This window comes from Bradyrhizobium sp. SZCCHNRI20481, assembly GCF_032485055.1.
GTDB lineage: Bacteria > Pseudomonadota > Alphaproteobacteria > Rhizobiales > Xanthobacteraceae > Bradyrhizobium.
In genome coordinates this window covers 168,305-225,975 of the sequence record NZ_JAUEUE010000007.1, presented here as the reverse complement: position 1 = coordinate 225,975, position 57,671 = coordinate 168,305, and the positions used below count along the sequence as shown (strand labels likewise).

Sequence of the window (57,671 nt, the reverse complement as noted above, 5' to 3'; positions counted from 1 at the left end):
TCGTGCCTGTCGGCGCGCTGGCTCTCATCAACGGCGGGACCCGTGAATACCAACCCCCAACCCCTCCCCGCAAGGGGCTACGGGATTCCCGGTTTTATGCTTTGGGTTGCAAGTAGATAGCCTTCAAGCATTGCAGCGAGACGATCCCAGCCGTCTCGCATTGTCTTTGGCCCTGGTGGTTTACCGTAGCAATTCCAGCCGCCGAGGCGTGCCGCGATCCATGCGACGAACGCGAGGGAATCGGGAGGATGTGGGTTCTGCTGCCGCGCGGTCTTGCCTTCGAGCGTTTTTGATAGGTGCCCCAGAGCTGGTCTGAAGGCCGGGTCGATCACGTCGCTCATGGGACGGGGACTGCCGTCTCTGGCGTCGACAAGCTGGATGGTCCGGATAGCGCCAGCAAGCCCGATCGCCGCGAGATTGAACATGCGATCGGCATCGATGACCTGACTGTCGTCGAGAGCCAAGCCATCGCTCTTGAGAGCACGGAAGACCTGTTCGATGCGCCAGCGCAATCGATAGAGTTGCACGATCTGTTCGGCATCTGCCGCGCTGGCAACGGAATGGGTCGTGAGCAGATGCCACAACAACGGTGTTTTGCCGGCGGGCGCATCGATCTCACGCGCCTGTATCAAAGTCATTTCGATGGCATCGCAGGCCTCTGATCGTTTCAGGCTCTGTGGCCGGGCAAGAGACACGCTTCCGGCGCGAAGCTCGACGGTCGCCCCGCGCCCTTTATCGCCGGGGCCGCGCGGCGCCACCTTGACGAGGCTTGTTTTCAGCACCTTCGTCTCGGCAAGCGCTGCAAACAGCATTTTGCCATCGGACAGGCAGCGATCCTGCGCAGCACGCACGATCAGATCGAGCCCTTCCGGCTTACGCGTAAACAACGGGTAGATGTCGCTTTCGCGATCGGCGACCATCGTGACGCTGGCCGCCTCCGATAAGACGCCGGCAGCCGCCTGACAGCCATACAGCCAGCGTATCGACTCCTTATCCTCGATCGCTCGCTTGCGGCGAGCCGGAACTCGTCCGGCTGAGCGCGTCCAGATTTCCGCGTCGACAAGTCCCAACACCGCCTCGCTCTCGACGTCGAGGGCAATCACGGGATGGATGAAGAAGCCGGGTGTTTTTCCGTCCCCGCCAGGACCGAAGCCGCGCCGCTTCTTGTCACGGCCGGAGAAATTGATCTCGCTCGTGTCCTGGATCGCCAGAATACGCCGTCCCACGCATTGAGCCGCAGTCCGAGCCGCCAGCGTCTCGACGATCCGATCGACCGAGACGTGGTGCGAGGACAGAAATCGGTGAATGGCCTTCTCGCCGGCTCGCGTCTCCCCCAACTTCCGCAAGACCAGCGTGCCTGCTGTCGCCACCCGTTCGATCAGCCAGTCAGCCCGCTCCGCAACTCGAATATCGCCAAATGACATTCAAAGCTCTCCACCGAACCGGTCGAAAACTTTGAATCACATCCAGAAATCGCTTGGAATCGCTTTCGGGCATCCCGTAGCCGCAAGGGGAGGGGAGCGCACCGCCTGCGCGGCGATAGCGTGCCTTGAACGAGCTGCCAGAACGGTCATGCCGCTACGACGATCAAGTCCTCAAAACGTCCCCGCCACCGTCACCCGGAACGTCAGCGGCTCGATCGGGTGCAGCACGCGGTCCATGACGCCGGTCTGGCAGACCTGCGCCGGAACCGGCGTCGCGGGCGGCGACACGTAGCAGTCCTTGTAAAGCTGGTCGGTCGGCAGCAGAGAGCCGTAACCGTAGGAGATCTGGCTGGCCTTGGTGTTGAGCAGGTTCAGCACGTCGAGCTGGATGCGCCAGCCATTGGCGTCGCGGAAGCCGAGGCGGCCGTTGAACACGCTGGTCGCGGTCGAGCGGAAGTAGTTGTCCTCCGTCAGCGGCGTCGCGCCGAGATAGCGCCAGCGCAGGCCGCCGAACCAGCCGGTCTTCTCACCCAGCGTGATGCCGGCCGAGGCGACCATCGACGGCGCGTTGGGGATGTAGTTGCCCGGTGCATTGCCAAGCTGTGCCTGGGGGTAGCCGGCGAGCGAGGTGTAGACCGCCGCCTGGTCGGTGTTGTCGCCAACGAAGCGGGCATGCGTTATCGCCAGATCGGCATCGATGTCGATCCACGACGCCGGCCGGTAATGGTTTGTCAGCTCGAAGCCGTAGCGCCGGCTCGGCCGGCTCGCCTCGGTGTTGCCGGCATCGCCGGAGAACAGGATCTCGGAATCCTGGTTGAGCATGAACACGCTCAGTGACGAGTCGAGTCCCGGAATGATGCGCGTGCGCACGCCGACCTCGGCGCCCTTGGTGCGGACGAGAAGCGGCGAGGAGGCGAGCTTGTTGGTCGGATCGGCCGGATCCTCGGTGGCGGTCGCGCCGCGGGCATCGTTGCTGTGCATGCCATAGCCGGCGCCGACGAAGAACTCTGTCTTGTCGAACGGCCCGATCACCATCCTGAATTTCGGACTGCCGAGGCTGGCTGCGGCATCGCCGGTGTTGTTGCCGTTGGTCAGCGAATACACGTGGGTCTGATAATAGTCGCCGCGATAGCCGACCGTGGTGCGCAGCCAGTCGGTCCAGCGCACCGTGTTTTCGACATAGAGCCCGACGCTGCCTTCGCCGACCTTGTCGGCGCGAACGACGCCGGTGTTGTTGGCATCGATGTCGGAGAGCAGCACCCGCTGACGGGTGTTGGTCAAGGCGAGCGCGATGTCGTCATAGCGCGTCTGGATGCCGACGGTCGTCTCCATCGGCTGGCCGGCAAAGCTGCCGTTCAAGGTGCGCGACGCGTTGGCGCCGAGCATCAGCCGGTCGTCGTGCTGGTGGAACTGGTCGCCATTGACCGGGTCGCGCAGCGCGTAGGTGAAATTGTTGTAGAGATCGAGCTGGCTCTTCACCACATAGGCGTTGGCCTTCCAGGAGCCGGCGTCGTCGGTGCCGGCGATGCGGCCGGACAGCGCGAAGCGGTTGGTCTTGCCGCCGTCGGTCGGATCGACCGCATCGTAGCGGCCGAGCAGGCCCGAGGTGATGGCGCGCTCCGGCACCTGGTCGGTCGAGGTCCAGCGGTTCGCATAGGCCATGCCGGTGATCGAGAAGCCGTCGGTCGCGGTGCCCTGCGAATACCGCATCAGGCCGTTCAGCTTCTTCGCATCATCGGGCGTGGTCCACGGTCCGTCATAGCGGCCGGCCTCGCCGGCGATCAGCAGATGGCCGTCGCCGACATGCACCGAGTCCATGCCGAAGAAGCGGCGATAGCCGAAGCTGCCCGCCGTCATCTGCGCGATCGCCTTGGGCACGCTGTCGACCAGCCCGATATGGACGCTGCCGGCCGAGGCGAAGTCGCCCTCGTCGGCGAAGTAGGGCCCCTTGCGCACGTCGAGGCGGCCGATCGTCTCCGGCATCAGCCAGTTGAGATCGGCATAGCCCTGGCCATGGGCATGGGTGCGCATGTTGACCGGCACATCATCGACGAACAGCGCGAGATCGGTGCCGTGGTCGAGATTGTAGCCGCGCAGGAAATACTGGTTGGCTTTGCCCTCGCCCGAGTGCTGCGTGACGATCAGGCCGGGCACCGCTTCGAGCACCTCGCCGGGCCGCGTGGCCGGGCGGGCGTTGATCTCCTCGCCGGATATCACGACCTCGCTCGCCATGCCCTGCGGCCGCGCCGGGCCGGAGCCGACATTGGGCGCGCCGGACGGTGCAGCCGCGGCCGTGGCGGCCGGCGTCGCATGCGCAGTCGCACCGGCCGTGCCCGGCTTCGGCCGCTGCGCCGCGCGCCGGACCTGCGGCTTCGGCTTGGCCGTGCGTCGGGGGGCATCCACGTCGACCGTCGGCAACTCGGCAGGGGCCCGTTCCGGATGGGCGTTTGCCTGCTGCGCCAATGCCGCCATCAGCACGCCAACACTCGCCCCACGCCACCGCATCGTCACGCCCCTAGAGCTCGCCACAGGGCATGCATCTTCAACTGCCGCGCGCCTTCGTTGGCCCGCGACATGCTCGCTTGGATCGCCCTACTGTCGAATGTTAAAGAACGCTAAGGTGACACCGGTATGATGTCAACGTGAATACATCATACTCATGCGGTGGATAGGCGCTTGCCGCGCAGCTCGAGGAGACGGACATGCAGCGCCTGACGATCACGATCGACGACGATCTGCTGGCCGAGGTCGACGCCTTCATGGCCCGGCGCGGCTACGACAATCGTTCGGAGGCGTTTCGCGATCTGCTGCGCAGCGGCTTAGAGACGGCTGACGCCGGCGCCAGCGACAGCCGCCACTGCATCGCGACGCTCAGCTACGTCTACGACCATGCCGCGCGCGAACTGCCGAAGCGACTCACCCAGGAGGCGCACGATCATTCCGGCCTCGCCCAGGCGACCCTGCACGTGCACATCGACCAGGAGAGCTGCCTCGAGGTCACCGTGCTCAAGGGCGAGCGCCGCGAGGTCAAGGCCTTCGCCGACCACGTCATCGCCGAACGCGGCGTCCGCCACGGCCACGTCGCGATGATGCCGATCGATCCGGCGCACGATCATGAGCACGCGCACAGCCATTCGCATTCTCACAGCCACAGCCATTCGCATTCCCACACCACGAAGAGCGGGAAGAAGTAGAAGCGGCTCGGCAAGGACAGTAGGGTGGGCAAAGGCGCGCCCCCAATCCTGCTGATCACACTCGATGCATCACGCGCCGTGCCCACCGCGGCGCATCGGCTGAGAATGGTGGGCACGGCGCCGTTGCATCGTCACCCGCGGCTGCGGCGGAGCAAGGCGTCCTTGCGCCGACGTGTCCCCAAGCCGATCAGGCGGAGGCAATCGAGAGTCTTGGCGCGGCCCCTGGATCGCGTCGCTTCGCTCGCGATGACGCCGTGCTACTGCGGTCGCGCGCCCTAGAATGCCGTCGCTCGTGCCGGTGATGACAATGGTACGAGATGCCGCAGGTACTTTGGCAGCGGCGGGGAAGGTTTAATCCTGAAACGCGTCAACTGGTGCATTCACGACAGCAGATATTCCGTCGCTGTTGCGCCCAGAATCCCATTTTGTCCCGAAGCGGACATTGTTCATCGTGGGCTTATCGAACGAAACGCAATCCATCTAGCCGCCGACGATCGTTCGAGCCAAACCTTCATACGCTCGCTTACCCAATGGAGCGTATGCTCACGAGCGATGTCCGTGCCCGGATGTCGATCTGCGCGGAAGGAATGTGTGCCCTGGACCTGCAATTCGGGCGTAGGCCGGACGGCGAGAGCCCACAACCGAGGCATCTGCGCCAGAAGAGTGGGTTCGTGGGAGCATCCCAAAATGTAGTCCTCTGGTTCGCCTGTCTCGGGATACGACATCGGCTCATTGGTATCCGTGCTCCAAGTCTGCCAATCGAGGCGGACGACTTTCCCATACTGAGTCTGCTCGAAGTCAAAGCCAGTCAACTGGCTGCGTTCAAGGTCACGTCGAAATTCGTCGGTGACGATGATGAAGCCGAATGGCTGGGTCATCGGCGGCACATATGGGCCAGTGCGCAAGATGCGGATGATCGGCGGTCCGACGCACTCGGTCGCTTCAACGAGGCCGTTCAAAAGAATATCGCCGTAGTCACCCCAGGGAGATCTGACGGATTCCATAGCGAAGAACTTTGACATGGTAGGCCCAGGATGCGCGGCTGCCGAGCTTCGATTGCCCCAATCCGCAACCGCTTGCAAGGTCGGCTCGCGCCCCTTCTCGGACGCTAGGCTTCTTCCGCGGATACGGCGCCGTGGTATCGTCGCCCGCTGCTGCAGCGGTCGCGCGCGGTTAAAGCCGGCTGCGCGCAGAATCCGATTTCGTTTGCCCGATCAAGCTGATTTGCCCTGTCCAGTCCCTCGCGCAAAAATTTTCATCTTCCATTTTTCCGAATTTAATGGTTGTCTACCGCCATCCCGGCTCGATCGAAGAGGGACGTTTCGCGGTCGTCACGAGCGTTGGAGGCGGGGAGTGGTGGCCTGTCGGCGCGCAGCGCGCTGGAATCGCGAGCGGACGAACGCGACCGGCAGGACGATGAAGTCGTATGGTCCTGGCGCCCCGATGCTGGCGTCAAGTTCGCAGCAGATGCTCGCGCATCTGCGCGGGCGACGGTGGCTACAAGCCCGGACACCGGGGAGATTACGTATAAATCGTAAGCCCATCGCGCGGGGAGGGCCGGGTGTGTTCGGCCAGACCTGTGGTACCTGCCGCCTGCATTTTTTTGAGCAGGCGGGCCACGGGCGCGGCCAGCGCCCGGCCTTCCCTGCACCCTCCGATCGATCCGAGGGTGATCCGAACGCAAAGCTCGGGCGTCACCAGCCGCGAGAAGGAGAGCGCATGTCTTATGCTGGCATATCTCGGGCTGACATGTCTTGCGCCGATATCTGTTGTGCCGACATCGGCGCGCGCATCGCTGCGGTCAGCGGCGTCTCAACTCTTGATGCTGTAGGTCGCGAGGAACATGCGGACGGCGCTCGCCACCACCTTGTGCGTCTCGTCGGGCGAGGGGGCGGGGGCTCCCTGAAAGATGAAGGGCAGGAACAGCGTGGCCTGGCACATCAGCTGGAATTGCGATGCGGCGAGGTGACAATCGTCAATGGCGAGCTCCTTGGCATCGACACGGGCCTGCAGATAGGCCGCAAGCCGGCCGATCGTGCCCTCGATGACGCAATCATAGTAGCGCCGCCCCACCTCCGGCATGCGTTCGGCAATCGCCATCACGGTGCGGATCGCCGATCCGCCGCCGGGGCGGCAGACGACCGCGATCCAGGCGGTGCCGAATTCGTACAGCACGGTCGCGGCGTCGCGGGCGGGATCGAAGCTGAAGTTCGAGGCGCCCCGATGCACGGTCTCCTCCGCGACGATCGCCTCGAACAGGCGGAATTTGTCGGCGAAGTAGACGTAGAGCGTGCCCTTGGAGACGCCGGCCGCGCGTGCGATCTCGCCCATGCTGGCGCCGTCGAAGCCCATGTCCATGAACACCTTGCGGGCGCCTTCGAGGATCTGGCGCCGTTTCGAGGAGTCCTCATCCGGCATCACCTGGGTGGTGTTATGGTCCGCCTCAATCATTGGTTTAGGCTGTTCCCGAAGATTTGGCCGGCGCCAACGTCACCAAGGCATCCGCGCGGATATGTTGCGATAGCGAAGATGTATATTGACCGAACGGTTCGGTCAATGGTAGATGTGGATTGACCGAACGGTTCGGTCGGGATTTTCGGGGCCTGAGCGGCCCCGCTGTCATGGGTGGGAGTCTCTGATGGCCGCTGCAAGAGATCAGGCTGTACGGGCGCGCCGTCCGGACGCCGAGGAAACGCCGAAACAGCCGAGCGCTGAGTCGGCCCGCCCGCAGCCCAGCGACACGGCGCAGCGCAAGCCGGCTGATGCCAAGCCGGCTGAGCTGAAGGCAGACGTCAGCACCGAGGCGCCATCCGAACGGCCCGCGCCGGCCGGCGCTCCTGCCGCAGCGAAGCCGCAAGCCGAGCCCGCCGCCGCGCCGAAATCCGGCAAGCGCAAGCGCGTGCTCGCCAGCATCGGCGTGCTGCTCGCGCTCGCCGCCGCCGGCTATGCCACGCACTATTATCTGGTCGGCCGCTTCATGGTTTCGACCGACGATTCCTATGTCCGCGCCAACAACACCATGCTGGGCGCGCGCGTCTCCGGGCACATCCAGGAGATCGTGCCGCGGGACAATTCGGTGGTCCGCAAGGGCGACGTGATCTTCCGCATCGATGACGGCGACTACAAGATCGCAGTCGACGCCGCGCGCAGCAAGATCGCCACCCAGGAGGCGACCATCGCGCGCATCGGCCGCCAGGTCGCCGCGCAGCAGAGCGCCGTCGAGCAGGCGCAGGCCAATCTCACCTCATCCGAAGCCGCGATGAAGCGCGCCGGGCTCGACTATGAGCGCCAGCAGGCGCTGAGCAGCAAGGGTTTTGCCTCGCATGCGACCTTCGAGCAGTCGGAAGCCACGCGCGATCAGGGCATGGCCGGGGTGCGCGCCGCGCGCGCCGCGTTCGACGCCGCCCGCGACAATGTCGAGGTGACGAAGGCGCAGCAGGTCGAGGCCCAGGCGCAGCTCGCCGAGCTCAAGACCTCGCTCGCCAAGGCCGAGCGCGATCTCGAATTCGCCACCGTGCGCGCGCCGGTCGACGGCACCTTCTCCAACCGCCTCGTCAACACCGGCGATTTCGTCGCGGTCGGCCAGCGGCTCGGCAACGTCGTGCCGCTCGATGACGTGTTCATCGACGCCAACTTCAAGGAAACCCAGCTCAGGCGTATCCGTCCGGGCCAGCCGGTGACCATCAAGGTTGATGCTTACGGCGCGCGCGGCTTCAAGGGCGTGGTCGACAGCATCTCGCCGGCCGCGGGTTCGGTGTTCACCCTGCTGCCACCGGACAACGCGACCGGCAACTTCACCAAGATCGTGCAGCGCCTGCCGGTGCGCATCCGCGTGCCGAAGGACGTGGCGCGGCAGAACCTCTTGCGCGCCGGCATGTCGGTCTACGTCACGGTGGACACCACCGACGGCGCCAAGGATGCCGACAGTGACGGAGATCTCGACGCGCCGGCGACGGTGCAGGGGAAGTAGCAAGTTGATCTAACCGGCGCGCTTGCATTCGCTGTCGCGTCATCGGAAGTCAGCTCCCTCCCCCTTGCGGGCGAGGGTTGGGGTGGGGGGCTCCGGGCGAGACCGCCGTTGGGGACCCCCACCCCCGACCCCTCCCCGCAAGGGGGAGGGGGAGCGCACCTGTGACGCGGCGCGGTCATCGACTCCAGCGGACTCATTAGACCATGGCCACCGCCACCACAGCCAATCCCACCATGAGCGCACCGGCGGCGCCGTCGGACCGCATCGCGCCGCGGCGGCTGATCGCGTTCCTGATCATGGTGTTTGGCATGTTCATGTCGATCCTGGACATCCAGATCGTGTCGGCGTCGCTCAGCGAGATCCAGGCCGGACTGTCGGCGAGCTCCAGCGAAGTGTCCTGGGTGCAGACCGCCTATCTGATTGCCGAGGTGATCGCGATTCCCTTGTCCGGCTTTCTGTCGCGCGCGCTCGGCACGCGGCTGTTGTTCGCGATCTCGGCCGCGGGATTCACCATCTCCAGCTTCCTGTGCGGCTTCGCGTCCTCGATCGAGCAGATGATCGTATGGCGCGCGCTCCAGGGCTTTCTCGGCGCCGGCATGATCCCGACCGTGTTCGCCTCGGCCTACACGGTGTTTCCGCGCTCCAAGTTCAACGTCGTCGGCCCGATCATCGGGCTCGTCGCCACCCTTGCGCCGACGGTCGGCCCGACGGTCGGCGGCTACATCACCGACGCGATGTCCTGGCATTGGCTGTTCTTCGTCAACATCCCGCCGGGCATCCTCATCACGGTCGGCGTGCTCGCCTTGGTCGATTTCGACGAGCCGCATTTCGAGCTGCTCGACCGCTTCGACTGGTGGGGCCTGCTGTTCATGGCCGGATTCCTCGGCTCACTCGAATACGTGCTGGAGGAGGGGCCGCAATATGAGTGGCTGCAGGACACGTCGGTGGCGATCTTCGCCGCGGTCTGCGCCGTCTCGGCGGTGTGCTTCTTCTGGCGCGTGCTGACGGTCGACGAGCCGATTGTCGACCTCTATGCGTTCGGCGACCGCAACTTCACGGTCGGCTGCCTGCTGCAGTTCTGCATCGGCATCGGCCTCTACGGCCTGACCTACATCTATCCGCGCTATCTCGCCGAGGTGCGCGGCTACAGCGCGCTGATGATCGGCGAGACGATGTTCGTGTCGGGCGTGACCATGTTCCTGATGGCGCCCGTGGTCGGCCGGCTGATGGTGAAGATCGACATGCGCCTGATCATCGCCTTCGGCCTCGTCATCTTCGCCATCGGCTCCTACCAGATGACCGGGATCACCCGCGACTACGATTTCTGGGAGCTGTTCGTGCCGCAGGTGCTGCGTGGCGTCGGCATGATGTGCGCGATGGTGCCGACCAACAACATCGCGCTCGGCACTCTGGCGCCGGACCGCGTCAAGAACGCTTCGGGCCTGTTCAACCTGATGCGCAATCTCGGTGGCGCGGTCGGACTCGCCGTGATCAACCAGGTGCTGAACGACCGCACCGACCTGCACATCTCGCGCCTGCACGAGCGCGTGACCTGGGGCAATGCGACCGCGGTCGAGACCCTCAACATGCTGCAGCAGAAGCTGCAGGGCATGGGCGACTCGGCGCTGATGGCGATGAAGCAGCTCTCGCAGATCGTGCACCGACAGGCCGTGGTGATGGGCTATGGCGATGCCTTCTTCATGCTGACCTGCTTCTACATCGCGCTCAGCTTCATGGTGATGCTGCTCAAGAAGCCGAGCTCGCCGATGGCGGGCGGCGGCGACGCACATTGACGTGAGCGGCTCCTGCGCGTGCCGCGGGTTGCCAAATCATACCGTCGATGGTATGGAGCAGGAATTGTCGCTCGAACCGGGGAGATTTGCATGACCACATCGCATCTGCAGATCGCATGCACCCGCTCGATGCCTGTCTTGGTGTTCGGCCGCTCGCTTTGAGCACCATCGCTTAACTTCCCAACGCCTGATTACTTATCCGCAGACCGCGCCTGCCGCGTCCGTCTGCCTCATTTGGAGCCGGCCTGGCGCGACGAGCGCGGCCGGATGATGCCATGACCGTCGACGTCTCCGGCCTGAAGGCCGACAAGCGTCCCGCCGCGATCCGCGTCGTGATCCCGTTCGTGACCCGCCACTGGCTGAAGCAGCCGCGTATGACCCTCGGCATTGCGTGCGCGCTGTTGGGCGCCACCGCTGCCGATCTGTTCATGCCGCTGTTCTCCGGCCGGCTGGTTGATGCTCTTACTCTAGGCCCAGGCAATGCCGATGCACGGCACAGCGCGCTGGTGGCGTTCGCCGCCATCGTAGGCCTCGGCTTTGCCTCGATCGTGCTTCGATTGTCGGGCCTGCAGCTGATCGTGCCGTTCACGCTCCGCATCATGTCCGATGTCGCGCGCGACGCGTTCGTGCGCGTGCAGCGCTTCTCGACCGACTGGCACGCCAACAGCTTCGCCGGCTCGACGGTGCGCAAGATCACCCGGGGCATGTGGGCGCTCGACCTCTACAACGACACCATCCTGCTGGCGCTGCTGCCGTCGCTCTCGGTGCTGCTGGGCTCGATGGTGCTGCTCGGCCTGCACTGGGGCGCGCTGGGCGGCGTGATCGCCGTCGGCGCGGTGCTGTATGTCGCGATGACCGTCGCGTTCTCGACTCGCTACATCGCGCCCGCGGCGCGCATCTCCAATGCCTGGGACACCAAGGTCGGCGGCACGCTGGCGGACGCGTTGAGCTGCAACGCGGTGGTGAAGTCGTTCGGCGCCGAGGCGCGCGAGGACGGCCGGTTGATGCGCGTCGTCAGCCGCTGGTCCCGGCGGGTCAATCGCACGTGGCTGCGCTACAACACCACGGCTGCGGTGCAGCTCGGCGTGCTCTTGTGCCTGCGCTCCTCGGTGATCGGCGGCGCCGTGCTGCTGTGGATGGCAGGCAAGGCCTCGCCGGGCGACGTCACCTATGTGCTCACCAGCTATTATGTGATCCATGCCTATCTGCGCGACGTCGGCATGCACATCAACAACCTGCAGCGGGCGGTCAACGACATGGACGAGCTGGTGGCGATCCATGGCGAGCCGATCGGCATCGTCGATGCGGCGGACGCGAAGCCGATCGCGGTGACCGGCGGGCACATCGTATTCGATGCGGTGACGTTCCACTATGGCGGCCATCGCAGCTCCCTCTACGACAGGCTGTCGGTGGACATCCGGCCGGGCGAGCGGATCGGGCTGGTCGGGCGCTCGGGCTCCGGCAAGACGACCTTCGTCAAGCTGGTGCAGCGGCTCTACGACGTCAGCGGCGGCCGCATCATGATCGACGGCCAGGACATCGCGCACGCCAAGCAGGACTCGCTGCGCAGCCAGATCGCGATCGTGCAGCAGGAGCCGATCCTGTTCCACCGCTCGCTGGCCGAGAACATCGCCTATGGCCGGCCCGGCGCCAGCCAGGCCGAGATCGAGCAGGCGGCGCGGCTCGCCAACGCGCATGAGTTCATCACGCGCCTGCCCAAGGGCTACGGCACGCTGGTGGGCGAGCGCGGCGTCAAGCTGTCGGGCGGCGAGCGGCAGCGGGTGGCGCTGGCGCGGGCGTTCCTGGCGGACGCGCGCGTGCTGATCCTGGACGAGGCGACCTCGAGCCTCGATTCGGAATCGGAGGCGCTGATCCAGGAGGCGATGGAGCGGCTGATGAAGGGCAGGACGGCGATCGTGATCGCGCATCGTCTGGCGACCGTGCGCAGTCTCGACCGCATCCTGGTGTTCGACCGCGGCCGCATCGTCGAGCAGGGCAACCACGCCGCGCTGGTCGGCAGACCCGGCGGGCTCTACCGCAGCCTGTTCGAGCGCCAAGCCACCGAGTTCGGCCAGCTCTCGGCGGCCGGATGATCAAAATGGTGAGGGGCCCGGCGCTGTCGGCGCCGAGCCCCTCATGAACATATCAGCCGGCCTGTAAGCCGGGTTCTGTAGGGCACCGTCAAGCTTGCGCATGACGATACGTGACGGCCATTCCTCTGGGATCGCGCTTGCGCGTGACCTCGGGCAACCTACCCGGACGGCGAGCCTGACATCGCTCCCGCGGACGTCATCGCCTTGGCATCATCTGCCTTGGCGATTGTCTCCGCGTGGCCGTCCCTATTCGGTTTTGCTCCCGGTGGGGTTTACCATGCCGGTTCCGTTGCCGGCCCCGCGGTGCGCTCTTACCGCACCTTTTCACCCTTACTCGCCTCCCTCGCGGGAGGAAGCGGTTCGTTCTCTGTGGCACTATCCCTGGGGTCGCCCCCGCCGGACGTTATCCGGCACCGCATGTCGATGGAGCCCGGACTTTCCTCCCCGGCGGCCTTTCGGCACCTGCCGGAGCGGCCGTCCGGCCGACTGATGCAGCTTGAATGGGGCTTCTCGACCAGCACGTCAAGCCATCGCCATGCCGGCGCAAAATATTATCCTTCGCGTGTCGTTCCGTGTCGACGCCGTTCGACTGGATGTCGGCGATCCAGCCGAAGAGAGGAGCAAGTCCGATGCAGTATCTGTTGATGATCTACCTGAACGAGGCCGAATACGCGAAGATCGAGAAGGAGGCTGAAGGCAAGATGCTGGCGGAGTACCAGACGTTCACCCAATCGATCATCTCGAGCGGCAATTACAAGGGCGGTGACCGGCTGCAGCCGACCTCGACGTCGACGACCGTGCGGGTGCGCGACGGCAAGATCCTCACCACGGACGGTCCGTTCGCCGAGACCCGCGAGCAGCTCGGCGGCTACTACATGATCGAGGCCAAGAATCTCGACGAGGCGATCGGGATTGCCGCGCGTATTCCCGGCGCCCGTTTCGGCTCGATCGAGGTGCGGCCGGTCTGGCAATACAATCATTGAGACCGGTGCGGCTCGCTGCCGAGAAGGTCACCGATGACGCCTGATGCGATCGACAAGGTGTTCCGCGATGAGGCCGGCCGCGCACTCGCGACCTTGATCCGGCTCGTCGGTGACTTCGATCTGGCTGAGGACGTGCTGCAGGATGCGTTCGCTGCGGCGCTGCTCAAATGGCGGGGGTCCGACGCCCCCGCCAACCCGCGGGCGTGGCTGGTCAACGTCGCCCGCAACAAGGCGATCGACCGGATCCGGCGGCGGAGCAATTTTCGCGACAAGGAGGCGGAGATCGTTCATGCGATCGAGCGTGACGCCGCCAACGACGACGCCGACGCGCCGTCCGATCTCGACGATGACATGCTGCGGCTGATCTTCACCTGCTGCCATCCGTCGTTCGCGCCGGAGGTTCAGGTGGCGCTGACGCTGCGCACGGTCTGCGGCCTCACCACCGCCGAGGTCGCCCGCGCCTTTGTCGCCGGTGAGGAGGCGATGGCGCAGCGCCTCGTGCGCGCCAAGCAGAAGATCCGCCTCGCCGGCATTCCCTATGAGGTGCCGGGACGCGACGCGCTCGAGGAGCGGCTGCGCGGCGTCCTGACCGTGATCTATCTGGTGTTCACGGAGGGCTATCTCGCGACCTCAGGCACCGAGCTGATTCGCGAGGATCTCGCGCGCGAGGCGATCCGGCTGTGTCGCCTGCTGCTTGGCTTGATGCCGGAGGCGCGCGACATCAAGGGGCTGCTGGCGTTGATGCTGCTGCACGATGCGCGGCGCGCCGGCCGTACCAATGCGGCGGGCGACATCGTCCTGCTGGAGGAGCAGGACCGCGCGCTGTGGAATCGTGAGCAGATCGCCGAAGGGCTTGGGCTGGTCGAACAGGCCCTGGGCACGAAGGGGCTCCCGCAGCCCTATACGGTCCAGGCAGCGATTGCCGCGCTTCATGCTCAGGCCTCCAGCTACGCTGAAACGGATTGGCGGCAGATCGTGGGGCTCTACGAGGTTCTGCTGCGGATCGCGCCATCGCCCGTGATCGAGCTCAATCATGCAGCCGCCGTATCGATGGTCGATGGCCCGGCGCGGGCACTGGCGCTGGTCGATGCGCTGGCCGCGCGCGGCGGATTGAAGCAGTACGATCTTCTACCGGCGGTGCGGGCGGACCTCCTGCGGCGACTCGGTCGGCGCGACGAGGCACGCACCGCCTACCGCGAGGCGAGCGGGGCCACGCAGCTCGCGCCGCTCAGGCGTCTCTATGCTCGCCGGCTGGGGGAGCTCGATGTGGAGGCCTGACGTGTCAGACGCGCGGCGCCTGATCCTCGGCAGGCAGGCTCGTCAGCAGCGCATGCAACGTCCACAAGGTCGAGCGGTCGGCGATGCCGTCGATCTTTTCGGGGCGGAAGTGCCGTTGGAACGCGGTGACGACATCCATGGTGATGCCGTCGAATTTGCCCGTGATCGGCACGCCATAGCCGTATTTGGCGAGCGCCTTCTGCAAGCCCTTGACGTCATCGCCGATGCTGCCGAGCTTCAACGTCTCGCCCTTGGTGATCGCCGCCGGCTGCACCCAGTGGCCCACGCCCGAATTCGCCAGCGAATGCCACGGGAATTTCTCGCCGGGATCCTTCTTGCGCGCGGGCGCCACGTCGGAATGCCCGAGCACGCGATGCGCCGGCACATTGCGGCGAAGCATGATGCCTCGGCACAGCGCGATGACCGCCGCGATTTGCCGCGGTGGGAAATCCGGATAGCCCCAATCGTGGCCGCGATTGACGATCTCGACACCGATCGAGCAGGAATTGATGTCCTCGTCGCCGCCCCAGGACGAGAGACCCGCGTGCCAAGCGCGGTAGGCCTCCGGTACGCACTGGACGATGCGTCCGTCCTCAAGCACGACGTAATGGGCGGACACCTCGCTGCCGGCGGTGCAAAGCTTGGTGATCGCCCCTTCGACATCCGGCATTCCGGTGTAATGAAGAATGATCATGTCCGGCTGGCGCCCACCCTTGCGCTCGCCGAAATTGGCCGACGGGATCACGTCGGAGGCGATCGACGAGTCCGGCGTGAAGACCGGCAGGTCGGAAACGCCCTTGGGGATCGGCAGCGCACGGGGACGCTTCGATTCCGGCTTGTCGGATGGATTTGGCATGAACGACTCGAAGCGGACGGCGGCGGCGATGGCTCAAACCGAATATGGGCAGGCACTACTCTTTTACATGTCCCAGCCGCAATCGAAATCGCATGCGAGCCCTCGCTATTGAGCGGACCGTTGTATGGCGATTGCCAGTCCGCCGAACGGCGCGACGGCGTGCAGGACGAACGGTCTACCGGGCAGCTCCGCCTCGCGGTCCAAGTGCCCAACATCCGCCACAGACCGTCAACTGTTTGTTAACGCTAAACGCCGTTACTGAGTGGTGAAGAGCCAAGCCGGCTTTCGGGACGGCAAGCCGCCACGATGCAAGGTCCTGCACGGCAGATCACGATCGAAAGCGGTTCCGGGGCGCTCCGGCGCCGCGCGATCGCTGTCGGATCGAGGGTCTCGACAAGGCCGGATCGTGCCGCTGATGTCGGGACGGCTCGACGGATGACCGACCGTCCCGGGAGATGGCTTGGCGAATTGACGGGCGCGAGGATCGAAGGCGCGATGGGCTCGCTGCCGAACAAAGTCAGTCTGAAGCAACGGCGCGCTTGCGGAGCGGCCGCGTGAGCACGGCTGACCAGCGACACGTCCCGGTGCTCGGCCCCGAAGCGGTCGAGATGCTGGCGCCGCGCGCCGGCGGAACCTATGTCGATGCGACCTTTGGCGCGGGTGGCTATACGCGCCTGATCCTGGCGACGGCGGGAACACGGGTGATCGGGATCGATCGCGACAGCACCGCAATCGCCGGCGGCGCGAGTCTCCTCGCCGAAGCGGGCGGTCGCCTGACACTGGTCGAGAACCGCTTCTCGGCATTGGCCGAAATCTGTGCATCGCAAGGCCTCACACATGTCGACGGCGTCGTGATGGATGTCGGCGTATCCTCGATGCAGCTCGACTCCGCCGCGCGCGGCTTCTCGTTCAGGTTCGACGGCCCGCTCGACATGCGGATGGGCGGCACGGGGCCGACGGCTGCCGATGTCGTTGCGCACGCTGCCGAGCGCGATCTGGCCGACGTCATCTACATCTTTGGCGAGGAGCGGCACTCCCGCGCCGTGGCGCGGGCCATCGTCGCCGCGCGCAAGGAGCAGCCGATCACGACGACGCGGCAGCTCGCCGACATCGTCGCGCGCGTGGTGAGATCGAAGCCTGGCGACATCCATCCGGCGACGCGCACGTTCCAGGCGTTGCGCATTCTCGTCAACGAGGAGCTGGACGAGCTCGAACAGGCGCTGGCGGCTGCGGAGCGCGTGCTGGCGCCGGGCGGCCGCCTCGCGGTCGTCTCGTTCCATTCGCTCGAGGACCGCATCGTCAAGACGTTCCTGGCCGAGCGCAGCAGGACTGGCGGCGGCTCCCGCCATCGGCCCGAGGTGGCCCAGGAGGTACCGAGCTTCCAACTGCTCAACCGCAAGCCGGTGGTGGCCGCGGAGGCCGAGACCGAAGCCAATCCCCGGGCACGGTCCGCCAAGCTGCGCGGCGCCGAACGCACGGCCGCGCCGGCGCACGCCTCGGCATCCTCGTCCCCCTGGCCGCGCCTGGCCGATGTCCTGCGAGGAGGGTGACCGATGCGCCTCCTGCACCTCGTCGTGATCTGCTCGCTGATCTTCGCGGCGGCCTATGTCTATCGCATCAAGATGGACTCGACGGCACGGGTCGAGCGCGTGCTGCAATTGCGCGCTGAGATCCGCGAGCAGCGCGAGGCCATCGCAGTGTTGCGCGCGGAATGGGCCAAGCTCGACGCGCCGCTGCGGCTGCAAGGGCTGGTCGAACGGCATCTGCCGCTGAAGCCGCTCAACGCCACACAATACGACAGCCTGAAGAATCTGCCGGAGCGGCCGCCGCGATTTGCGCGACCGGACAATCCGGATCCGATCGGATCGATGATCGATGCGATCGACGCGATCAACGAAGAACCCCCCGTGACCGGATCGGTGCGTCGCCCGGAGGATCAGCAATGAGCGATCAGCCTCGGCCTCACGTCAAGCCGCAGGAGCCCTGGCGGCAGCGACTGGTGCGCACGCTGCTGTATGGGCGCGATGTCGATCGCACTGCCAAGGCGCGCGTGCGCGTCGGCCTCGCGATCGTCGCCTTTGCCGCGGTCTACGCGATCATCGGCGGCCGCCTCGTGATGTTCGCGATCGGCTCGGATGGTCCGAGCGCGCGGCGTGCCGCGCAGCAGGACGCCATCGCCACCGCGCGGCCGGACATCGTCGACCGTCATGGCGCCGTACTCGCCACCGACGTGAAGACGCCGAGCCTGTTCGCCGAGCCGCGCCGCCTCATCGACAAGGACGAGGCGATCGAGCTTCTGACGGCGACCTTGCCGGATCTCGATACGGGCGAGGTCCGCGACCGACTGCTGTCGCGCAAGGGTTTCGTCTGGTTGAAGCGCGAGATGACACCGAAGCAGCAGCAGGACATTCATCGCCTCGGCCTGCCGGGCATCGGCTTCCTGCGCGAGAACAAGCGCGTCTATCCGACCGGCAACGAGGTCGCCCATCTGATCGGCCTGGTGAACATCGACAACCAGGGCATCGCCGGTATGGAGAAGTGGCTCGACAATCAGGGCCTCGCCGACCTCCATCGCGCCGGCTTCGCCACCGATCGCCTGCAGCGCCCGATCGAGCTCTCGGTCGATCTGCGCGTCGAGCACGCGCTGCGCGATGAGCTGCTCAAGGCCAAGGACAAGTTCAAGGCCAAGGCGGCTTCCGGTCTCGTCGTCAATGTCAGGACCGGCGAGATCATCGCCATGGTCTCGCTGCCGGATTTTGATCCGAACAACCCGAAGGAAGCGCACGATCCCGATCGGATCAACCGCCTGACCACGGGCGTGTACGAAATGGGGTCGACCTTCAAGGCCTTCACCCTGGCGATGGCGCTCGACAGCGGCAAGTATGATCTCAACTCGCTGTGGGATGCGCGCGGACCGCTGCACTACGGCAAGTTTACGATTCACGACGACGAACCAAAGGGCCGCTTCCTCAACATGCGGGAAGTGTTCTACTTCTCGTCCAACGTCGGTGCTGCCAGGATCGCGTTGGCGCAGGGCGTGGACGCGCACAAGGCGTTCCTGCGCAAGATGGGCCAGTTCGACCGGTTGCGCACCGAGTTGCCGGAGAGCGCCTCGCCGATCCTGCCCAAGCGCTGGGCCGAGTTGAACACGGTCACGATCGCGTTCGGTCACGGCATGGCGGTGGCGCCGCTGCAGGGCGTGATGGGTGTCAGCGCGCTGGTCAATGGTGGCTATCTGATCCCGCCGACTTTCATGAAGCGCACCGAGGCAGAGGCGATGCAGGTCGCCAAGCGCGTGATCAAGCCGGAGACCTCGGAGAAGATGCGCTACCTGATGCGTCTGAACGCCGAGGTCGGCACCGCGCGCAAGGCCGACGTGAAGGGCTATTACATCGGCGGCAAGACCGGCACCGCCGAGAAGGTCATCAACGGCCGCTACGCCAAGAAGAAGGTGCTGACCCTCTTCACCGCCGTGATCCCGGCAGACAAGCCAAAATACCAGCTCCTGATCATGCTGGACGAGCCGCAGTCATTGAAGGAAACCTATGGCTTCATCACCTCCGGCTGGAATGCCGCGCCGACGGCTGGTGCCGTGATCTCCCGGATCGGGCCGCTGCTGGGAATCGAGCCCCGCTTCGACCTGCCGCCGTCCGACCGCCAAATTCTTGCAGCATCGCGGCTGACACAGTAAGCCGTCGTCGAATCGCGGGCTTTGGAGCTGCCGCCGCCCGGGGCGGGGCCAGGACTGGCACGGAACCAGGATGAAACTTCAGGACCTCCTGGGCGATCAGGCGACGCTCGACGCCCGCATCGCCGCTGTCGAGATCTCCGGCCTCGCGGTGGACAGCCGCGCTGTGCGGCCCGGCGACCTGTTTTTTGCTCTGTCCGGCACCAAGACCGATGGCGCCCGCTTCATCGCGGCGGCGATCTCGGCCGGCGCGGTCGCCGTGGCCGGCGCGGCGGGCCCTGGAACGGAGCTGGCCGTGCCATTCATCGCGCTGCCCAACCCTCGGCGGGCGCTCGCGCTCGCTTCATCTCGGTTCTATCCGCGCCAGCCGGCGACCATTGCCGCCGTCACCGGCACCAGCGGCAAGACGTCGGTCGCCGCCTTCACGCGCCAGATATGGCAGCGCCTCGGCCACAGTTCGGCCAGCATCGGCACCGTCGGGCTGGTGTCGGACAAACGCACCGTCTACGGCTCGCTGACGACGCCGGATCCGATCGCACTGCATCGGCAGATCGACGAGATCACGCAGGATGGCGTCACCCATCTGGCGTTCGAGGCCTCGTCGCATGGGCTCGATCAATTCAGGCTCGATGGCGTCAGGGTCTCGGCCGGCGGGTTCACGAACCTGTCGCGCGACCACATGGACTATCATCCTGATATCACGCACTACCTCAACGCCAAGCTGAGGCTGTTCCGCGATCTCGTGCCGCCGGGCGGCCCTGCCGTGATCTCGGCTGATCATGAGTGCTCGCCGGAGGTCATCGCCGCGGCGCAGACACGCGGTCTTCGCCTGATGACGGTGGGAACGCATGGGGACGGCGCTGGAGAGGGCATCCGGCTGGTGGCCACTGCAATCGACGGCTTTGCTCAGCAGCTCCAGATCCAGCATTGCGGCCGCATGCATGCGGTCCGCCTGCCGCTGGTCGGCGCGTTTCAGATCGAGAATGCGCTGGTCGCGGCGGGCCTTGCGATCGGCACCGGCAGCGATCCGCAAGCCGTGTTCGAATCTCTCGAGCAGCTCGAGGGCGCCAGGGGCCGGCTCGAGCTGGTCGGCGAGCACAATGGTGCACCCATCTTCATCGACTACGCGCACAAGCCGGACGCGCTTGCCAAGGCGCTGCACGCGCTGCGGCCCTATGCTGCGCGAAAACTCGTCGTCGTGTTCGGCGCCGGCGGCGACCGTGACACCGGCAAGCGCCCTTTGATGGGCGCGATCGCCGCTGAAGGGGCCGACAGCGTCATCGTCACCGACGACAATCCGCGCAGCGAGGATCCGGCTGCGATCCGCGCCGCGATCCTCGCCGCCGCACCCGGTGCGCGCGAGATCGGCGATCGGGCGGAGGCGATCCAGGTCGCGATTGGCGAGCTGCAGCCCGGCGATGCGCTCGTGATCGCCGGCAAGGGCCACGAGACCGGACAGATCATCGGCAGCAATGTTCTGCATTTCAGCGATCACGAAGCGGTCGCGGACGCGTTGGCATCGAGGACACCATGACGAAGGCGCTGTGGACCGTGGCGGAGGCGGCGCGCGCGCTCGGCCTCGCCGGTGACTATCCGGAGAGCCCGATCGATTTCGTGACGCAGGACAGCCGTGCCGTGAAGCCCGGCAGCCTGTTCGTTGCGCTGAGCGGCACGCCGAGCGGTGGCTTCGTGTCGAGCTTCGCCTCCAGCCGCGACGGCTGGGAGTTTGCGGCCAACGCCGAAGCGGCCGGCGCCGTCGCGATGATCGTGCCGCACAGGATCGACGGCATCACCGTGCCGCAGCTCGTGGTGCAGGACACGCTGATCGATGGATTGTGGACGCTCGCGCGCGCTGCAAGGGCGCGCTTTCATGGCCCGGTGATCGGGCTCACCGGCAGCGCCGGCAAGACCTCGACCAAGGAGTTCATCGCCGCCTATCCCGGAGCGTCAGCCAGCCCGTCGAGCTTCAACAATTTCTGGGGCGTGCCGCTGACGCTGTGCAATGCCGATCCGGGCGCTTCGGTCTGGGTCGTCGAGATGGGCATGAATCAAAAAGGCGAGATCGCGCGGCTGACGGAGCTGTCGCAGCCGACGGTGGCTCTCGTCGTCAACGTGCAGCCGGTGCACCTGGAGAAGCTCGGCAGCCTGGAAGCGATCAGGAAAGAGAAAGTCTCGATCGCGTGCGGGCTGCCGGCTGACGGCGTTCTCGTGCTGCCGGCCGATCTCGCTGCGCCAGAATGGGCGGGCAAAGTGACCCGCTTCGGTGGCGGCGCTGACGTGCGCGAGCTCGCGCACACCTCGCGCGGCGACAGCTGGGATGTGTCGGCAGACATCGCCGGTCGCCGCGTCGCCTTCACGGTGACGCCGGGGGCGCCGCATCGCCTGCACAATGCGCTGGCGGCGCTCGCCTCCATCGCGGCGGCCGGGCTCGATCCGGCGCTGCTCGCGCCGACGCTCGGCCAGGTCGGCATCATGACGGGCCGCGGCGTCGAGCAGACCATCGGCGACATCGTTCTGATCGACGACAGCTTCAACGGCAATCCGGCCAGCATGGCGGCGGCGCTCGACAGCCTGCAGGCGCGGCCGGTGCGGGGGCGGCGCATTGCCATCATCGGCGACATGCTTGAACTCGGCGACGAGGCGCCGGCCTATCATCAGGGGATGGTCGCTCATCTCGCCGGGGTCGACGGCGTCTATTGCGTCGGTCCGCTGATGCGTCACCTGTTCGACAGCCTGCCGCAAGCGAAGCGGCTCGGCTGGCACGAGGATCCGGTGACGTTGGATCCCGGCCGGGTCGCGGCGCTGCTCGCGCCGGGCGACGTCGTCGTCATCAAGGGCAGCAAGAAGATCTTCTGGGTCAACAAGTTCGTGTCGAAGCTCGCCGCGGCGTTGCAGGGCGTCGGTTGAAATCGGGCGATATCGCGGCGCGGCAGAAGGATAGTTTTCCACTGGTGGCCGAAGCGGTCATGCCGGACGGATCGTTCCCGTCGGGCTACGATTCGCACCCGGCCCCGTTCATGGTTAAAAGAGACTGGACCGGATTCGCGCACGAGCAACCGTGTTGGCGTGGCTTAGTCTCGGTGAGGCGGCATAGGCGGGTTGGATGTTCTACTGGTTGATCGAGCTGACGAATACGTTTCCGAGCCTTTCGGTGTTTCGCGGGCTCTTGAACGTGTTCCGTTACATCACCTTCCGGACCGGCGGCGCCGTGGTCACCGGCGCGCTGTTCGTGTTCCTGTTCGGCCCCTGGATCATTGATCATCTCAGGCTGCGTCAAGGCAAAGGCCAGCCGATCCGCACCGACGGCCCGCAATCGCATATCATCAGCAAGAAGGGCACGCCCACGATGGGCGGACTGATGATCCTCTCGGGGCTCGTCGTCTCCACCGTGCTGTGGGCCAATCCGCTCAATCCCTATGTCTGGATCGTGCTCGCGGTCACGCTCGGCTTCGGCTTCGTCGGCTTCTATGACGACTATCTGAAGGTCACCAAGCAGTCGCATTCGGGCTTCGCTGGCCGCCTCAGGTTGCTGATCGAGGCTGCAATCGCGCTGGTCGCCTGTTATGCGCTGGTTCGCCTCGGCCGCGATCCATCCTCGACAGGGCTGGCGATTCCCTTCTTCAAGGACCTCGTCTTCAAGTTCGGCTGGCTCTATGTCATCTTTGGCGCCTTCGTCATCGTCGGCGCAGGCAATGCCGTCAACCTGACCGATGGCCTCGACGGACTTGCGATCGTGCCGGTGATGATTGCCTCGGCGAGCTTCGGTCTGATCGCCTACCTCGTCGGCAATGCCGTGTTCTCCGACTATCTGCAGATCCATTACGTCGCGGGCACCGGCGAGCTCGCCGTGCTCTGCGGCGCGGTGTTGGGCGCGGGCTTAGGCTTCCTCTGGTTCAACGCGCCGCCCGCCTCGATCTTCATGGGCGACACCGGCTCGCTCGCGCTCGGCGGGATGCTCGGCTCGATCGCGGTCGCCGTGAAGCACGAGATCGTGCTGGCGGTGATCGGCGGCCTGTTCGTGCTGGAAGCAGTGTCGGTGATCGTGCAGGTCGCGTCGTTCAAGCTGACCGGCAAGCGCATCTTCAGGATGGCGCCGATCCACCATCATTTCGAGCAGCTCGGCTGGACCGAGCCGCAGATCGTGATCCGGTTCTGGATCATCTCGGTGATGCTGGCGCTCGTCGGTCTCTCCACCCTGAAGCTGCGCTGAGATGATCCCGGTCACTTCATTCGCCGGCAAGACCGTCGCCGTGTTCGGGCTCGGCGGCTCGGGTCTGGCCTCGTGCCATGCGTTGCGTGCCGGTGGCGCCGAGGTCGTCGCAGGTGATGACGGCGCCGATCGGCTGGCGGAGGCCGCCAAGGCCGGCTTCGTGACGGCCGATCTGCGCACCGTGTCATGGGCGGATTTCGCCGCACTCGTGCTGGCGCCGGGCGTGCCGCTGACCCATCCCGTCCCGCATTGGACCGTGCTCAGGGCGCGCGAGGCCGGGGTCGAGGTGATCGGCGATATCGAGCTGTTCTGCCGCGAGCGCAGGCGCCACGCGCCGGATGCGCCGTTCGTCGCCATCACCGGCACCAACGGCAAGTCGACCACGACGGCGCTGATCGCGCACCTGATGCGCGTCGCCAACTACGACACCCAGATGGGCGGCAATATCGGCACCGCGATCCTGTCGCTGGAGCCCGCGCGCATGGGCCGCGTCCATGTGATCGAGATGTCGTCCTACCAGATCGACCTGACGCCGTCGCTCGATCCGACCGTCGGCATCCTGATCAATGTCAGCGAGGATCACATCGACCGCCACGGCACGATCGAGAACTACGCAGCGGTGAAGGAGCGGCTGGTGGCGGGTGTGAAGCGTGAGGGAACGGCGATCGTCGGCGTCGACGACGGGTTTTCGCGCACGACCGCTGACCGGCTGGAGCAGGGCGGCAAGCGCGTGGTGCGCATCTCGGTGAAGAACCCGCTGGCCGATGGCATCTATGTCGAGCACGAGACGATCGTGCGAAGCTCGGGCGGGGCACGCAGCGAGATCGCGCGGCTCGGCGGCATCGGCTCGCTGCGCGGCCAGCACAATGCGCAGAACGCGGCCTGCGCCGCGGCGACTGCGCTCGCGCTAGGCGTCGCTGCTGACGTGCTGCAGCAAGGGCTGCGCAGCTTTCCGGGCCTCGCGCATCGCATGGAGCAGGTCGGCCGCCGCGCCGACGTGCTGTTCGTCAATGACTCCAAGGGCACCAACGCGGATGCGACCGCGCATGCGCTGTCGTCCTTCGCCGACATCTTCTGGATCGCCGGCGGCAAGCCCAAGGCCGGCGGCATCACCAGCCTCGCGGGCTTCTTCCCGCGCATCCGCAAGGCCTATCTGATCGGCGAGGCGGCCGCGGAGTTTGCCGGCACGCTCGGTGACAAGGTGGCGCACGAGATGTCCGGCACGCTGGAGATCGCGGTGGCGCAGGCGGCTGCAGACGCTGAAGCCTCCGGCCTGAAGGAGGCCGTGGTCCTGCTGTCGCCGGCCTGCGCTTCGTTCGACCAATTCCGCAACTTCGAGATCCGCGGCACGCGCTTCCGCGAGCTGGTGCAGGCTCTGCCGGGCGTGAACCCGGTGGCGTAGCTTCATCGCGACGGTACGGTGTGTTGGATTCTCCTCTGCGCGGAGGATGACGGTGTTTGCTCAGCAGGCCGGACGCTTGAACGATACGACGCGCATCTGCAGCAGCACACACCGGTGTCGTCCCGGCGAACGCCGGGACCCATACCCCCATGAAGCGGTTTGAGGCACGCGGGTCGTTGGCATTTTGTCCGTTCACGATGGCCGCGGCGTATGGGTCCCGGATCGGCGCCGCGACGCGCTGGCGCGTCACGGCTTGTCCGGGACGACAGCGGAGGAATCCTTAACCCTTCAATAACCATCCTGGGCGCCAATGGTCTGATTCCTTAAGGCCTCAGGTGGACGCCCGATGCTCTCCCGTGAAGAACGCAATCCGCTGTCCGACTGGTGGTGGACGGTGGACCGCCCGCTGCTCGGCGCCATCCTCGCCTTGATGCTGTGCGGGGTGATCCTGTCGCTGGCGGCCAGCCCTCCGGTCGCGACCCGGATCGGGCTCGATCCGTTTCACTTCTTCAACCGCCACGTCCTGTTCCTGCTGCCGTCCTTCATCGTGCTGATCGGCGTCTCCTTCCTGTCGCCGCGCCAGATCCGGCGCAGTGCGCTGGTGGTGTTCGCGGTCGCCATCGTGCTGATCGTGCTGACGCTCGCGATCGGGCCGGAGGTGAAGGGCTCGCGGCGCTGGATCACGCTGATCGGTGTCAACATCCAGGCGTCCGAGGCCGCGAAGCCGGCCTTCGTCGTGGTTTCCGCCTGGCTGTTCTCGGAATCGGCGCGGCGGCCCGACATGCCGGCGACCACGATGGCGCTGGTGCTGCTGATGATGCTCGTGTCGCTCTTGGTGATGGAGCCGGATTTCGGCCAGACCATGCTGGTCCTGATGGTCTGGGGCTCGCTGTTCTTCATCGCCGGCATGCGCATGATCTGGGTCGCGGGCCTCGCCGGCGCCGCGGCCGCTGGTCTGTTCGGCGCCTATCTGCTGGTCCCGCACGTCGCCGGCCGCATCAAGCGCTTCATGAACCCGGCATCGGGCGACACCTTCCAGGTCGACACCGCGATGGAGGCGTTCTCCAACGGCGGCTGGTTCGGGCTGGGGCCGGGCGAGGGCATCGCCAAGCGCAGCCTGCCGGACAGCCACACCGATTTCGTGTTCGCGGTCGCCGCCGAGGAGTTCGGCATCATCCTCTGTCTGGCGCTGGTCGCGCTGTTCGCCTTCATCGTGATCCGCACGCTGTCGCGCGCCTATGCGACCGAGGACGGCTTTGCGCGCTTCGCGGCCTCGGGTCTGGCGATCCTGTTCGGCATCCAGGCGGCCATCAACATCTCAGTCAACCTGCAGCTGATCCCGGCCAAGGGCATGACCTTGCCCTTCATCTCCTACGGTGGCTCCTCGATCGTGTCGCTGGCCTATGGCGTCGGCATGATGCTGGCGCTGACCCGACAGCGGCCGCGGATGGAGGTCGAGGCCGGCGACGCAGCCGGCGCGCTGCGCAATTACGCCTAGGCTGCCTGGCTCGCAATGACCGCACATTGCCTGTAAACAAGCGCATGACCTCAACCGCGCCTCTCATTCTGCTCGCGGCCGGCGGCACCGGCGGCCATCTGTTTCCTGCTGAAGCGCTCGGTGTCGAGCTGATCAGGCGCGGCTATCGCGTCCGTCTCGTCACCGATGAGCGCGCGCTGCGATACAGCGGCCTGTTCACCCCGGACATGATCGACGTGGTGCCGAGCGAGACCGTGCGCAGCCGTTCGCCGTTGGCGCTGGCGCGCACCGCGCTGCTGCTCGGCAGCGGCACCATCGCGGCCTTCAACCTGATGCGGCGGCTCAAGCCCGCGGCCGTGATCGGCTTCGGCGGCTATCCGACCGTGCCGCCGCTGCTGGCGGCGCGGCTCGCCGGCGTGCCCAGCCTGATCCACGACGCCAACGCCGTGCTCGGCCGCGCCAACCGTTTCCTGTCCGCGCATGTGAAGGCGATCGCGACGTCGCTGCCTGGCGTGCTCGACCGCGATCCGGCGCTTTCGGCGAAGACCACCACGGTCGGCACGCCGATGCGTCCCGCCATCCTCGAAGCGGCGGCCGTGCCCTATGTGGCGCCGGAGACTTCGGGCCCGTTGCGGCTGCTCGTCGTCGGCGGCAGCCAGGGCGCGCGCATCATGAGCGACATCGTGCCCGGCGCGATCGAGCGGCTGGAGCCGGCCCTTTGGGGCCGACTGGTGCTGACCCAGCAGGTGCGGCAGGAGGACATGGCGCGGGTGCGCGCGGTCTATGACCGGCTCAAGATCAATGCCGACCTGCAACCCTTCTTCACCGACCTGCCGGCGCGGCTTGCCGCCAATCACCTCGTGATCTCGCGTTCCGGCGCCGGTACCGTCGCCGAGCTCGCCGCGATCGGCCGTCCTTCGATCCTGGTGCCGCTGCCCGGCGCCATCGACCAGGACCAGTTCGCCAATGCCGGCGTGCTGTCGGACGCGAACGCCGCGATCCGGATCGTGCAGAGCGAATTCACCTCCGACAGGCTGGCCTCCGAGATCTCGGCGCTCGCCGCCGAGCCCACGCGTCTCGCAGCGATGGCCCAGGCTGCGCGCGCGGCCGGGCGGCTCGATGCCGCCGAGCGGCTGGCCGACCTCGTGATCAGGACGGCGGCGCTCTAGTTGATCGAGTGCGCGGTGATGCGATGACGAACCAGAGCGCTGACCAGGGCGCCATCGCGGCGGATGATCATCCGATGCGTTTGCGACGCCATCCGTCCTTCGTGTCCGTGTTCGTCGGATTTTGCGATCAGCTGATTGCGCCCCTGCGCGGTCAGCGCCTGATGATCAAGCTGTTCGGTCAGCGCGCCCCGACGGAAATTGCTGCGCACATCGTGATGATGCACATGTCGGCGCGCAAGTCGGCCGAGCGGCCGACCCTGACGCGCCTGCAGATGCGGCTGCCGGGACCGCGGCAGACGGCGGCGTTCGTCGCGCTGTTGCGCGGTCTGTCGCTGGTGACCGTCGAGCGCGATCCCGGGGACGCCCGCATCCGCTATCTGGTGCCAGGCGCCGTCATCCTCGAGGGTCTGCGAGGCTGGCTTGCCATGCATCTGGATTGCCACGCGCGGTTGACGCATGCCGACGGACTGAGCCTTCGTCTGCAGGACGACGCCGCGTTCTACGCGGAGACGATCCGGCAATGTGCGAGCTGGCTCTGCCGCGACAACCGGCCCCTGACGGGATTTCCCGATCTCGCCTGGACCGACGAGCACGACAGCGGCATCCATCTGGCGCTGACACTCGTCGCCCGTTCCGCCGCTGGGCGCGAGGCCGTCGAGATTTCGACGGCGGAGCTTGCGACCTCGCTGGGCGTCTCGCGCTCCCATATCCGCAATCTGCTGGCGACAATGGAGGAGCGCGGTCTGCTGCGCTTTGGCGACGGGCGCCGGCATCTGACGCTGATGCCGGATTTCGTGGCTTCCGTGGAGGCCTGGTTCTGCCACCAGGTGTGCTGGCTCGCGGCCGCAGCCGCGCGTGCGGATCGCGCGCTGCGGCCAGCTTGACGCGTCAGATCATCGTGACCCGGCCGGAGCCGATGTCATAGATGCCGCCGACGATCTTCACCTTGCCCTCGGCGACCATGCGGCCGACGATCGGCTTGGCGGTCGACAGGCGCCGGACATTGTTGCGCACGTTCTCCGCGGTGGCCTCGGCCAGCAGGTCCTGCGGCTTCTTCGCGATCGCGGCCTCGACGCCGGGTTTGAGCGCATTGATCAGGGCGGGCAGGTGGCCAGGCAGCTTGGTGCCGTCCTTGAGCACCTTGATCGTGGCATCGATGGCGCCGCAGCCGCTGTGACCAAGCACCAGCACGAGAGGCGTGCCGAGGAACTTGACGCCATATTCGAGGCTGGCGAGACCGTCGTCGTTGACGAAATTGCCGGCGACCCGGACCACGAACAGCTCACCGGGCCCCTGATCGAACACCAGCTCCGGCGCGACCCGTGCATCGGCGCAGCTCACGATCGCGGCGATCGGGTACTGTGCCGCGGCGCGCGCCGCGCGGCCGGCCGAGAAATCCTTGTTGTCGAGATTACCGGCGACGTAGCGCGCGTTGCCATCGACGATGCGCTTCATCGCGTCGTCCGGCGAGATCGCGTTGGGGGGTGTTGCGATGTCGCTCGTCTGCTTGGCTTCCTTCGCAAACGCCGGAAGCGCGCCGAGCGCCGCGGCAGCCAGCACTGCGCCGCCGCCGAGCAGCCGACGGCGGGACAATACGGGAGGGTGCGTTTCACACAGCGAGCACATCGGCGGGGATTCTCCATCAAGAGTTGAAAGATGCGCGACCGGCACGCCGGCCGCGGCACTACCCATGCCACGCGAACTGACGCGGTGAACGCGCAAAAATTGCAGGTATCCCGTTGGGACGGGTTTGCGTGGGATCGCGCTTAACAATTTGTGAAGCGGGCATCCCCGGCGGGAACTGCTCGCCCATCGCGGCCGCGAAGCTGCCAAAGCCGGCCAAAATCGGGCGGGCGCCTGCGAATTTGGCGATGTTTACGGCCGGGGCGGACTTGTCCAGGCCGGTCATGTCTTGCAAGAAGGGCTGATGATTCGCGGTCGCGCCCCTCCGCCGGGCGCCCGGAACCCTTGAGACGAGACGCCCCATGAGACTGCCGCGCGAGATCGGACCCATCCACTTCGTCGGGATCGGCGGCATCGGCATGAGCGGCATCGCCGAGGTGCTGTGCAATCTCGGCTACACGGTGCAGGGTTCGGACGCCTCGGACAATGCGAACGTCGCACGCCTGCGCGAGAAGGGCATCACCGTCAGCGTCGGGCACAAGGCCGAGAACGTCGCCGGCGCGGATGTGGTCGTCGTCTCCACTGCGATCAAGCGCGACAATCCCGAGCTGATGGCCGCGCGCGCCCAGCGCATCCCCGTCGTCCGCCGCGCCGAGATGCTGGCCGAGTTGATGCGGCTGAAGAGCTGCGTCGCCATCGCCGGCACCCATGGCAAGACCACGACGACATCGATGGTCGCGGCGCTGCTCGATGCCGGCGGGCTCGATCCCACCGTCATCAATGGCGGCATCATCAATGCCTACGGCACCAATGCGCGGCTCGGCGGCGGCGAGTGGATGGTGGTCGAGGCGGACGAGAGCGACGGCACCTTCCTGAAGCTGCCGGCGGATGTCGCCATCGTCACCAATGTCGATCCCGAGCATCTCGATCACTTCAAGACCTTCGACGCCGTGCAGGAGGCGTTCCGCACCTTCGTCGAGAACGTGCCGTTCTACGGCTTTGCCGTGATGTGCATCGATCACCCGGTGGTGCAAACGCTGGTTGGCAAGATCGAGGACCGCCGCATCATCACCTACGGCGTGAACCCGCAGGCCGATGTGCGCCTCGTCGATCTGACGCCGATGGGCGGCGGCTCTCGCTTCAAGGTGGTGTTCCGCGATCGCAAGAGCGGCGCGACGCACGAGATTGCCGACATCGCGCTGCCGATGCCCGGCCGGCACAACGCCTCGAACGCAACGGCGGCCATCGCGGTCGCGCGCGAGCTCGGCCTGTCCGACGAGGCCATCCGCAAGGCGATTGCCGGCTTCGGCGGCGTCAAGCGCCGCTTCACCCGCACCGGCGAATGGAATGGCGTGACCGTGATCGACGATTACGGCCATCACCCGGTCGAGATCGCGGCCGTGCTGAAGGCGGCGCGCGAATCCACCAACGGCAAGATCATCGCCGTGGTGCAGCCGCATCGCTACACAAGGCTGCAGTCCCTGTTCGAGGAGTTCTGCACCTGCTTCAACGACGCCGACGCCGTCGTCGTCGCCGACGTCTATGCGGCAGGCGAAGCCCCGATCGAAGGCGTCGATCGCGACCATTTCGTGCTCGGCCTGCGCGCCCACGGCCATCGCGACGTGGTGCCGCTGCCGAAGGCCGCGGACCTCGCCGGCATCGTCAAGGGCCTCGCCAAGCCGGGTGATCTCGTCGTCTGCCTCGGTGCCGGCAACAACATCACGCAATGGGCCTACGCGCTGCCCGGCGAGTTGAAGGCGCTGGGATGAGGGCGGTATTGTTGGGCGAGCTGGTAGCTCCACGGCATACTCTGCTCTCTCCTCCCTTGTGGGGGAGAGGTGGAGAGGGGGGTACCACGAGCGCCGGCGCCTGGGGCTCACCCCCCTCCCTGACCCTCCTCCACAAGGGGGGAGGGAACGGAGAGTGCGTGCCGACCCTGACGATGTCGGGGCACGATGCGAGAGCGGCCGCATGACCTTCCTCGACATCACCCCCGACCTCAAAGCCGCAATGCCGGAGCTGCGCGGGCGGCTGCTGGCCAATGAGAGCCTGGCGCCGCTCACATGGTTTCGCGTCGGCGGTCCGGCGCAGGTGTTGTTCACGCCGGCCGATGCCAACGACCTCGCTTATTTCCTGGGGCGGCTTCCAGCCGATCTGCCGGTCACCGTCATTGGCGTCGGTTCCAACCTCATCGTGCGCGACGGCGGGGTGCCCGGCATCGTCATCCGCTTGGCGCCGCGCGCGTTCGGTGAGGTCAAGGCGGAAGGCGACATCGTCACGGCCGGGACGGCTGCGCTCGATAAGCGCGTGGCCGAGGTCGCAGCATCCGCCAATCTCGCCGGCCTCGAATTCCTGTTCGGCATCCCCGGCACGATCGGCGGCGCGTTGCGGATGAATGCCGGCGCCAATGGCGGCGAGACCAAGGACATCCTGGTCGAGGCGATTGCGATCGACCGCAGCGGGGAGACCCGTCTCTTCAACAATGCCGAGATGAAGTTCACCTATCGCGCGAGCGGCGCCGATCCGTCGCTGATCTTCACGGCAGCGCGCTTCCGCGGCACGCCGTCGGCGCCGGAGGCGATCCGGGCGCGCATGGCCGAGGTGCAGGCGCATCGTGAGACGGCGCAGCCGATCCGCGAGAAGACCGGCGGCTCGACCTTCAAGAACCCGTCCGGACATTCCGCCTGGAAGCTGGTCGATTCCGCGGGCTGCCGCGGCCTCAAGGTCGGCGGCGCCCAGGTTTCCGAAATGCACTGCAACTTCCTGATCAACACCGGCGATGCCACGGCCGAGGACATCGAGACGCTCGGCGAGACCGTGCGTGCGCGGGTCAAGGCGAGTTCGGGCATCGAGCTGCAGTGGGAGATCAAGCGGATCGGAGTCAAGGCGAGCTGATCGCCCCGCTTGCTCAAGTGACGTCAGCGCAATCGCGACTGCGGTTGTGAGATCAACCGAGAAGACATTGATGCGCACCACGATTTTGTTCGGCGGCTCCAACAAGGAGCGCCTCGTCTCGGTCGCCAGCACCAAGGCGCTGCATGCCGCGCTGCCCGAGGCTGACCTCTGGTTCTGGGAGGCCGACGACACGGTGCATCAGGCGAGTGGCACGGCGCTGGTCGCGCATGCGAAGCCGTTCGAGGAGCCGTTCACCGCCGATGGCCCCCGGATCGGGACGCTCGTCGAGGCTCTCGATCGCGCCAGGGCCGAGGATCGGGTTCTGGTGCTCGGTCTCCACGGTGGCCGGGCGGAGAATGGCGAGCTTCAACTGATGTGCGAGCTTCGCGGCGTGCCGTTCACCGGCTCGAGCTCGGCCGCCTCGCACCTCGCCTTCGACAAGGTCGCGGCGAAGCGCTTCGCCGTGCTCGGCGGGGTGACGGCGGCCGAGGGCGTCGCGCTCGATGACGCCGAAGCGGCGCTGGCGCGCTACGGCAGGCTGATCGCCAAGCCGGTGAAGGATGGATCGAGCTTCGGGCTGATCTTCGTCAACGCCAGCCAGGACCTCGTTGCCGTCAAAGCGGCAGCCGCGACCGAGGAGTATCTGATCGAGCCCTTCGTCACCGGGACGGAGGCGACCTGCGGCGTGCTCGAACAGGCCGATGGATCGCTGATCGCGCTGCCGCCGATCGAGATCCTCCCCGCAGACGGCGCCTTCGACTATTTCGCGAAGTACCTCGCCGCGGCGACGAAGGAGATCTGTCCCGGCCGCTTCAGTCCGGAGGTGACGGCCGCGCTGCAGACGGAGGCGATCAAGGCGCATCGCGCGCTGTCCTGCGGCGGCTATTCGCGGACCGACTTCATCGTCTCGGCCAATGGCCCCGTCTATCTCGAGACCAACACGCTGCCCGGGCTGACCGCGGCCTCGCTCTATCCCAAGGCGCTCGCGGCACAGGGCATCGCCTTCGTCGATTTCCTCAATCAGCAGATCGCCTTGGCCGAGGGGCGCAGTCGCCGATCAAACGTGCGGTAGACGCACCGGAGGTCCCCCGGCCCGGCGTCCCCCGATGGTTCCTGTAACCTGTAAAATGCTTAAGAATTCCAGGCAAGGTCCTCATAAATCGGAGAAAAAATTCGTCTCTCCGGACCGATTTTACTTTTTGTTTACCAGGACGTCCGAAGGTTAACGCTGGCGCCTCAGTGGTGCTCGGCTGCCGGGTCGTGACGTCACCAGTGTCCGGCCGGCCGGGAGCGCAGGCGCGGGTCCGCGAGTATCTGCGGGCGCAACAGTTTGATGAGCTCGTGCAATGGATGGTGCAGGACGCCTCGCTCGATCGCAGAGGCCTCAAGCGAACCTGAAAGCCGCTGCCCTTGGCGCGGCAATCCTGCTGCGCGAGTATGTCTCGGCCCGCCTTCCGCGTGTCCGCTTCGCGCGGGGATACACGAAGCAACCTCTGGGCCGGCGGTCGACCCGAAGAGATCTTGCGCCGATGCAGGCCGCGCTCGCGCCGATGGTCGAGCGTGAGGCGCCGCCGCGCGTGGTCGAGCTCGTCGAGCGCTATTTGCCGCGCCGGCTCGGCACCGTGGCGACCGTGGTGCTCTTGTTCGGCAGCGTCTGGCTCGGCATCGTCAAGGGCGGCCACGCCCAGGACGTCAGCGCGGCGCTGTCCGACACCCGCAATGCGCTGGCCAATGCGGCCGGCTTCCGCATCACGGCCGTCGCGATCAACGGCCGCAAGCAGCTCACCCAGGACGAGATCCTCGCTGTCGGCGGCGTCACCGGCCGCTCCTCGTTGCTGTTCCTCGATGCCGCCGCCGTGCGCGACAGGCTCAAGGCCAACCCCTGGATCGCCGACGCCACGGTGCAGAAGTTCTTTCCGAACCAGCTGCAGATCGACGTCGTCGAGCGCAAGGCGTTCGCGCTCTGGCAGCAGGAGGGCCGCCTCTCGGTCATCGCCGATGACGGCGCCGTGCTCGAGCAATATGTCTCGCGCCGTTTCCTGACGCTGCCGTTGGTGGTCGGCAAGGGGGCCGAGAGCCGCGCGCGCGATTTCCTGGCGCTGCTCGCCCGCTACCCGCAGGTGCGCGCCGTCACCAAGGCCGCCGTGTTCGTCGGCGAGCGGCGCTGGAACCTGCGTACCAAGGACGGCCTCGACATTCGCCTGCCCGAGCACGATGTCGGCAACGCGCTCGCCACCCTGACCCAGCTCGATCAGGACGATCGGCTGTTCTCACGCGACATCGTTGCCATCGACTTGCGGCTGCCGGACCGCCTGACGGTGCAACTGTCCGAGGACGCAGCGAAGGCGCACGGCGAGCTGTTCAAGGACAAGAAGTCCAAGAAGAAGGCCGGTGACGCATGACCGGCTTCGATCGCCAGACTCCGAAGACGCGCCCGATGGGCCAGAAGCGCACCGCGCTTGTGGCCTCTCTCGATGTCGGCACCAGCAAGATCGCCTGCATGATCGCGCGGCTGAAGCCGGCGCCGCCGAGCGACGCGCTGCGCGGCCGCACCCACACGGTCGAGCTGATCGGCTACAGCCAGATCCAGTCGCGCGGCGTCAAGGCCGGCGCCGTCGTCGATCCCGTCGAATGCGAGCAGGCCGTGCGGCAGGCGGTCGCGCTGGCCGAGCGCATGGCCAGGGTGCGGGTCGAGTCCGTGCTGCTGCCGGTCGCCGGCGGCCGCGTCATGGGCCATCTGATCGAGGCCACCTCGGACATTCGCGGCGGCGCCGTGACCCAGGCCGATGTCAGCCGCGTGACCTCAACCGGCATGCATCACGCCACCGGCGACGGGCGCGCGGTGCTGCATGCCTTGCCCGTCGGCTACACGCTCGATGGCGTGAAGGGCATCCGCGACCCCCGCGGCATGCTGGCGCGGCAGTTCGGCGTCGACATGAACGTGGTCACGACCGACGCCACCGTGGCCAAGAACCTGATGCTCGTGGTGGAGCGTTGCCATCTCAACGTCGAGGCCATGGCGGCAAGCCCGTATGTTGCCGGGTTGTCGGTGCTGACCGACGACGAGGCCGATCTCGGCGCTGCCGTGGTCGAGATGGGGGCGGGCACCACGACGATCGCGATCTATTCCGGCGGCCGCTTCGTCCATGCCTCCGGTTTTGCGCTCGGCGGGCATCACGTGACCATGGATCTTGCGCGCGGACTATCAGCGTGCATTGCAGATGCCGAGCGAATCAAGACGTTATATGGCACGGTGCTGACTGGCGGGTCCGACGCGCGTGAGTTGATGTCTGTTCCGACGGCCGGTGACAACGAGCGGGATGTTCCGCAGATCGTGTCCCGCGCCACCATCGCGAACATCGTCAGGCACCGCGCAGAGGAGATTTTTGAAATGGTCCGCGACCGGCTGAAGGATTCGCCCTTTGCGGCAGAACCCAAGGCGCGCGTCGTCCTCAGCGGAGGCGCCTCCCAGCTGACGGGGCTGGTCGAGCTTGCGACCCGGATCCTCGACCGCCCGGTGCGTGTCGGCCGCCCGCTTGGCTTCGGCCGTCTTCCCAACGAGGCCAAGAACGCCGCCTTCGCGGTGCCGACGGGGCTGCTGGTCTATCCGCAATACGCGCACCTCGAACATGTCGAACCGCGGCATACGCGGCAGGTCGGGACAGGAACCGACGGCTACTTCGGAAAGGTCGGACGATGGCTACGCGAGGGCTTCTGATGACCGGTTTCCATCCCATGCGATTTCCAACAACACCAACCGCGGCCGGCGGCCGGGGCGAACCCACCCGCGCGTGATCGAGAGGCAATCATGGCACTCACTATTACCCCTCCTGATATCCACGAGCTGAAGCCCCGGATCACCGTGTTCGGGGTCGGCGGCGCGGGCGGCAACGCCGTCAACAACATGATCACGGCCGGCCTTCAGGGCGTCGACTTCGTCGTCGCCAATACTGACGCGCAGGCGCTGACCATGTCCAAGGCGCAGCGCATCATCCAGATGGGCACGCAGGTGACCCAGGGCCTCGGCGCCGGCTCGCAGCCGGATGTCGGCGCCGCCGCCGCACAGGAGGTGATCGACGAGATCCGCGATCACCTCTCGGGCGCCAACATGGTGTTCGTGACCGCCGGCATGGGCGGCGGAACCGGCACCGGTGCAGCTCCGGTCATCGCCAAGACCGCGCGCGAGATGAACATCCTCACCGTGGGCGTCGTCACCAAGCCGTTCCACTTCGAAGGCGCGCGCCGCATGCGCACCGCAGAATCGGGCATCTCGGAGCTGCACAAGGTCGTCGACACGCTGCTGATCATCCCGAACCAGAACCTGTTCCGGGTCGCCAACGAGAAGACCACCTTCGCGGACGCCTTCGCGATGGCCGACCAGGTGCTCTATTCCGGCGTCGCCTGCATCACCGACCTGATGGTCAAGGAAGGCCTGATCAACCTCGACTTCGCCGACGTCCGCGCCGTCATGCGTGAGATGGGCAAGGCGATGATGGGCACCGGCGAGGCTTCCGGCGACAAGCGCGCGCTGACCGCGGCCGAAGCCGCGATCGCCAACCCGCTGATCGACGATTCCTCGATGAAGGGCGCCCGTGGCCTCCTGATCTCGATCACCGGCGGCAAGGATCTCACGCTGTTCGAGGTCGACGAAGCTGCGACCCGCATCCGCGAGGAGGTCGACCAGGACGCCAACATCATCGTCGGCGCCACCTTCGACGAATCGCTGGACGGCCTGATCCGGGTGTCGGTGGTTGCCACCGGCATCGAGCAGGCGCAGTTCAACCGGAACGTTACGACCTCACAGCCGGCGGCGGCTGTCGCTCCGATTGCCGCCGCCCCGACCGCTGTTGCGGGTCTTCCTGAAAGCCGCCTCGCCGATCTGACCGCGCGCCTGCGCGCCGACAATCAGCGCCTGGCTGAACGCGCCGCCAAGCTCGAGCAGCAGGCGTCGCAGGCTCCGGCCGTCGCCGCTCCGGCACCCGCGCCGATGGCGCCTGCGCCGCGTCCGGCGCCGAATCTCGAGCGCGATACGCTGGCCGCCGTCGCGGCCGCGATGGCAAGCGAGCCCGGTCCGTCGGCTGCCCCGGCGCAGGCAGCGTCCTATGGCGATGTGACGGTGCGCCCGATTGCACAGAAGCCGTCGCTGTTCCCGGAGCCCGAGGCGCAGCGCGCGGCTCCGATCGAGCCGGCAGCCTTGCCCGAGACCTTCATTCCGCAGGCCGCCGAGCGGGTTCCGGTCCGCGCGCCGCGCATGCCGAAGTTCGAGGACCTGCCGATGCCGGCCCAGGCCGAGATTCGTCAGGCGAGGGGCGACGAGGGCGACGAGCATCCGCAGAAGACCCGGATGTCGCTGCTGCAGCGTCTCGCCAATGTCGGTCTCGGCCGCCGGGACGAGGACGCCGAACCTCTGCTGCCGGTGCGGACCGCGGGTCCTGCCATGCCGCACATGCCGCCGCTGCCGGAACGGAAGCCGCAGCGGAACGTTGCTCAGCAGGTTGCGAGCCACGAATCGCCCGTCTCGGAGTATGCCCGCCGTCCCGCGCCGCAGGGGCTGGATGTCCATGGCCGTCCCGCGCCTGTGTCCCCGGCGCCACAGGGAGACGACCATTTGGACATCCCGGCCTTCCTCCGCCGGCAGGCAACCTGAGAATTGTTACAGCCCTGATGGTGCCGAACAGGCCCGGCTCGCGAGAGCCGGGCCTTTTCCTTGGCCTCCCGGCGCGCGCCGATCGCCCTTCAACTAACTGATTTTAAATGATTAATTATTCTTTCGGTGTTTAGATCGGGAACCAGGAGGGTTAAGGCCACGTTCCAGTTTGGTTAAGGGTTGGCGCGAATACGGCAGAGATGGGGTAACAATCCGTAAAGAAGCGTGAGTTGGCGCTCTTTGGGGCTCTCGTTAAGTTCTGCCGTGACTTGGGGATGCCTGAAAGTGAGTCGGTTCGCGAGGGGCGACCGATGAAGGGTCAGGCGGGGTCTTGGGCGATCGTCGATGAAATTCAGCCGGCAAACAACGCTTCGTTCGCAAGCCACCGTCACCGGTGTAGGCGTCCACTCTGGTGCGCCTGTCAGCCTGACGATTGGCCCGGCGCCGATCGATGCGGGGATCGTGTTCCTCCGCACCGGCCTCGATGGGGCCGACCGCGAGGTCCAGGCCTCCTTCGGTTCGGTGATCGCGACCGAGCTCGCGACGGTGCTCGGTGACCGCAACGGCCCGTTGGTCTCGACCGCCGAGCATGTTCTCGCCGCGTTGCGCGGCATGGGCGTCGACAACGCCCTGATCGAGGTCGACGGCCCCGAGGTACCGATCATGGACGGTAGCGCTGCGCCGTTCGTCGCTGCCATTGACCAGGCCGGGATCGTCAATCAGTCGGCTCCACGGCGTTACATTCAGGTGCTCAAGCCGGTCCAGGTGACCATGGGTGCCTCGACGGGCGAGCTGCGTCCCAACAACTCCGGCTTCCGGGTCGAAGCCGAGATCGATTTCACCAATCCCGTGATCGGCCGCCAAGCCTATCATTTCGAACTCAATCCCGAGCGCTTCCGCCGCGAGATCGCCCGCGCCCGTACCTTCGGCTGCATGAGCGACGTGTCGCGGCTGTGGAGCGCCGGTTTCGCGCTCGGCTCCTCCTTCGACAACACGCTGGTGTTCGACGAGGACCGTCTGCTCAATCCCGAAGGTCTGCGCTACGCGGACGAATGCGTCCGCCACAAGGTGCTGGACGCGATCGGTGATCTGGCGCTGGCCGGCCTGCCGATGCTCGGAACCTATCGTTCGGTCCGTGGCGGTCACAAGCTCAACCACGCGGTCCTGACCGCTCTGATGGCCGATCGCACCGCCTGGCGGATCGTCGAAGGCGAGACCGTGCGGCGTCCCCGCGTGGCCGCGGATGCCGTCGGTGGCATGGTCGGTGGCATGGTCGCCCCGGCCTACGGTCCGGACGTGTCCTGAGCGCCTGCTGCGAGGCTCGAGCGAACGGATAGCGTCCCTCGTGGGGCGCGATGGGGCAACACGATTCTGCTGTCGGTATTTGCTCGGCTGCAGATCTTGTACGCTGAATTTTTTGTCATTGATTGTTGCCGACCGCATCCTTCCTCATGGACGGGCTGTCGGCATTTCCAGGTTTTCCCGCGGCTTCTTCAGCGATAACCATGATGCACGGCGGCAGCCTCGATCTTGCCTTAATCCGGGCGGATTGGCTTCCTATGCGGTTGGTTGATGAAGTGTTTTCGGCTAGAGAGGCCGGGGCCGCGTGATGCGTGCCACTGGCGGGGCTCTTCCTTCGCGGTCATGAAGCGACCTTCATGGTGCGCGGCGTAGATCAGATCACAGGCATCGGGTTCCAAAGAAGCATGTCGATACAGCGTCTCACGCGCGACCTCCGTCATCCCGCAGCAAGCATCGGCCGGCTCCGCCTCGCCGCGTCGCTGATCCTGCTGGCGCTGCCGTTGAGCGGCTGCGGCACCGGCGGACTCTGGGACAAATTCCTGGCCAAGGACGACACCTTCGTCGATGAGCCCGCGGACAAGCTCTACAATGAGGGCTTGTTCCTGATGAACGAGAAGAAGGACGTCAAAGGCGCGACCAAGAAGTTCGAGGAGGTCGATCGCCAGCATCCTTATTCCGACTGGGCCCGCAAATCGCTGCTGATGTCGGCCTACGCGTCCTATCAGGCCGGCGACTACGACGGCTGCATCGGCGCTGCCACCCGTTACGTGACGTTGCATCCGGGCAGCCCGGACGCGGCCTATGCGCAATACCTGATCGCCGCGTCGCATTACGACCAGATCCCGGACATCAGCCGCGATCAGGGCCGCACCGAGAAGGCCATTGCCTCACTCGAAGAGGTGGTACGCAAATATCCGACCTCCGAATACGCTACCAATGCCAAGGCCAAGATGGAGGGCGCCCGCGACCAGCTCGCCGGCAAGGAGATGGATGTCGGCCGCTATTACATGCAGAAGCGCGACTACACGGCTGCCATCAACCGCTTCAAGGCGGTGGTGACGCAGTATCAGACCACGCGGCACGTCGAGGAAGCGCTGTATCGCCTGACCGAGGCCTACATGACGATCGGCATCGTCGGCGAAGCCCAGACGGCGGCGGCTGTGCTTGGGCACAATTTCCCCGACAGCAAGTGGTATAAGGACGCCTACAATCTCGTGAAGTCGGGCGGCGTCGAGCCCGAGGAGAACAAGGGCTCCTACATCTCTCGGGCCTTCAAGAAGCTAGGCCTGGGCTGAGCGGTCGGCCAGATCGGCTGGTCGGTCTGGCTTTGTTCTGTATTCTTGTTTTGTTCTCAATTTGCTGCTAGCATCGAGTCGTTCGCTCAGGGGCGTTCCGCCCCGTTACGAAGGACTTCGGTTCCATGCTGGCGCGACTGTCGATCCGTGACATCGTCCTGATCGAACGACTCGATCTCGAATTTTCCCATGGACTTGCGGTGCTGACCGGCGAGACCGGTGCCGGCAAGTCGATCCTGCTCGACGCCTTTGCTCTCGCTCTCGGCGGCCGCGGCGACGCCAGCCTGGTGCGCCACGGCGCCGACCAGGGGCAGGTCACGGCCGTGTTCGAGATCGGCAAGGATCATCCCGCCGCCAGGATCCTCGCCGCCAACGGCCTGGATGCCGATGGCGAGATGATCCTGCGCCGCGTTCAATACGGCGACGGCCGCACCCGCGCCTTCATCAACGACCAGTCGGTCAGCGTGCAGACGCTGAAAGCGATCGGCGCCACCCTGGTCGAGATCCACGGCCAGCATGACGAACGTGCGCTGGTCGATGCCGCCACCCACCGCCGGCTGCTGGATGCCTTTGCGGGCCTGGAGAAGGATGTCGCCGCGGTCGAGGCGCTCTGGGCGGCCCGCCGGACCGCGGTCACGGCGCTCGATGAGCATCGTGCGAGCATGGAGCGCGCGGCCCGCGAGGCCGATTATCTGCGGCATGCCTCGGACGAGCTGAAGAAGCTGGCGCCAAAGGAGGGCGAGGAGACGCAGCTCGCCGCCCGCCGCACCGCCATGATGCAGGGCGAGAAGATCGCAGGCGATCTGCGTGACGCGCAGGATGCCGTCAGCGGCAACCAGTCGCCGATTGCCGCGCTGGCTGCGGCGGTCCGCCGGCTGGAGCGACGCGCGGTCAGCTCGCCCGCGCTGGTCGATCCAGCGGTGAGGGCGATCGATTCGGCGATCAACGCCCTGGAGGAGGCCGATCAGCATCTGACGGTGGCGCTCGCGGCCACCGATTTCGATCCGCTGGAGCTGGAGCGCATCGAGGAGCGGCTGTTCGCGCTGCGCGCGGCCGCGCGCAAATATTCGACGCCGGTGGACGGTCTGGCTGCTTTGGCTGCCAAATATGCCGCCGATGTGATCCTGATCGATGCCGGCGCCGAGCAGTTGAAGAAGCTGGAAGCGGCGGCGGCGGCGGCTGATGCGCGCTATGCCGCGGCGGCGGCCAAGCTGTCGGCGGCGCGGACCAAGTCGGCGGAGAAGCTGAACCGGGCCGTCCATGCCGAACTCGCCCCGCTCAAGCTCGAACGCGCCAAGTTCATGACCCAGGTCGACAGCGACGCCGAAGCGCCGGGGCCGGAGGGCATCGATCGCGTCGAGTTCTGGGTGCAGACCAATCCGGGCACGCGGCCGGGCCCGATGATGAAGGTCGCCTCGGGCGGCGAGCTGTCGCGGTTCCTGCTGGCGCTCAAGGTCGTGCTGTCCGACCGCGGCTCGGCGCCGACCTTGGTGTTCGACGAGATCGACACCGGCGTTGGCGGCGCGGTCGCCGATGCCATCGGCGCCCGGCTGGCGCGGCTCGCGCACGGGGTTCAGGTGATGGCCGTGACCCATGCGCCGCAGGTCGCGGCGCGGGCGGACCAGCATTTGTTGATCTCCAAGGATGCGCTCGACCGCGGCAAGCGCGTCGTCACCCGGGTCAATACGCTCGCCACCCTGCACCGCCGCGAGGAGATCGCCCGCATGCTGGCCGGCGCCGAGGTCACCGCCGAAGCCCGCGCCGCCGCCGACCGGCTGCTGGAGGCTGCGGCGGCATAAGCCGAGGGATCGGGCCGAACGCTTTTGGCTCCGGCGTGCGCATTGTGTAAACCGTCGTTTCGGGGCGGCCTTCGGGCCGTCCCGCCATGACGAGCAGACAGTACGCAGCATGCCCAAGACAGCAAAACCGAAGCAGCCCGTCGACGTTGCCGATCTCACCAAGGCCCAGGCCAAGGTGGAATGGAAGCGGCTGGCGCTGGAGCTCGAGACCCACGACAGGCTCTATTATCAGGATGACGCGCCGAAGATCTCGGACGCCGCCTATGACGAGCTGCGTCGCCGTTTCAATGCGATCGAGAAGCGTTTCCCTGAGCTCGTCAGCAGCGAGTCTCCGTCACAGAAGGTCGGCGCGGCTCCCTCCGGCCGGTTCAAGAAAGTGCGGCACGCGGTGCCGATGCTGTCGCTCGACAACGCCTTCGCCGAGGAGGACGTGCGCGACTTCGTCGGCCGCATCGCGCGCTTCCTCAAGCTTGCCGACGATCGCATCGATTTCTCGGCCGAGCCGAAGATCGACGGGCTGTCGATGTCGCTACGCTATGAAGGCGGCGAGCTGGTCACCGCCGCGACCCGCGGTGACGGCGCCGAGGGCGAGGATGTCACCGCCAACATCCGCACCCTGAAGGACGTGCCGCACAAGCTGCACGGCCGCAACCTGCCCGACATCTGCGAAGTGCGCGGCGAGGTCTACATGACCAAGCAGGCCTTCCTCGCGCTCAACGAGCGCCAGAAGGAAGCGGGCGACACCATCTTCGCCAACCCGCGCAACTCCGCCGCAGGTTCGCTGCGGCAGAAGGATCCGGCCATCACCGCCTCGCGTCCCCTCGGCTTCTTCGCCTATGCCTGGGGCGAAATGAGCGCGATGCCGGCGGAGACGCAGAGCGGCATGATCAAATGGTTCGAGCGTTGCGGCTTCACGACCAATCCGCTCACGAGGCTCTGCCACTCGGTGGAGGAGCTGATCGCGTTCCATCATCACATCGAGGAGCAGCGCGCCGAGCTCGACTACGATATCGACGGCGTCGTCTACAAGGTCGACCGCATCGACTGGCAGGAGCGGCTCGGATTCGTGTCGCGCACGCCGCGCTGGGGCATCGCGCACAAGTTTCCGGCCGAGCGCGCCATGACCGTGCTCAAGGACATCGAGATCCAGGTCGGCCGCACCGGCTCGTTCACGCCGGTCGGCAAGCTTGAGCCGGTCGGTGTCGGCGGCGTCATCGTGCAGAACGTGACGCTGCACAATGAGGACTACATCAAGGGGATCGGCAACAAGGGCGAGGTGCTGCGCGAGGGCCGTGACATCCGGATCGGCGACACCGTCGTGATCCAGCGCGCCGGCGACGTCATCCCCCAAGTGGTCGACGTCCTCATCGACAAACGGCCGGAGCACGCCAAGGAATTCCACTTCCCGAAGACGTGCCCTTGTCCGCTGCATACCGACGTCGTGCGTGAGGAGATTGCGACCGGCGAGGAGGGCTCGCGCGCCCGCTGCACCGGCGAGTTCGCCTGTCCATTCCAGAAGATCGAGCACCTCAAGCTGTTCGCCTCGCGCCGCGCTTTCGACATCGATGGTCTCGGCGAGAAGCAGATCCAATTCTTCTTCGACCAGGGCTGGGTCAAGGAGCCCGCCGACATCTTCACGCTGGCCGCACGCAACAGCAAGCTGAAGCTCGAGGAGATCGAGGGCTATGGCGAGACCTCGGTGCGCAATCTCTTCAATGCCATCGACGCGCGGCGCGAGATCGCGCTGGAGCGCTTCATCTTTGCGCTCGGCATGCGCCATGTCGGCGAGACCACGGCGCTGGCGCTGGCGCGGGGCTATGGCTCATGGGAGGCGTTCCATGAGGCCTGTCTCAAGGTCGCCAATGGCGACGAGGAGGCGATCGCGGAGATGGATGCGCTCGACCAGATCGGCGACACCGTGATCAAGAGCGTCGCCGCCTATTTCGGCGAGGACCACAACCGCGGCATCGTCGAGCGGCTGACTAAGGAGGTCAAGATCCTCGACGCAGAGAGGCCGAAGCGCAATTCGCCGATCGCCGCCAAGACTGTCGTGTTCACAGGCACGCTGGAAAAGATGACGCGCGATGAGGCCAAGGCGACTGCCGAGCGGCTCGGTGCGAAAGTGTCGGGATCGGTGTCGAAGAAGACGGACTACGTCGTCGCCGGTCCGGGGGCAGGCTCAAAGTTGAAGGACGCGCAAAAGCACGGCGTGCAGGTGCTCACCGAGGACGAGTGGCTGCAGCTGATCGGGGAGTAGCAGCTCCGCAATGTTGGTTGCGACAGACGCTGGATGCGACACCAACAGTTGTCATCATCCGCGAAAGCGGATGATCCAGTATTCCAGAGGCATTTGTCATAGGGCCGAGACGCCTCGGCCTACTGGATACCCGCCTGCGCGGGTATGACGCCGAGAGTGACGCGCGGTCGTGCAGTCGCTCACGCACCTCCCTCACATTACCCCGGCTTCGTCCTCTTCCGCCGTCTCGATCAGCTCCTTCGTCACCTTCATCTGCGTGCGCGGAACCAGGAAGATCATGCTGCAGGCGCAGGCGAGGGACAGGGTGAGCATCGCTGATGTCAGCGGCAGCGTGCTGCTGAAATGGCCGCCGAGCCAGGCGCCGAGCTGCGACGTCAGCGCGCCCACGCCCATTTGCAGGAATCCCATCGCGCCGGAAGCGGTGCCGGCCGCGCCCGGCCGGACGCTGATGGCACCGGCTGCGGAATTCGCCATCACGGCGGCATTGGCGAACATCAGCAGCATCTGCGTGCCGAACAGCACTGATGGCACCTGGTTGAAACCGAACAGGCTCCACGTGAAGTTCAGCGCGGCACTGGTGAGCTGCAGTCCCAATCCGAACCAGATCAGCCGATCGAGCGAATGGCGCGGCGCGTAGCGCACGCAGAACAGGTTGCCGACGAAATAGGCGAAGCCGGTGGTCGCAAACCACGCGCCATACTCCGCCGATGAGCGGCCCATCTGCACCTCGACGATGTACGGCCCGCCGCCGGCGAAGGCGAAGATGATCTGCGAGGCCAGCACCTGGCACAGCATGTAGCCGAGGAAGGCGCGGCTCCTGACGAGCATGGCGACGTCGTGGCGGAAGCTCGCGCCTTCGATGCGGGCAGGGCGTGTTTCCGGCAGGGTCAAGGTCACGGCGATCGCGATCACGATCGACAGCGCGGCGACGACGTAGAAGATGGCGTGCCAGCCGAACGCGATCTCGATCAGGCCGCCGGTCAGCGGCGACAGCATCTGCGCGATCATCATGACCGCGACGACGAGGCTGATCATCGCGCCGATGCGCTCGCGCGGATAGAGATCGCGGATGATGGCGCGGCTGATCACCATGCCGCTGGCGCCGCCGAGCGCCTGGAAGAAGCGCGCCGCGATCAGCTGGGGCAGGGTGTCGGCGAAGATGCAACTGACGCTCGCGACGATCGACAGCGCGAGCCCTGCAAGCATCACGGGGCGGCGGCCGAAGCGGTCGGAGAGCGGCCCGAGCAGCAGCTGCGAGATCGCGATGCCGGCCATGTAGAACGACACCGTCATCTGCACGACGGAGGCGTCGCGCCCGAACGTGGTCGCGAGCAGCGGCAGGGCCGGCACCAGCAGGTAAAGCGAGATCGGCGCCAGCCCGGTCATGACGACCAGGAGGACCAGCACGGTGCGCGAGGGGACGGCGCGCGGTGGCGCCGCCCCGGGCGGTCTGCTGATCATTCCATGCATGGTGCCGCTCAAATCAGGTGAACGCCCTGACTGTAGCGGCCCTCCGCTTCGCGGAAATGCCTGTTTCGGCATGCGCCCATGCGGGCAGCGGGACAGTTGGTAGCAGGGCGCGCGGATCGCTACAGTGGCGCAGTCGCCTGATCGAGCCAGCGCTGGTCGTTCTCGTCGAGCGCTGCACGGACGGTTTCCCTGACCCGGCCATGATAGGCGTCGAGCCACGCCCGTTCCTCGGCGGTCAGCATGGCGACGTCGATCAGGCGGCGGTCGATCGGCGCCAGGGTCAGCGCCTCGAAGCCGTTCATCGGCTTCTCCGCGTCCGCGACGTCCTTCGCCACCACGAGCTCGAGGTTCTCGATGCGGATGCCGAACGCGTCGGTCTTGTAGTAGCCGGGCTCGTTGGACAGGATCATGCCGCGCTTCAGCGGTGTCGTGCCGAGCTTCGAGATGCGCGCGGGTCCCTCGTGCACCGACAGATAACTGCCGACGCCGTGACCGGTGCCGTGCTCGAAATCGATGCCGGCCTGCCACAGGAACTGCCGCGCCAGGGTGTCGAGCTGCGCACCGGTGGTGCCATCGGGGAAGATCGCACGTGCGATTGCGAGGTGGCCGCGCAGCACGCGGGTGAAGCGGTCGCGCATCTCCTCAGTCGGCGCGCCCACGGCGATCGTGCGGGTGACGTCGGTGGTGCCGTCCTGATATTGCGCGCCGGAATCGATCAGCAGCAGATCGCCCGGCATGATGCGGCGGTTGCTCTTGCGGGTGACGCGATAATGCACGATCGCGCCGTTCGGACCGGTGCCCGAGATGGTCGGGAACGACACGTCCTTGAGCGCGCCGGTGTCGCGGCGAAAGCTCTCCAGCGCCTCGACCGCATCGATCTCCGTCAACGTGCCCTTCGGCGCCTCGCGATCGATGAAGGCCAGAAAGCGCGCCAGCGCGACCGCATCACGCTGATGGGCGCGCCGCGTGCCGTCGATCTCCACCGCGTTCTTGGCGGCCTTGAGCAGGCTGACCGGATCGGCGCCGCGCACCGCCTTGCCGCCGGCGCCCTGGATCAGGCGCGTCAGGGCATCGGCTGCCGTGGCGCTGTCGAGCGCGATGGCTGCGCCGGATTGCGCGAGCTCGGTCAGGCGCGGTGTCAGCACGTCCGGCTCCGCCACCTCGGCGCTCTGCTCGAGATGATCGCGTGTCAGGTTCGAGAGCTTGCGGGAATCGATGAAGATGGTCGGACGTCCGGTCTTCGGCACCAGCGCATAGGACAGCGGCAGCGGCGTGTGCGAGACGTCGGCGCCGCGGATGTTGAAGGTCCAGGCGACGTTGTGGGAATCGGACAGCACCAGCGCCTCGACGCCGAGCCGCTCGATCTCCTGGCGGATCCGGCCGAGCTTGTCCGCCTCGCTCTCGCCGGATAATTCGGCGCCGTGGATGGATACGGCGCCGAGCGGCGGCAGCGGGCGTTCGGTCCAGATGCTGTCGACCGGGTTGCTCTCGACCGGCACCAGCTCCGCGCCGGCCTTGGCACAGGCGGCGGCCAGTCGTTCGGCCGCGGCCGTCGTATGCAGCCACGGATCGAAGCCGACGCGGTCACCGCTCTGCAGGTGTCGCGTCAGCCAACTCTCGGGCGGCGGCTCGATCAGCGATTCCACGGTCCAGGCCTTGCCGTCGACCTGCTTGCCGGCCTGCAGCGTATAGCGGCCGTCGACGAAGATCGCGGCGGCCTGCGGCAGCACGATCGCAAGGCCGGCCGAGCCGGTGAAGCCGGTGAGCCACGCCAGCCTTTCCTCCGACGGTGGCACATACTCGTTCTGCTGCTGGTCGGCCCGCGGCACGATGAAGCCGGTCAGCTTGCGCCGTGCCAGCTCCTCGCGGAGAGCAGCCAGCCGCGCGGTCAGCGCCACGCCGGTCTCGGGTTCTTCGAACGTCTGGAACAGAGCTTCGAACATCGGTCTCATACTTTAGAAGTGGATCTTGCCGCGTCGGCGACGAATACTCCTCCAGCAGACAGTGCAGTGCACGAAGAATCTCCTTGCATTCGCCTGTGCAAAAAGATTTGCTGTCGCATGCCGGTCATCCGAAAGAGATGCGGCGAGGAAACGTATGGACGTGACGACCACGATCGTAAAGATCACCCACGGTCGCATGATCCGGGGAGTGCCTCAACTCAACGGCGAGGGGATGCACGATGCCTGCTTTTACCTTCGAAAAACTATCGGCGCCCGCGCCAAGTGGACCGGCGCCCGCACCGGTCGAGAAGCCGCGCAGCGCGCTGGCGGACCTCGTCAATCGTCTCGTCGCGCCGCGCGTTCGACGTGCCTCTCGTAGTCAGTCCGACTCCACCTCCCAGCAGAGCCAGCCGAAGACGTAATCGCGAGCTTGCCGCACCCAGCGTGCAGGTTCGATCCATGCCATGAGCTGATCCGCCTCACTGCTGCTTTTGCAGCAACAGGCTGCTCCACCCCTCGATTCTCAAATGCCGGACCGGAACCAGGCCGCGGGCACGATAGGCGGCGCAGACGGCGCGTGCCTGCGGGGTCAACAGGCCCGAGAGGATCACGAAGGCTCCGGGCGCGAGGTGGCGCTGCATCGGCGCAGCCAGCTGGCGCAGCGGGTTGGCCAGGATATTCGCCAGCACCAGATCGAACGGGCCGCACCGGGCGAAGTCAGCGGCGGCGAAGCCGGTAGCTCGGATGACCCGGACCAGGGGGCCTGCGCCGTTGAGCCGGGCGTTCTCCCGCGCCACCATGACCGAGGGCGCATCGATGTCGCTCGCCAGCACGGACCGGTGCGTCGCCTTGGCGGCGGCAATCGCGAGCACGCCGGTGCCGGTGCCGAGGTCGAGCACCCGTCGCGGCGCGCGGGTCTTGAGCACGTGATCGAGCAGCAGCAGGCAGCCGCGCGTGGTGCCGTGGTGACCGGTGCCGAAGGCGAGCGCCGCCTCGATCTCGATCCCGAGTTTGTTGCCGGGCACCCGCTGCCGGTCATGGCTGCCATGGACCATGAAGCGGCCAGCCGGCACCGGGACGAGGTCGTCCAGGCTGGCCTTGACCCAGTCCTTGGCCTCGACGACTTCGAATGCCAGGGTCTGGGCTACGTCGGAGCCCGCCGCCCCGCCGACGAGCTCCCGCACCAGCGTCTGATCCGGCGGATCGGCGAAATGAACCGTCACGTCCCAGCGGCCGTCCGGCCGCTCGAAGGCAGCGACCGCGGCATCACCTTCGAAGAACACCTCGGTCAGGACGTCGACGGCCGGGCGCGCGGTCGCTTCATCGGCAACGGTGAAGCTGGCCTTGTGGGTGGCGGGCGTGGTCGTTGAGGTCATCAAGGTGGATCCTGGCGAGATTTGACGGCGTGGTTAAGGGATTTGTCTGCCAACGCAAGCGATAGGACCGGAAATCTGCCAGGTTGGAACATTCAACGGTTGTATCTTGCCGCTGGCGGGGCGGCGTAAAAGTTGTGATTCAATTCCTGCAAAGAATCTCTGCAACTTGAACAGAGCGCCTTATCTCAACTTTAGGTTCTGGCCGCCTAATTTTCTCGTCATGGGAACCGGATGATCCTCGGTTCCTGGGTTGGGAAACGAGGTTCAGATGAAGACCACTCTGCTGAAGTTCTTGCGTGATGAATCTGGCGCCACCGCCATCGAATACGGCCTGATCGCAGCCGGCATCTCGCTGGCCATTATTGCCGCAGTCAACGGCCTGGGCAGCTCGCTCAGCAGCAAGTTCGAGTCGATCAACACGTCGCTGAAGTAATCCGCCTGACACGGCGTTCTCGAAGAACCGGGCCTCAGCGCCCGGTTTTTCTGCTTTTGGGGTGGGGGAATCTCGAAAGCAGGTCCACAGCATACCCACACGGCCGTGCACTGCTTATTGGATCGTTCATCCACTGCGCGTCCACAGCTTGTCCACACGGACGCCCACCCGCCTTTCCACCCCTTATCCTCAGCCGAACAGGGCGCGATGGTCGGCCAGGATCGCCTGGGCCGCATTGTGGCCGGGGGCGCCGGTGACGCCGCCGCCGGGGTGGCTGCCCGAGCCGCAATGGTAGAGCCCTTTCAGCGGCGAGCGATAATCGGCGTGACCGAGCATGGGGCGGGCCGAGAACAACTGGTTCAGGGTCAGCGCGCCGTGGAAGATGTCGCCCCCGATCAGCCCGAACTGGCGCTCGAGGTCGAGCGGTGACAGCACCTGCCGACCGAGCACGCTGGCCGCAAAGCCCGGTGCATAACGGTCCACGGTCGCGATCATGAGGTCAGCGACCTCGTCGCGATGATTGTCCCAGGAACGGCCGTCCGGCAGCTCGGGCGCGACATGCTGGCAGAACAGGCTGGCGACGTGCTGCCCTGCGGGCGCCAGCGTCGGGTCGAGGGTGGAGGGGATCAGCAGCTCGACCACGGGATCGCGGCTCCAGCCATGCGCCCGCGCGTCGAGATAGGCCTGGTCCATGTAGCCGAGGCTCGGGCCGAGGATGATCCCGGCGGACAGATGGTCGCCGTCGCCCGGCAGCGCGCTGAACGAGGGCAGCCGGCCGAGCGCCACGTTCATGCGGAACGTGCCCGAACCGCAGCGCCAGTTCCTGATGCGGCTCAGGAACGGCGCGGGCACGGCGCCGGCCGGCACCAGGCGCGTATAGAGCAGCTTCGGGTTCACGTTGGCGACGACATGGCGGGCGCGGATGGTGCGGCCATCCTCGAGCACGACGCCGACCGCGCGGTCGCGCTCGACGATCACCTCGCGCACGCCGGCCTCGACCTCGATCAGCGTGCCCAGCTCCTTCAGGTACCCGGCCATCGCCTGCGTGATCGCCCCCATGCCGCCGATCGCATGGCCCCAGACGCCCTTCTTGCCGTTCACCTCGCCGAAGGCGTGATGCAGCATCACATAGGCCGAGCCGGCGGCGTAGGGGCTGGCATAGTTGCCGACGATGGCATCGAAGCCGAACAGCGCCTTCACCAGATCGGTTTCGAAGATCTCGTCGAGCATCTCGCCGGCCGAGCGTGTGAACAGGTCGAGCAGATCGCGCTGCTGCTCCAGCGACAGTGCGCGCAGGGTGTTGGCCGTGCCGAGCGCGTTGAAGGCCTCGCGGATCGCCGACAGCCCGAACTGGGCGACCAGGTTCGGTGGCGCCCGCAGCACGATGCTGCGCAGCACGTCCGCGATGGCCTCGAGACGTGCCGAGAACGGGCCGATCGCGTCGGCGTCCCGCTCGCTCAGCCGCGCAACTGAAGCCAGCGTGCGACCCTCGCCCGTCAGCAGATAGCGGCCGTCGGCCGAGGGCAGGAAGTTCTGCGCCCGGCGCTCGACGATCTCCAGCCCGTGCTCGTGCAGCTTCAGGTCGGAGATGACGCGCGAATTGAGCAGGCTCACGGTGTAGGACGCGACGGAGTTGCGGAAGCCCGGATGAAACTCCTCGGTGACCGCGGCGCCGCCGACCACCTTGCGGCGCTCGACCACATGCACGCGCAGGCCCGCCATCGCGAGGTAGGCCGCACAGGTCAGGCCATTATGGCCGGCACCGATGATGATGACCTCGGTTTCATTCATGTCAGCTTCAAAAAGCCCTGTTTAATGACCCGCACCGGGAACCTCGGCTGGTGCTGTCGCGCCGGACGGCTGCGACGTCAAGGGAAACTCCATTCTGCCTCAGCTCCTCGCCATACCGCCCTGCGATCCGCTATGTCTCGTCTGCTCATCGCGGTCCGGTCTTGGCATCTGATGCCGGCCGCGCCGCTGCCGGAGTTGTCATGACCTCAATCGCCTCGCCCGCCGCCGTCGCTCAGCCCTCTGCCGCACGCAACCGGCTGGTGCTCGTCGTCTATACCGCCGCAATTTTCGTCAGCGCGCTGCTGCTGTTCTCGGTGCAGCCACTGTTCACCAAGATGGTGCTGCCGCGGCTCGGCGGCTCGCCGGCGGTGTGGTCGGTGGCAATGGTGTTCTTCCAGACCTTGCTGCTCGCGGGTTATGCCTATGCGCATTTTCTCACCCAGCTGCCCAGCCGGGTGCTCCCGATCGCGATTCATCTGCTGCTGCTCGGTTTCGCCATCCTGACGTTGCCGCTGTCGATCGCGAGCAGCTGGGGCGACCCGCCCAGCTCCGGTTACGGGCTTTGGCTGCTCGGCCTGTTCACCGTGTCGATCGGCCTGCCGTTCTTCGCGCTCGCTGCCAACAATCCGCTGCTGCAGGCGTGGTTCGTGCGCTCAGGTCATCCGGCCGCACCCGACCCGTATTTCCTCTATGCATCGTCGAACATCGGCAGCTTCCTGGCGCTGTTGTCCTATCCTCTGCTGATCGAGCCGATCTTCAGCCTGCGCGTGCAGAACCTGATCTGGACCGGCGGCTATGGCCTCCTGATCGCGCTGATCGCCGGCTGCGGCGTCCTGCTGCTGCGGTCGCCGGTGATCGTCACGAGCCTGCTGCACACCGGGGACAGCAATGCCCCGGCGCCACGCTGGCTGCTGCGTCTGCGCTGGATCTTCCTGGCCGCGGTGCCCTCCGGCCTGCTGATTGCGGTGACGGCGCATATCTCCACCGATGTCGCGGCCGCGCCCTTGCTATGGGTGCTGCCGCTGTCGCTCTATCTGTTGACCTGGGTGCTGGTGTTCCAGTCGCGGCCGCTGCTGCCGCACAAATGGATGCTGGCGCTGCAGCCGCTTGCGATCGCCGGCGTCGTCGTCCTGCTCGCTTTTGGCGGCGAGCAGAATCTCGCGCTCACGCTCGGCGGCCATCAGCTCTGCTTCTTCATCATCGCCATGGCCTGCCATGGCGAGCTCGCGCGCACGCGCCCGCCGGCCAAGTATCTCACCGGCTTCTATGTCGCGCTGTCGTTCGGCGGCATGGTCGGCGGCCTGTTCGCCGGCCTGATCGCCCCCTTCACCTTCTCATGGGTTGCCGAATATCCGATCCTGCTGGCGCTCGCGGCGCTGTGCCGGCCGGCGGCCAATGAGCGCTTGCCACGGATCACGCGCTGGTACTGGCTCCTGCTCGCGGTCATTGCCCTCGCGCTGCTGGTGCCCGCCGGAATGACCGGCAAGCTCACGACCTATCTCGAGGACCACCGCGTCTATGTCGCGGGCGCCGTGGGCGTGCTCGCCGTGCTGCTCGCTCTGCTGCTGAACGGTGGCCGCTGGAAGGTGTTCGCGACGGCCGCGCTCGCGCTCGTCCTGATCCGCGCCTATCCGGCCGATGACGGCCGCGTCGAGACGGTGCGCAGCTTCTTCGGCGTGCACAAGATCGTGGTGACCTCCGACGGGCACTATCACGTGCTGATGCATGGCACGACCATCCACGGCGCGCAGAAATATCTCAACGCCGACGGCTCCAAGGTGACGGGGCGGCCCGAGCCGATCACCTACTATCACAAGGACGGCGGCATCGGCCGCGCCATCACCGCGATCCGGGAGCGCAAGGGCGCGCCGCTCAAGGTCGCCGTGATCGGCGTTGGCGCCGGCACGCTCACTTGCGCAGCCGAGCCCGGCGAGATCTGGAAATTCTTCGAGATCGACCAGACCATGATCGATACCGCCAGCGATCCGAAATATTTCAGCTACATCAGGAACTGCGCGCCGGACTTCAAGCCTGTCATCGGCGATGCCAGGCTGACCTTCGCCAAGGAGCCGGACGGCGCCTACGATCTCATCATCGTCGATGCCTATTCCTCGGATGCGATTCCGATCCATCTGGCGACGGAGGAGGCGATGGCGATCTACAAGGCGAAGCTGGCGCCGCAGGGCGCCGTCGTGATGCATGTCTCCAATCGGCATCTGGAGCTGGAGAGCGTCGTCGTCGGCATCGCCGACGCCAACGACCTGAAGAGCTGGGTCTACAACGAGGACTCCGGGCGCGACGACGAGTACATCTTCTCCACCGACGTCGTCATCAGCGCGCGCGAGGACGCCGACGTCGGCACGCTGGCCTCCTCGGACAAGTGGACCGAAACCGAGCCGACCGACGGCGAGCGGGTCTGGACCGACGATTATTCGAACATTCTCGGCGCCGTGTATCGGCGGCTGCGCGACGGCGAGTAACAGGGCACTGCCGCCGTTCGACGTCGCCGGGCCCGGATCGCCGCGATGATGGCGTCTGCGCCCAAAGAGGTGCGCGCCTCGTCAGTGGCGGGCCTCGGTTGCATTGCCGCATTGATTTCTCGAGCGTCTGATCGCTGACTTTGCTGTACCGCATCGCAAAACGCAGTGGTTACGCGCTTTCTGCGTGGGCCTCTGTTGCGTGCCCGTCATGACCATGCTACCTTGAGGTGCGCCCCTCATTTGAAGTCGGTACTTTGCGCGTCTTCGAATGGGTGGGTTGGGGCACGCACGCGCAGTCGAGCTGGATCGCAAACTGAGCGGTGAGGGACCGGTCTGGTCGTCTCGCCCTGAGCGAACGATCGCGCGGACGCTGTCCAGATCGAGGTGCTGTTCGTCCGGGCGGAGCCAGCGGTTCGGACGAGTTCGCGACTAGATATCGTTCGACTACAAAATGCCGGCCGCATCAAAGCAGGCCGGCTTCACATGGGAGGGGTTCAATGAAGCGTCTTTGGATTGCCGGTGCGTCTGCCTTGTTGTCGATGGCGCTCGGTCTCGGCTCCGCGGGAGCCGCGGACAAGAAGGTCCTCGCCTTCGTCGTCAACGGCGCGTCCGACTTCTGGAAGATCGCCGAAGCTGGCGTCAAGAAGGCGCAAGGCGAGCTGCCCAACTACAACCTGCAGCTCAAATATCCCGAGCAGGCGGCAGCCGCCGTGCAGCAGCGGATGCTGGATGACCTCGTCGCGGCCGGGGCTGCCGGAATCATGGTGAGCGCCGTCGATCCGAAGAACCAGACTGAGCACCTCAACAAGATTGCCGCACAGACGGTGCTCTTCACCACCGACAGCGACGCTCCGCAATCGAAGCGCATCGCCTATATCGGCTCCTCCAATACCGAGCTCGGCAAGGATGCCGGCAAGCTGATGCTGAAGGCGCTGCCGAATGGCGGCAAGTGCGTCGGTTTCGTCGGCCTGCTCGGGGCTGACAACGCCCGCGAGCGCATCGAAGGCGTGAAGGCGACCATCAAGGGATCGAAGGTCGAACTGGTCGACGTACGCGGCGACGAGATCGACCAGACCCGGGCCAAGCGCAATGTCGAGGACATCCTGGCGGCGATGCCGGACGTCAGTTGTCTGGTCGGCTTCTATTCCTACAACACGCCGCGCATCTACGAGGTGCTGAAGGAGGCCGGCAAGCTCGGCAAGATCAAGGTCATCGGCTTCGACGAGGATCCGATCACGCTCGGCGGCGTGAAGGACGGCGCGATCGAGGGCACGGTGGTGCAGCAGCCGTTCGAGTGGGGCTATCAGGGCATGAAGCTGATGGCGAAGGTCGTGCAGGGCGACAAGTCCGGCGTTCCGGCCAACGGCATCATCATCGTGCCCGGCAAGGTGATCGAGAAGTCCAACGTCGACGACTTCATGGCGCAGATGAAGCAGATGCTGAAGAAGTGACGCGACGGCCGGCGTGCGCGAGCCCTTCCTTGAGCTGATCGACATCGGCAAGACCTATCCTGGCGTGGTCGCGCTCGACCACGCCAGCCTGTCGGTCGCGCCCGGCGAGGTGATCGCCCTGGTCGGCGAGAACGGCGCCGGCAAGTCGACCTTGATGCGCGTGCTCGGCGGCGTGGTGGAGCCGAGCAGCGGCACGATCCGGATCGATGGCGTGGCGCGGACCAGCTACACGGTGGCGGACGCGATCGCGTCCGGCATCGCCTTCGTCCACCAGGAGCTGAACCTGTTCGACAATCTCGATGTCGCAGGCAACGTCTTCATCGGCCGCGAGCCGGTCTATGGCGGCCCGCTGCGGCTGATCGACCGCAAGACGCTGCGGGCCAAGGTGCGTCCGCTGATCGCGCGCCTCGCCGCTGATTTCGAGCCGGATACGCCGCTCGCCGAGCTGTCCTTGGCGCAGCGCCAGCTGGTCGAGATCATCAAGGCTTTGTCGCTCGACGCGCGCTGCGTCATCATGGACGAGCCGACCTCCAGCCTGACGCTGTCGGAAACCGAGCGGCTGATGCAGGTCATCGCCGGCCTGAAGGCGGACGGGGTCAGCGTCATCTTCATCACGCATCGCCTGAACGAAGTCATGCAATGCGCCGATCGCGCCATCGTGCTGCGCGACGGCCGCATGGTCGGCGCGCTGACGCGAGACGAGCTCAGTCCTGCCGCGATGATCCGGCTGATGATCGGCCGGGACCTGCGGTCGCTCTACGTGCCGCCGGCCGCGCCGCCCGGCGAAGCCGTGCTCGACGTGGTGGAGGCCGTGACCGCGACCTATCCCAACCAGGCCGTCAGCCTGCAGCTCCGGCGCGGCGAGATCCTCGGGCTTGCAGGTCTCGTCGGCTCCGGCCGCACCGAGCTCGCGCGCGGCATCTTCGGCGTCGAGCCGCTGCTGGCCGGGGGCATCAGCCTGGAGGGCGAGCCGATCCGCATCTCGACGCCGCGCGCGGCGATCGATCGCGGCATCTATCTCATTCCGGAAGACCGCAAGGCTTGCGGCCTGCTGCTCGACCTGTCGATCGCCGAGAACATCTCGCTGCCGGATCTCGCCTCCTATCTCAGCTTTGGACTTGTCGACATCAGGCGTGAGACCGAGAATGCCGATCGGCAGCGCGAACGGCTCAAGATCCGGGCGTCCGACGTCAAGGTCTCGGTCGGCACCTTGTCCGGCGGCAACCAGCAGAAGGTCGTGCTCGCCAAATGGCTGTCGATGCGGCCAAAGGTCCTGATCTTCGACGAGCCGACCCGGGGCATCGATGTCGGCGCCAAGCAGGAGATCTACGACATGCTGCGGCGGCTGGCGGATTCCGGAGTCGCGATCCTGATGATCTCGAGCGACATGGAGGAGGTGATCGGGGTGAGCGACCGGATCGCCGTAATGCATGAAGGCATGATTTCGGGCTTCCTGGCCCGCAACGAGTTCAGCGAGCACAACGTGCTTCAGCTCGCCGTCGGCCATACCGTCTGAGCGAGGGCGCCCGTGCAGAAGAAAGATCTCAGCCTGCTGATCCTGATCCTGGTGGTCGGCGCCGTCGTGGCCTTCATCAACCCGCGCTTCCTGCTGGTCGGCAACCTCTCCAATACCGCCAACCAGGTCGGCATGTTCGGCATTTTCTCGATCGCGGAGGCCTTCGTCATCATCGTCGGCGGCATCGAGCTCGCCGTCGGCTCGGTGATCGCGTTGCTCGGCGTGCTGTTCATCGACCTCATCGTCAACCGGGACGTCGACTGGATCGCTGCCTTGTTCCTCATCCTCGCCGGCGGCATCGCCATCGGCTTGGTCCATGGCACGCTGGTCACCAAGATGCGCATCCAGCCCTTCGTGGTGACCTTGTGCGGGCTGCTGATCTATCGCGGCGCGGCGCGCTACTACACCGAGGATGCCACCGCCGGCTTCGGCTATGGCGCAAGCTTCCCGGCGCTGGAATGGCTGGCCGCCGGCCGCACCGATGTCCTCGGCTTTCCACTGCCGCATAGCGTCGTGGCGCTCGTCATCGTGGCCGGCATCGCCTGGCTGGTGCTGCACCGCTCGGTGTACGGCCGTTATTTCTACGCGGTCGGCAAGAACGAGGAGGCGGCGCGCTACTCCGGCATCCGGTCCGATCGGGTCACGATCGCGGCCTATGTGATCTGCGGCGGGCTGACAGCGCTGGCAGCGGTCCTGCTCGCGATGTACACCCGCTCGATCTCGCCGGCGGTGCACGGCTCGTTCTACGAGCTCTATGCGATCGCGGCGGCGGTGCTCGGGGGCTGTTCGCTGCGCGGCGGCGAGGGCTCGGTCATCGGCGTCGTGCTCGGCACGATCCTGCTGCAGATGCTGCAGA

The 57,671-nt window shown here is 66.3% G+C and carries 43 protein-coding genes and 1 other RNA gene (1 of these 44 cut by a window edge); 31 read left to right on the top strand and 13 right to left on the bottom strand.

What is annotated here, in order from left to right:
* Positions 1–77: 77 nt before the first annotated feature.
* Positions 78–1,424: an IS4 family transposase gene (locus QX132_RS13715; RefSeq protein WP_315781472.1), complete on the bottom strand. Its 1,347-nt coding sequence runs from the start codon at positions 1,422–1,424 to the stop codon at positions 78–80.
* A 171-nt stretch (positions 1,425–1,595) separates the two neighbouring features.
* Complete coding sequence (locus tag QX132_RS13710; RefSeq protein ID WP_316161504.1) at positions 1,596–3,929, bottom strand: TonB-dependent receptor; 2,334 nt, start codon at positions 3,927–3,929, stop codon at positions 1,596–1,598.
* Between the two features lie 197 nt (positions 3,930–4,126).
* Between QX132_RS13710 and nikR the strand changes: the two genes are divergently transcribed.
* A complete protein-coding gene (gene nikR / locus QX132_RS13705) occupies positions 4,127–4,618 on the top strand; it encodes a nickel-responsive transcriptional regulator NikR (RefSeq protein ID WP_315771375.1) in 492 nt (163 codons plus the stop codon).
* 446 nt (positions 4,619–5,064) lie between these two features.
* Here the strand turns inward: nikR and QX132_RS13700 are convergent, their stop codons facing one another.
* Entirely contained in the window at positions 5,065–5,640 is a 576-nt protein-coding gene (locus QX132_RS13700; RefSeq protein ID WP_315736760.1) for a hypothetical protein, read from the bottom strand.
* 790 nt (positions 5,641–6,430) lie between these two features.
* Complete coding sequence (locus QX132_RS13695; RefSeq protein WP_315736761.1) at positions 6,431–7,069, bottom strand: TetR/AcrR family transcriptional regulator; 639 nt, start codon at positions 7,067–7,069, stop codon at positions 6,431–6,433.
* Between the two features lie 187 nt (positions 7,070–7,256).
* Here QX132_RS13695 and QX132_RS13690 point away from each other — a divergent pair, with 187 nt between their 5' ends.
* The 3 genes from QX132_RS13690 (at position 7,257) to QX132_RS13680 (ending at position 12,474) form a co-directional block, all read left to right on the top strand.
* A complete protein-coding gene (locus tag QX132_RS13690; RefSeq protein ID WP_315736762.1) occupies positions 7,257–8,588 on the top strand; it encodes an HlyD family secretion protein in 1,332 nt (443 codons plus the stop codon).
* A gap of 203 nt (positions 8,589–8,791) precedes the next feature.
* Positions 8,792–10,381: a DHA2 family efflux MFS transporter permease subunit gene (locus QX132_RS13685; protein WP_315736763.1), complete on the top strand. Its 1,590-nt coding sequence runs from the start codon at positions 8,792–8,794 to the stop codon at positions 10,379–10,381.
* A 275-nt stretch (positions 10,382–10,656) separates the two neighbouring features.
* The gene (locus tag QX132_RS13680) at positions 10,657–12,474 is read left to right on the top strand and encodes an ABC transporter ATP-binding protein (protein ID WP_316161501.1); all 1,818 of its coding nucleotides are present in this window, start codon (positions 10,657–10,659) and stop codon (positions 12,472–12,474) included.
* 48 nt (positions 12,475–12,522) lie between these two features.
* On the opposite strand, the gene rnpB is transcribed toward QX132_RS13680, so the two are convergent.
* Positions 12,523–12,964, bottom strand: an RNA gene (gene rnpB, locus QX132_RS13675) — RNase P RNA component class A.
* A 139-nt stretch (positions 12,965–13,103) separates the two neighbouring features.
* On the opposite strand from rnpB, the gene QX132_RS13670 reads away from it, so the two are divergent.
* Both QX132_RS13670 and QX132_RS13665 read left to right on the top strand, forming a co-directional pair.
* Positions 13,104–13,457: a YciI family protein gene (locus QX132_RS13670; RefSeq protein ID WP_315736765.1), complete on the top strand. Its 354-nt coding sequence runs from the start codon at positions 13,104–13,106 to the stop codon at positions 13,455–13,457.
* 33 nt (positions 13,458–13,490) lie between these two features.
* A complete protein-coding gene (locus QX132_RS13665) occupies positions 13,491–14,735 on the top strand; it encodes an RNA polymerase sigma factor (protein ID WP_316161500.1) in 1,245 nt (414 codons plus the stop codon).
* Between the two features lie 4 nt (positions 14,736–14,739).
* Here the strand turns inward: QX132_RS13665 and QX132_RS13660 are convergent, their stop codons facing one another.
* Positions 14,740–15,591 (bottom strand): N-acetylmuramoyl-L-alanine amidase, encoded by an 852-nt coding sequence (locus QX132_RS13660; protein ID WP_315778792.1) that lies wholly within the window; start codon positions 15,589–15,591, stop codon positions 14,740–14,742.
* A 554-nt stretch (positions 15,592–16,145) separates the two neighbouring features.
* Between QX132_RS13660 and rsmH the strand changes: the two genes are divergently transcribed.
* The 9 genes from rsmH (at position 16,146) to murG (ending at position 27,537) form a co-directional block, all read left to right on the top strand.
* The gene (gene rsmH / locus QX132_RS13655) at positions 16,146–17,141 is read left to right on the top strand and encodes a 16S rRNA (cytosine(1402)-N(4))-methyltransferase RsmH (RefSeq protein WP_316161499.1); all 996 of its coding nucleotides are present in this window, start codon (positions 16,146–16,148) and stop codon (positions 17,139–17,141) included.
* A gap of 3 nt (positions 17,142–17,144) precedes the next feature.
* A complete protein-coding gene (locus QX132_RS13650) occupies positions 17,145–17,537 on the top strand; it encodes a hypothetical protein (RefSeq protein WP_315713444.1) in 393 nt (130 codons plus the stop codon).
* Positions 17,534–19,282 carry a penicillin-binding protein 2 gene (locus QX132_RS13645; RefSeq protein ID WP_315811266.1) on the top strand — a complete coding sequence of 583 codons (1,749 nt, stop codon included), beginning with the start codon at positions 17,534–17,536 and terminating at the stop codon, positions 19,280–19,282. The genes QX132_RS13650 and QX132_RS13645 overlap by 4 nt, the downstream gene beginning before the upstream one ends.
* A 70-nt stretch (positions 19,283–19,352) precedes the next feature.
* Positions 19,353–20,813, top strand: a complete 1,461-nt coding sequence (locus QX132_RS13640) for a UDP-N-acetylmuramoyl-L-alanyl-D-glutamate--2,6-diaminopimelate ligase (RefSeq protein ID WP_316161497.1) — start codon at positions 19,353–19,355, stop codon at positions 20,811–20,813.
* The gene (gene murF, locus QX132_RS13635; protein WP_315811267.1) at positions 20,810–22,186 is read left to right on the top strand and encodes a UDP-N-acetylmuramoyl-tripeptide--D-alanyl-D-alanine ligase; all 1,377 of its coding nucleotides are present in this window, start codon (positions 20,810–20,812) and stop codon (positions 22,184–22,186) included. The genes QX132_RS13640 and murF overlap by 4 nt, the downstream gene beginning before the upstream one ends.
* Before the next feature lie 196 nt (positions 22,187–22,382).
* A complete protein-coding gene (gene mraY, locus QX132_RS13630) occupies positions 22,383–23,489 on the top strand; it encodes a phospho-N-acetylmuramoyl-pentapeptide-transferase (RefSeq protein ID WP_315736774.1) in 1,107 nt (368 codons plus the stop codon).
* 1 nt (position 23,490) lies between these two features.
* Positions 23,491–24,891 carry a UDP-N-acetylmuramoyl-L-alanine--D-glutamate ligase gene (murD, locus tag QX132_RS13625; protein WP_316161495.1) on the top strand — a complete coding sequence of 467 codons (1,401 nt, stop codon included), beginning with the start codon at positions 23,491–23,493 and terminating at the stop codon, positions 24,889–24,891.
* Between the two features lie 346 nt (positions 24,892–25,237).
* The gene (gene ftsW / locus QX132_RS13620) at positions 25,238–26,389 is read left to right on the top strand and encodes a putative lipid II flippase FtsW (RefSeq protein WP_315736776.1); all 1,152 of its coding nucleotides are present in this window, start codon (positions 25,238–25,240) and stop codon (positions 26,387–26,389) included.
* A 44-nt stretch (positions 26,390–26,433) separates the two neighbouring features.
* On the top strand, positions 26,434–27,537 hold the full coding sequence (murG, locus tag QX132_RS13615) for an undecaprenyldiphospho-muramoylpentapeptide beta-N-acetylglucosaminyltransferase (RefSeq protein ID WP_316161494.1): 1,104 nt from the start codon (positions 26,434–26,436) through the stop codon (positions 27,535–27,537).
* Here the strand turns inward: murG and QX132_RS13610 are convergent.
* Complete coding sequence (locus QX132_RS13610) at positions 27,534–27,746, bottom strand: hypothetical protein (RefSeq protein ID WP_316161493.1); 213 nt, start codon at positions 27,744–27,746, stop codon at positions 27,534–27,536. The two genes, murG and QX132_RS13610, sit on opposite strands and share 4 nt — an antisense overlap.
* Before the next feature lie 15 nt (positions 27,747–27,761).
* On the opposite strand from QX132_RS13610, the gene QX132_RS13605 reads away from it, so the two are divergent.
* Positions 27,762–28,421 carry a helix-turn-helix domain-containing protein gene (locus QX132_RS13605; protein WP_316161491.1) on the top strand — a complete coding sequence of 220 codons (660 nt, stop codon included), beginning with the start codon at positions 27,762–27,764 and terminating at the stop codon, positions 28,419–28,421.
* A 4-nt stretch (positions 28,422–28,425) separates the two neighbouring features.
* On the opposite strand, the gene QX132_RS13600 is transcribed toward QX132_RS13605, so the two are convergent.
* Together QX132_RS13600 and QX132_RS13595 are read right to left on the bottom strand one after the other, a co-directional pair.
* A complete protein-coding gene (locus tag QX132_RS13600) occupies positions 28,426–29,163 on the bottom strand; it encodes a carbonic anhydrase (protein ID WP_315771395.1) in 738 nt (245 codons plus the stop codon).
* A 58-nt stretch (positions 29,164–29,221) separates the two neighbouring features.
* Complete coding sequence (locus QX132_RS13595; protein WP_316161489.1) at positions 29,222–29,455, bottom strand: hypothetical protein; 234 nt, start codon at positions 29,453–29,455, stop codon at positions 29,222–29,224.
* A 67-nt stretch (positions 29,456–29,522) separates the two neighbouring features.
* Here QX132_RS13595 and murC point away from each other — a divergent pair, with 67 nt between their 5' ends.
* From murC to ligA, 10 genes are all read left to right on the top strand, one after another.
* Entirely contained in the window at positions 29,523–30,929 is a 1,407-nt protein-coding gene (murC, locus tag QX132_RS13590) for a UDP-N-acetylmuramate--L-alanine ligase (RefSeq protein ID WP_315736782.1), read from the top strand.
* A gap of 202 nt (positions 30,930–31,131) precedes the next feature.
* Positions 31,132–32,055, top strand: a complete 924-nt coding sequence (gene murB, locus QX132_RS13585) for a UDP-N-acetylmuramate dehydrogenase (protein WP_315736783.1) — start codon at positions 31,132–31,134, stop codon at positions 32,053–32,055.
* A gap of 70 nt (positions 32,056–32,125) precedes the next feature.
* Positions 32,126–33,127, top strand: coding sequence for a D-alanine--D-alanine ligase (locus tag QX132_RS13580; RefSeq protein ID WP_315736785.1), 1,002 nt, complete (start codon positions 32,126–32,128; stop codon positions 33,125–33,127).
* 274 nt (positions 33,128–33,401) lie between these two features.
* Complete coding sequence (locus QX132_RS13575) at positions 33,402–34,457, top strand: cell division protein FtsQ/DivIB (RefSeq protein WP_316161485.1); 1,056 nt, start codon at positions 33,402–33,404, stop codon at positions 34,455–34,457.
* Positions 34,454–35,773 carry a cell division protein FtsA gene (gene ftsA, locus QX132_RS13570; protein WP_315736788.1) on the top strand — a complete coding sequence of 440 codons (1,320 nt, stop codon included), beginning with the start codon at positions 34,454–34,456 and terminating at the stop codon, positions 35,771–35,773. The genes QX132_RS13575 and ftsA overlap by 4 nt, the downstream gene beginning before the upstream one ends.
* A gap of 90 nt (positions 35,774–35,863) precedes the next feature.
* Positions 35,864–37,702 (top strand): cell division protein FtsZ, encoded by a 1,839-nt coding sequence (gene ftsZ / locus QX132_RS13565; protein ID WP_316161483.1) that lies wholly within the window; start codon positions 35,864–35,866, stop codon positions 37,700–37,702.
* Positions 37,703–38,047: 345 nt separating this feature from the next.
* Positions 38,048–39,007, top strand: coding sequence for a UDP-3-O-acyl-N-acetylglucosamine deacetylase (gene lpxC, locus QX132_RS13560; protein ID WP_315771405.1), 960 nt, complete (start codon positions 38,048–38,050; stop codon positions 39,005–39,007).
* A gap of 401 nt (positions 39,008–39,408) precedes the next feature.
* Positions 39,409–40,299, top strand: a complete 891-nt coding sequence (locus QX132_RS13555) for an outer membrane protein assembly factor BamD (RefSeq protein ID WP_315755090.1) — start codon at positions 39,409–39,411, stop codon at positions 40,297–40,299.
* Between the two features lie 125 nt (positions 40,300–40,424).
* Positions 40,425–42,098 (top strand): DNA repair protein RecN, encoded by a 1,674-nt coding sequence (gene recN, locus QX132_RS13550; RefSeq protein WP_315736793.1) that lies wholly within the window; start codon positions 40,425–40,427, stop codon positions 42,096–42,098.
* A 109-nt stretch (positions 42,099–42,207) separates the two neighbouring features.
* On the top strand, positions 42,208–44,355 hold the full coding sequence (gene ligA / locus QX132_RS13545; RefSeq protein WP_315736794.1) for an NAD-dependent DNA ligase LigA: 2,148 nt from the start codon (positions 42,208–42,210) through the stop codon (positions 44,353–44,355).
* 192 nt (positions 44,356–44,547) lie between these two features.
* On the opposite strand, the gene QX132_RS13540 is transcribed toward ligA, so the two are convergent.
* The 3 genes from QX132_RS13540 to QX132_RS13530 form a co-directional block, all read right to left on the bottom strand.
* A complete protein-coding gene (locus tag QX132_RS13540) occupies positions 44,548–45,825 on the bottom strand; it encodes a multidrug effflux MFS transporter (RefSeq protein WP_316161481.1) in 1,278 nt (425 codons plus the stop codon).
* A 119-nt stretch (positions 45,826–45,944) separates the two neighbouring features.
* Positions 45,945–47,768 (bottom strand): aminopeptidase P family protein, encoded by a 1,824-nt coding sequence (locus QX132_RS13535; RefSeq protein ID WP_316161480.1) that lies wholly within the window; start codon positions 47,766–47,768, stop codon positions 45,945–45,947.
* Positions 47,769–48,247: 479 nt separating this feature from the next.
* Positions 48,248–49,144 (bottom strand): 50S ribosomal protein L11 methyltransferase, encoded by an 897-nt coding sequence (locus QX132_RS13530; RefSeq protein WP_315736799.1) that lies wholly within the window; start codon positions 49,142–49,144, stop codon positions 48,248–48,250.
* Between the two features lie 268 nt (positions 49,145–49,412).
* Here QX132_RS13530 and QX132_RS13525 point away from each other — a divergent pair, with 268 nt between their 5' ends.
* Positions 49,413–49,577, top strand: coding sequence for a Flp family type IVb pilin (locus QX132_RS13525; protein WP_315736801.1), 165 nt, complete (start codon positions 49,413–49,415; stop codon positions 49,575–49,577).
* A gap of 189 nt (positions 49,578–49,766) precedes the next feature.
* Here QX132_RS13525 and QX132_RS13520 read toward each other — a convergent pair whose 3' ends face one another.
* Positions 49,767–51,368 carry an NAD(P)/FAD-dependent oxidoreductase gene (locus QX132_RS13520; RefSeq protein WP_315736802.1) on the bottom strand — a complete coding sequence of 534 codons (1,602 nt, stop codon included), beginning with the start codon at positions 51,366–51,368 and terminating at the stop codon, positions 49,767–49,769.
* A gap of 200 nt (positions 51,369–51,568) precedes the next feature.
* Between QX132_RS13520 and QX132_RS13515 the strand changes: the two genes are divergently transcribed.
* From QX132_RS13515 to QX132_RS13500, 4 genes are all read left to right on the top strand, one after another.
* Positions 51,569–53,848: a fused MFS/spermidine synthase gene (locus QX132_RS13515; protein ID WP_315736804.1), complete on the top strand. Its 2,280-nt coding sequence runs from the start codon at positions 51,569–51,571 to the stop codon at positions 53,846–53,848.
* 497 nt (positions 53,849–54,345) lie between these two features.
* On the top strand, positions 54,346–55,299 hold the full coding sequence (locus QX132_RS13510) for a sugar-binding protein (RefSeq protein WP_316178606.1): 954 nt from the start codon (positions 54,346–54,348) through the stop codon (positions 55,297–55,299).
* A 13-nt stretch (positions 55,300–55,312) separates the two neighbouring features.
* Positions 55,313–56,815 (top strand): sugar ABC transporter ATP-binding protein, encoded by a 1,503-nt coding sequence (locus QX132_RS13505; protein WP_315736805.1) that lies wholly within the window; start codon positions 55,313–55,315, stop codon positions 56,813–56,815.
* A 12-nt stretch (positions 56,816–56,827) separates the two neighbouring features.
* Positions 56,828–57,671, top strand: partial view of an ABC transporter permease gene (locus QX132_RS13500; protein ID WP_315736806.1) — the 5' portion only. 182 nt of this gene lie beyond the right edge of the window; only the first 844 of its 1,026 coding nucleotides appear in the window; it begins with the start codon at positions 56,828–56,830; its stop codon lies off the right edge, out of view.

What these genes read in the sequence shown, in the direction of transcription:
- QX132_RS13715 (WP_315781472.1), bottom strand. Translation starts at nt 1,424, where the DNA reads ATGTCATTTGGCGATATTCGAGTTGCGGAGCGGGCTGACTGGCTGATC.
- QX132_RS13710 (WP_316161504.1), bottom strand. Translation starts at nt 3,929, where the DNA reads ATGCGGTGGCGTGGGGCGAGTGTTGGCGTGCTGATGGCGGCATTGGCG.
- nikR (WP_315771375.1), top strand. Translation starts at nt 4,127, where the DNA reads ATGCAGCGCCTGACGATCACGATCGACGACGATCTGCTGGCCGAGGTC.
- QX132_RS13700 (WP_315736760.1), bottom strand. Translation starts at nt 5,640, where the DNA reads ATGTCAAAGTTCTTCGCTATGGAATCCGTCAGATCTCCCTGGGGTGAC.
- QX132_RS13695 (WP_315736761.1), bottom strand. Translation starts at nt 7,069, where the DNA reads ATGATTGAGGCGGACCATAACACCACCCAGGTGATGCCGGATGAGGAC.
- QX132_RS13690 (WP_315736762.1), top strand. Translation starts at nt 7,257, where the DNA reads ATGGCCGCTGCAAGAGATCAGGCTGTACGGGCGCGCCGTCCGGACGCC.
- QX132_RS13685 (WP_315736763.1), top strand. Translation starts at nt 8,792, where the DNA reads ATGGCCACCGCCACCACAGCCAATCCCACCATGAGCGCACCGGCGGCG.
- QX132_RS13680 (WP_316161501.1), top strand. Translation starts at nt 10,657, where the DNA reads ATGACCGTCGACGTCTCCGGCCTGAAGGCCGACAAGCGTCCCGCCGCG.
- QX132_RS13670 (WP_315736765.1), top strand. Translation starts at nt 13,104, where the DNA reads ATGCAGTATCTGTTGATGATCTACCTGAACGAGGCCGAATACGCGAAG.
- QX132_RS13665 (WP_316161500.1), top strand. Translation starts at nt 13,491, where the DNA reads ATGACGCCTGATGCGATCGACAAGGTGTTCCGCGATGAGGCCGGCCGC.
- QX132_RS13660 (WP_315778792.1), bottom strand. Translation starts at nt 15,591, where the DNA reads ATGCCAAATCCATCCGACAAGCCGGAATCGAAGCGTCCCCGTGCGCTG.
- QX132_RS13650 (WP_315713444.1), top strand. Translation starts at nt 17,145, where the DNA reads ATGCGCCTCCTGCACCTCGTCGTGATCTGCTCGCTGATCTTCGCGGCG.
- QX132_RS13645 (WP_315811266.1), top strand. Translation starts at nt 17,534, where the DNA reads ATGAGCGATCAGCCTCGGCCTCACGTCAAGCCGCAGGAGCCCTGGCGG.
- QX132_RS13640 (WP_316161497.1), top strand. Translation starts at nt 19,353, where the DNA reads ATGAAACTTCAGGACCTCCTGGGCGATCAGGCGACGCTCGACGCCCGC.
- murF (WP_315811267.1), top strand. Translation starts at nt 20,810, where the DNA reads ATGACGAAGGCGCTGTGGACCGTGGCGGAGGCGGCGCGCGCGCTCGGC.
- mraY (WP_315736774.1), top strand. Translation starts at nt 22,383, where the DNA reads ATGTTCTACTGGTTGATCGAGCTGACGAATACGTTTCCGAGCCTTTCG.
- murD (WP_316161495.1), top strand. Translation starts at nt 23,491, where the DNA reads ATGATCCCGGTCACTTCATTCGCCGGCAAGACCGTCGCCGTGTTCGGG.
- ftsW (WP_315736776.1), top strand. Translation starts at nt 25,238, where the DNA reads ATGCTCTCCCGTGAAGAACGCAATCCGCTGTCCGACTGGTGGTGGACG.
- murG (WP_316161494.1), top strand. Translation starts at nt 26,434, where the DNA reads ATGACCTCAACCGCGCCTCTCATTCTGCTCGCGGCCGGCGGCACCGGC.
- QX132_RS13605 (WP_316161491.1), top strand. Translation starts at nt 27,762, where the DNA reads ATGTCGGCGCGCAAGTCGGCCGAGCGGCCGACCCTGACGCGCCTGCAG.
- QX132_RS13600 (WP_315771395.1), bottom strand. Translation starts at nt 29,163, where the DNA reads ATGTGCTCGCTGTGTGAAACGCACCCTCCCGTATTGTCCCGCCGTCGG.
- murC (WP_315736782.1), top strand. Translation starts at nt 29,523, where the DNA reads ATGAGACTGCCGCGCGAGATCGGACCCATCCACTTCGTCGGGATCGGC.
- murB (WP_315736783.1), top strand. Translation starts at nt 31,132, where the DNA reads ATGACCTTCCTCGACATCACCCCCGACCTCAAAGCCGCAATGCCGGAG.
- QX132_RS13580 (WP_315736785.1), top strand. Translation starts at nt 32,126, where the DNA reads ATGCGCACCACGATTTTGTTCGGCGGCTCCAACAAGGAGCGCCTCGTC.
- QX132_RS13575 (WP_316161485.1), top strand. Translation starts at nt 33,402, where the DNA reads ATGGATGGTGCAGGACGCCTCGCTCGATCGCAGAGGCCTCAAGCGAAC.
- ftsA (WP_315736788.1), top strand. Translation starts at nt 34,454, where the DNA reads ATGACCGGCTTCGATCGCCAGACTCCGAAGACGCGCCCGATGGGCCAG.
- ftsZ (WP_316161483.1), top strand. Translation starts at nt 35,864, where the DNA reads ATGGCACTCACTATTACCCCTCCTGATATCCACGAGCTGAAGCCCCGG.
- lpxC (WP_315771405.1), top strand. Translation starts at nt 38,048, where the DNA reads ATGAAATTCAGCCGGCAAACAACGCTTCGTTCGCAAGCCACCGTCACC.
- QX132_RS13555 (WP_315755090.1), top strand. Translation starts at nt 39,409, where the DNA reads ATGTCGATACAGCGTCTCACGCGCGACCTCCGTCATCCCGCAGCAAGC.
- recN (WP_315736793.1), top strand. Translation starts at nt 40,425, where the DNA reads ATGCTGGCGCGACTGTCGATCCGTGACATCGTCCTGATCGAACGACTC.
- ligA (WP_315736794.1), top strand. Translation starts at nt 42,208, where the DNA reads ATGCCCAAGACAGCAAAACCGAAGCAGCCCGTCGACGTTGCCGATCTC.
- QX132_RS13540 (WP_316161481.1), bottom strand. Translation starts at nt 45,825, where the DNA reads ATGCATGGAATGATCAGCAGACCGCCCGGGGCGGCGCCACCGCGCGCC.
- QX132_RS13535 (WP_316161480.1), bottom strand. Translation starts at nt 47,768, where the DNA reads ATGTTCGAAGCTCTGTTCCAGACGTTCGAAGAACCCGAGACCGGCGTG.
- QX132_RS13530 (WP_315736799.1), bottom strand. Translation starts at nt 49,144, where the DNA reads ATGACCTCAACGACCACGCCCGCCACCCACAAGGCCAGCTTCACCGTT.
- QX132_RS13525 (WP_315736801.1), top strand. Translation starts at nt 49,413, where the DNA reads ATGAAGACCACTCTGCTGAAGTTCTTGCGTGATGAATCTGGCGCCACC.
- QX132_RS13520 (WP_315736802.1), bottom strand. Translation starts at nt 51,368, where the DNA reads ATGAATGAAACCGAGGTCATCATCATCGGTGCCGGCCATAATGGCCTG.
- QX132_RS13515 (WP_315736804.1), top strand. Translation starts at nt 51,569, where the DNA reads ATGACCTCAATCGCCTCGCCCGCCGCCGTCGCTCAGCCCTCTGCCGCA.
- QX132_RS13510 (WP_316178606.1), top strand. Translation starts at nt 54,346, where the DNA reads ATGAAGCGTCTTTGGATTGCCGGTGCGTCTGCCTTGTTGTCGATGGCG.